43 protein-coding genes and 2 pseudogenes (2 of these 45 cut by a window edge) are annotated in these 57,671 nt (G+C 39.3%); 21 read left to right on the top strand and 24 right to left on the bottom strand.

What is annotated here, in order from left to right:
- Both NG743_RS05895 and NG743_RS05890 read left to right on the top strand, forming a co-directional pair.
- Positions 1-3,226 carry the end of a S8 family serine peptidase gene (locus tag NG743_RS05895; RefSeq protein WP_257121683.1) on the top strand. The gene continues 8,642 nt to the left of window position 1, outside the view, so 3,226 of the gene's 11,868 nt are visible here — the last part of the coding sequence; the start codon falls outside the window, past its left edge; it ends in the stop codon at positions 3,224-3,226.
- Positions 3,227-3,931: 705 nt separating this feature from the next.
- Entirely contained in the window at positions 3,932-5,323 is a 1,392-nt protein-coding gene (locus NG743_RS05890; RefSeq protein ID WP_257121682.1) for an amidase, read from the top strand.
- A 170-nt stretch (positions 5,324-5,493) separates the two neighbouring features.
- Here the strand turns inward: NG743_RS05890 and NG743_RS05885 are convergent, their stop codons facing one another.
- From NG743_RS05885 to NG743_RS05870, 4 genes are all read right to left on the bottom strand, one after another.
- Positions 5,494-5,979 (bottom strand): hypothetical protein, encoded by a 486-nt coding sequence (locus NG743_RS05885; RefSeq protein ID WP_027404455.1) that lies wholly within the window; start codon positions 5,977-5,979, stop codon positions 5,494-5,496.
- Positions 5,980-6,123: 144 nt separating this feature from the next.
- Positions 6,124-6,417, bottom strand: coding sequence for a P-II family nitrogen regulator (locus NG743_RS05880; protein WP_027404456.1), 294 nt, complete (start codon positions 6,415-6,417; stop codon positions 6,124-6,126).
- A 4-nt stretch (positions 6,418-6,421) separates the two neighbouring features.
- Positions 6,422-7,411, bottom strand: coding sequence for a sodium-dependent bicarbonate transport family permease (locus tag NG743_RS05875; protein ID WP_027404457.1), 990 nt, complete (start codon positions 7,409-7,411; stop codon positions 6,422-6,424).
- Between the two features lie 768 nt (positions 7,412-8,179).
- The gene (locus NG743_RS05870) at positions 8,180-8,752 is read right to left on the bottom strand and encodes a pyridoxamine 5'-phosphate oxidase family protein (RefSeq protein WP_257121681.1); all 573 of its coding nucleotides are present in this window, start codon (positions 8,750-8,752) and stop codon (positions 8,180-8,182) included.
- Between the two features lie 68 nt (positions 8,753-8,820).
- Between NG743_RS05870 and NG743_RS05865 the strand changes: the two genes are divergently transcribed.
- The gene (locus NG743_RS05865) at positions 8,821-9,744 is read left to right on the top strand and encodes a 1-aminocyclopropane-1-carboxylate deaminase/D-cysteine desulfhydrase (RefSeq protein WP_257121680.1); all 924 of its coding nucleotides are present in this window, start codon (positions 8,821-8,823) and stop codon (positions 9,742-9,744) included.
- Here the strand turns inward: NG743_RS05865 and NG743_RS05860 are convergent.
- Together NG743_RS05860 and NG743_RS05855 are read right to left on the bottom strand one after the other, a co-directional pair.
- Positions 9,733-9,993 carry a hypothetical protein gene (locus NG743_RS05860; protein WP_027404460.1) on the bottom strand — a complete coding sequence of 87 codons (261 nt, stop codon included), beginning with the start codon at positions 9,991-9,993 and terminating at the stop codon, positions 9,733-9,735. The two genes, NG743_RS05865 and NG743_RS05860, sit on opposite strands and share 12 nt — an antisense overlap.
- A 70-nt stretch (positions 9,994-10,063) precedes the next feature.
- Positions 10,064-10,648, bottom strand: coding sequence for a Uma2 family endonuclease (locus NG743_RS05855; protein WP_257121679.1), 585 nt, complete (start codon positions 10,646-10,648; stop codon positions 10,064-10,066).
- A gap of 785 nt (positions 10,649-11,433) precedes the next feature.
- Here NG743_RS05855 and NG743_RS05845 point away from each other — a divergent pair.
- Entirely contained in the window at positions 11,434-11,640 is a 207-nt protein-coding gene (locus tag NG743_RS05845; RefSeq protein WP_257121678.1) for a type II toxin-antitoxin system Phd/YefM family antitoxin, read from the top strand.
- Positions 11,641-11,861: 221 nt separating this feature from the next.
- Here the strand turns inward: NG743_RS05845 and NG743_RS05840 are convergent, their stop codons facing one another.
- Complete coding sequence (locus NG743_RS05840; protein WP_257121677.1) at positions 11,862-20,612, bottom strand: choice-of-anchor I family protein; 8,751 nt, start codon at positions 20,610-20,612, stop codon at positions 11,862-11,864.
- Between the two features lie 717 nt (positions 20,613-21,329).
- Between NG743_RS05840 and NG743_RS05835 the strand changes: the two genes are divergently transcribed.
- Positions 21,330-22,265, top strand: a complete 936-nt coding sequence (locus NG743_RS05835; protein WP_257121676.1) for a DUF4351 domain-containing protein — start codon at positions 21,330-21,332, stop codon at positions 22,263-22,265.
- A 2-nt stretch (positions 22,266-22,267) separates the two neighbouring features.
- Here the strand turns inward: NG743_RS05835 and NG743_RS05830 are convergent, their stop codons facing one another.
- From NG743_RS05830 to tnpA, 4 genes are all read right to left on the bottom strand, one after another.
- Positions 22,268-22,411 carry a hypothetical protein gene (locus NG743_RS05830; RefSeq protein WP_157749990.1) on the bottom strand — a complete coding sequence of 48 codons (144 nt, stop codon included), beginning with the start codon at positions 22,409-22,411 and terminating at the stop codon, positions 22,268-22,270.
- Entirely contained in the window at positions 22,408-22,641 is a 234-nt protein-coding gene (locus tag NG743_RS05825) for a type II toxin-antitoxin system HicB family antitoxin (protein WP_257121675.1), read from the bottom strand. Before NG743_RS05825 ends, NG743_RS05830 begins: the two co-directional genes overlap by 4 nt.
- Complete coding sequence (locus tag NG743_RS05820) at positions 22,641-22,877, bottom strand: type II toxin-antitoxin system HicA family toxin (RefSeq protein ID WP_027404464.1); 237 nt, start codon at positions 22,875-22,877, stop codon at positions 22,641-22,643. Before NG743_RS05820 ends, NG743_RS05825 begins: the two co-directional genes overlap by 1 nt.
- A 149-nt stretch (positions 22,878-23,026) precedes the next feature.
- A complete protein-coding gene (gene tnpA / locus NG743_RS05815; RefSeq protein WP_039204965.1) occupies positions 23,027-23,431 on the bottom strand; it encodes an IS200/IS605 family transposase in 405 nt (134 codons plus the stop codon).
- 135 nt (positions 23,432-23,566) lie between these two features.
- Between tnpA and NG743_RS05810 the strand changes: the two genes are divergently transcribed.
- Positions 23,567-24,832, top strand: coding sequence for an RNA-guided endonuclease InsQ/TnpB family protein (locus NG743_RS05810; RefSeq protein WP_257121674.1), 1,266 nt, complete (start codon positions 23,567-23,569; stop codon positions 24,830-24,832).
- Between the two features lie 533 nt (positions 24,833-25,365).
- Here the strand turns inward: NG743_RS05810 and NG743_RS05805 are convergent.
- The 7 genes from NG743_RS05805 to NG743_RS05775 all read right to left on the bottom strand — a co-directional run bounded on the left by NG743_RS05805 (position 25,366) and on the right by NG743_RS05775 (position 40,629).
- Complete coding sequence (locus tag NG743_RS05805; protein WP_257121673.1) at positions 25,366-34,620, bottom strand: phytase; 9,255 nt, start codon at positions 34,618-34,620, stop codon at positions 25,366-25,368.
- Between the two features lie 918 nt (positions 34,621-35,538).
- Complete coding sequence (locus NG743_RS05800) at positions 35,539-36,033, bottom strand: AAA family ATPase (RefSeq protein ID WP_257121672.1); 495 nt, start codon at positions 36,031-36,033, stop codon at positions 35,539-35,541.
- 27 nt (positions 36,034-36,060) lie between these two features.
- Positions 36,061-36,660: an AAA family ATPase gene (locus NG743_RS05795; protein ID WP_257121671.1), complete on the bottom strand. Its 600-nt coding sequence runs from the start codon at positions 36,658-36,660 to the stop codon at positions 36,061-36,063.
- Positions 36,661-36,662: 2 nt separating this feature from the next.
- Positions 36,663-37,778: a DUF262 domain-containing protein gene (locus NG743_RS05790; RefSeq protein WP_257121670.1), complete on the bottom strand. Its 1,116-nt coding sequence runs from the start codon at positions 37,776-37,778 to the stop codon at positions 36,663-36,665.
- 114 nt (positions 37,779-37,892) lie between these two features.
- Complete coding sequence (locus NG743_RS05785) at positions 37,893-38,639, bottom strand: creatininase family protein (RefSeq protein ID WP_257121669.1); 747 nt, start codon at positions 38,637-38,639, stop codon at positions 37,893-37,895.
- Between the two features lie 165 nt (positions 38,640-38,804).
- On the bottom strand, positions 38,805-39,023 hold the full coding sequence (locus NG743_RS05780) for a DUF2839 domain-containing protein (protein WP_027404469.1): 219 nt from the start codon (positions 39,021-39,023) through the stop codon (positions 38,805-38,807).
- Positions 39,024-39,090: 67 nt separating this feature from the next.
- Complete coding sequence (locus NG743_RS05775; protein WP_027404470.1) at positions 39,091-40,629, bottom strand: helicase C-terminal domain-containing protein; 1,539 nt, start codon at positions 40,627-40,629, stop codon at positions 39,091-39,093.
- Between the two features lie 100 nt (positions 40,630-40,729).
- Between NG743_RS05775 and NG743_RS05770 the strand changes: the two genes are divergently transcribed.
- Positions 40,730-41,689: a M48 family metallopeptidase gene (locus NG743_RS05770; RefSeq protein WP_027404471.1), complete on the top strand. Its 960-nt coding sequence runs from the start codon at positions 40,730-40,732 to the stop codon at positions 41,687-41,689.
- Positions 41,690-41,793: 104 nt separating this feature from the next.
- Here NG743_RS05770 and NG743_RS05765 read toward each other — a convergent pair whose 3' ends face one another.
- The gene (locus NG743_RS05765; RefSeq protein WP_193964280.1) at positions 41,794-42,825 is read right to left on the bottom strand and encodes a VOC family protein; all 1,032 of its coding nucleotides are present in this window, start codon (positions 42,823-42,825) and stop codon (positions 41,794-41,796) included.
- 27 nt (positions 42,826-42,852) lie between these two features.
- On the opposite strand from NG743_RS05765, the gene xseB reads away from it, so the two are divergent.
- Complete coding sequence (gene xseB / locus NG743_RS05760) at positions 42,853-43,092, top strand: exodeoxyribonuclease VII small subunit (RefSeq protein WP_027404473.1); 240 nt, start codon at positions 42,853-42,855, stop codon at positions 43,090-43,092.
- A gap of 655 nt (positions 43,093-43,747) precedes the next feature.
- On the opposite strand, the gene NG743_RS05755 is transcribed toward xseB, so the two are convergent.
- Positions 43,748-44,653, bottom strand: a complete 906-nt coding sequence (locus tag NG743_RS05755; RefSeq protein WP_503366674.1) for an amino acid ABC transporter substrate-binding protein — start codon at positions 44,651-44,653, stop codon at positions 43,748-43,750.
- A gap of 86 nt (positions 44,654-44,739) precedes the next feature.
- Here NG743_RS05755 and NG743_RS05750 point away from each other — a divergent pair, with 86 nt between their 5' ends.
- From NG743_RS05750 to NG743_RS05735, 4 genes and pseudogenes are all read left to right on the top strand, one after another.
- Positions 44,740-44,913 (top strand): hypothetical protein, encoded by a 174-nt coding sequence (locus tag NG743_RS05750; RefSeq protein WP_160170656.1) that lies wholly within the window; start codon positions 44,740-44,742, stop codon positions 44,911-44,913.
- A complete protein-coding gene (locus NG743_RS05745) occupies positions 44,903-45,121 on the top strand; it encodes a hypothetical protein (RefSeq protein WP_152540511.1) in 219 nt (72 codons plus the stop codon). Before NG743_RS05750 ends, NG743_RS05745 begins: the two co-directional genes overlap by 11 nt.
- Before the next feature lie 250 nt (positions 45,122-45,371).
- Positions 45,372-45,953, top strand: a complete 582-nt coding sequence (locus NG743_RS05740) for a Uma2 family endonuclease (protein WP_027404475.1) — start codon at positions 45,372-45,374, stop codon at positions 45,951-45,953.
- A gap of 64 nt (positions 45,954-46,017) precedes the next feature.
- A pseudogene (locus NG743_RS05735) lies at positions 46,018-46,244 on the top strand (DUF4351 domain-containing protein); the annotation flags it as partial.
- Positions 46,245-46,418: 174 nt separating this feature from the next.
- On the opposite strand, the gene NG743_RS05730 reads toward NG743_RS05735, so the two are convergent.
- Positions 46,419-47,342, bottom strand: coding sequence for an RpnC/YadD family protein (locus NG743_RS05730; protein WP_257122124.1), 924 nt, complete (start codon positions 47,340-47,342; stop codon positions 46,419-46,421).
- A gap of 222 nt (positions 47,343-47,564) precedes the next feature.
- Between NG743_RS05730 and NG743_RS05725 the strand changes: the two genes are divergently transcribed.
- The 4 genes from NG743_RS05725 to NG743_RS05710 are packed head-to-tail and all read left to right on the top strand — an operon-like array spanning position 47,565 to position 51,114.
- Entirely contained in the window at positions 47,565-48,311 is a 747-nt protein-coding gene (locus NG743_RS05725) for a sucrose-phosphate phosphatase (RefSeq protein ID WP_193963558.1), read from the top strand.
- The gene (gene ruvA, locus NG743_RS05720; protein ID WP_193963557.1) at positions 48,308-48,949 is read left to right on the top strand and encodes a Holliday junction branch migration protein RuvA; all 642 of its coding nucleotides are present in this window, start codon (positions 48,308-48,310) and stop codon (positions 48,947-48,949) included. The genes NG743_RS05725 and ruvA overlap by 4 nt, the downstream gene beginning before the upstream one ends.
- A gap of 6 nt (positions 48,950-48,955) precedes the next feature.
- On the top strand, positions 48,956-50,122 hold the full coding sequence (gene bioF / locus NG743_RS05715; RefSeq protein WP_257121668.1) for an 8-amino-7-oxononanoate synthase: 1,167 nt from the start codon (positions 48,956-48,958) through the stop codon (positions 50,120-50,122).
- On the top strand, positions 50,119-51,114 hold the full coding sequence (locus tag NG743_RS05710; protein ID WP_257121667.1) for a DUF4158 domain-containing protein: 996 nt from the start codon (positions 50,119-50,121) through the stop codon (positions 51,112-51,114). Before bioF ends, NG743_RS05710 begins: the two co-directional genes overlap by 4 nt.
- A 214-nt stretch (positions 51,115-51,328) precedes the next feature.
- Here NG743_RS05710 and NG743_RS05705 read toward each other — a convergent pair.
- A pseudogene (locus NG743_RS05705) lies at positions 51,329-52,042 on the bottom strand (formylglycine-generating enzyme family protein); the annotation flags it as partial.
- Positions 52,043-52,413: 371 nt separating this feature from the next.
- Here NG743_RS05705 and NG743_RS05700 point away from each other — a divergent pair.
- Positions 52,414-53,634, top strand: a complete 1,221-nt coding sequence (locus NG743_RS05700; protein WP_027400610.1) for an ISL3 family transposase — start codon at positions 52,414-52,416, stop codon at positions 53,632-53,634.
- On the opposite strand, the gene NG743_RS05695 is transcribed toward NG743_RS05700, so the two are convergent.
- Positions 53,602-54,450: a serine/threonine-protein kinase gene (locus NG743_RS05695; protein ID WP_257121666.1), complete on the bottom strand. Its 849-nt coding sequence runs from the start codon at positions 54,448-54,450 to the stop codon at positions 53,602-53,604. The two genes, NG743_RS05700 and NG743_RS05695, sit on opposite strands and share 33 nt — an antisense overlap.
- Positions 54,451-54,526: 76 nt before the next feature.
- Here NG743_RS05695 and NG743_RS26820 point away from each other — a divergent pair, with 76 nt between their 5' ends.
- Positions 54,527-54,766, top strand: coding sequence for a DUF6972 family protein (locus tag NG743_RS26820; RefSeq protein WP_371316529.1), 240 nt, complete (start codon positions 54,527-54,529; stop codon positions 54,764-54,766).
- The gene (locus NG743_RS05690; RefSeq protein WP_027404483.1) at positions 54,729-55,022 is read left to right on the top strand and encodes a hypothetical protein; all 294 of its coding nucleotides are present in this window, start codon (positions 54,729-54,731) and stop codon (positions 55,020-55,022) included. Before NG743_RS26820 ends, NG743_RS05690 begins: the two co-directional genes overlap by 38 nt.
- Positions 55,023-55,097: 75 nt before the next feature.
- Here the strand turns inward: NG743_RS05690 and NG743_RS05685 are convergent, their stop codons facing one another.
- Entirely contained in the window at positions 55,098-56,015 is a 918-nt protein-coding gene (locus NG743_RS05685; protein ID WP_027404484.1) for an RpnC/YadD family protein, read from the bottom strand.
- 432 nt (positions 56,016-56,447) lie between these two features.
- Between NG743_RS05685 and NG743_RS05680 the strand changes: the two genes are divergently transcribed.
- Positions 56,448-56,684: a hypothetical protein gene (locus tag NG743_RS05680; RefSeq protein ID WP_027404485.1), complete on the top strand. Its 237-nt coding sequence runs from the start codon at positions 56,448-56,450 to the stop codon at positions 56,682-56,684.
- Positions 56,685-56,764: 80 nt separating this feature from the next.
- A protein-coding gene (gene xseA / locus NG743_RS05675) for an exodeoxyribonuclease VII large subunit (RefSeq protein WP_257121665.1) crosses the window boundary here: on the top strand, positions 56,765-57,671 show its 5' portion. Its footprint extends 314 nt past the window's final position; only the first 907 of its 1,221 coding nucleotides appear in the window; its start codon is at positions 56,765-56,767; its stop codon lies off the right edge, out of view.

Here is a 57,671-nt window from a genome sequence, read left to right as displayed (position 1 = left end):
AACATCCGCAATTCACAGTAATGGTAACGCAGGTAATAACGTCATCATAGGTAACAGCGCTAATAACACCCTTGACGGTGGTGCGGGTAATGACACCCTTGATGGTGGTGCGGGTACTGATACCCTAATTGGTGGCACAGGAGATGATATCTACATTGTAGATAGCACCACTGACACCATTACCGAAAATGCCAGCGCAGGTACAGATACCATTCAATCTAGTGTTACTTACACTATTGCGTCCCTTGCTAACGTTGAAAACCTAACTCTCACAGGAACAACAGCAATTAACGGGACTGGTAACGCAGGTAATAACGTCATCACAGGTAACAGTGCTAATAACACCCTTGACGGTGGTGCAGGTAATGACACCCTTGATGGTGGTGCGGGTATTGATACCTTAATCGGTGGCACAGGAGATGATATCTACATTGTAGATAGCACCACTGACACCATTACCGAAAATGCCAGCGCAGGTACAGATACCATTCAATCTAGTGTTACTTACACTATTGCGTCCCTTGCTAACGTTGAAAACCTAACTCTCACAGGAACAACAGCAATTAACGGGACTGGTAACGCAGGTAATAACGTCATCACAGGTAACAGTGCTAATAACACCCTTGACGGTGGTGCAGGTAATGACACCCTTAATGGTGGTGCGGGTACTGATACCCTAATTGGTGGCACAGGAGATGATATCTACATTGTAGATAGCACCACTGACACCATTACCGAAAATGCCAGCGCAGGTACAGATACCATTCAATCTAGTGTTACTTACACTATTGCGTCCCTTGCTAACATCGAAAACCTAACTCTCACAGGAACAACAGCAATTAACGGGACTGGTAACGCAGGTAGTAACGTCATCACAGGTAACAGTGCTAATAACACCCTTGACGGTGGTGCAGGTAATGACACCCTTGATGGTGGTGCGGGTATTGATACCTTAATCGGTGGCACAGGAGATGATATCTACATTGTAGATAGCACCACTGACACCATTACCGAAAATGCCAGCGCAGGTACAGATACCATTCAATCTAGTGTTACTTACACTATTGCGTCCCTTGCTAACATCGAAAACCTAACTCTCACAGGAACAACAGCAATTAACGGGACTGGTAACGCAGGTAGTAACGTCATCACAGGTAACAGTGCTAATAACACCCTTGACGGTGGTGCAGGTAATGACACCCTTGATGGTGGTGCGGGTATTGATACCTTAATCGGTGGCACAGGAGATGATATCTACATTGTAGATAGCACCACTGACACCATTACCGAAAATGCCAGCGCAGGTACAGATACCATTCAATCTAGTGTTACTTACACTATTGCGTCCCTTGCTAACATCGAAAACCTAACTCTCACAGGAACAACAGCAATTAACGGGACTGGTAACGCAGGTAGTAACGTCATCACAGGTAACAGTGCTAATAACACCCTTGACGGTGGTGCAGGTAATGACACCCTTGATGGTGGTGCGGGTATTGATACCTTAATCGGTGGCACAGGAGATGATATCTACATTGTAGATAGCACCACTGACACCATTACCGAAAATGCCAGCGCAGGTACAGATACCATTCAATCTAGTGTTACTTACACTATTGCGTCCCTTGCTAACGTTGAAAACCTAACTCTCACAGGAACAACAGCAATTAACGGGACTGGTAACGCAGGTAATAACGTCATCACAGGTAACAGTGCTAATAACACCCTTGACGGTGGTGCAGGTAATGACACCCTTGATGGTGGTGCGGGTATTGATACCTTAATCGGTGGCACAGGAGATGATATCTACATTGTAGATAGCACCACTGACACCATTACCGAAAATGCCAGCGCAGGTACAGATACCATTCAATCTAGTGTTACTTACACTATTGCGTCCCTTGCTAACGTTGAAAACCTAACTCTCACAGGAACAACAGCAATTAACGGGACTGGTAACGCAGGTAATAACGTCATCACAGGTAACAGTGCTAATAACACCCTTGACGGTGGTGCAGGTAATGACACCCTTGATGGTGGTGCGGGTATTGATACCTTAATCGGTGGCACAGGAGATGATATCTACATTGTAGATAGCACCACTGACACCATTACCGAAAATGCCAGCGCAGGTACAGATACCATTCAATCTAGTGTTACTTACACTATTGCGTCCCTTGCTAACGTTGAAAACCTAACTCTCACAGGAACAACAGCAATTAACGGGACTGGTAACGCAGGTAATAACGTCATCACAGGTAACAGTGCTAATAACACCCTTGACGGTGGTGCAGGTAATGACACCCTTGATGGTGGTGCGGGTATTGATACCTTAATCGGTGGCACAGGAGATGATATCTACATTGTAGATAGCACCACTGACACCATTACCGAAAATGCCAGCGCAGGTACAGATACCATTCAATCTAGTGTTACTTACACTATTGCGTCCCTTGCTAACGTTGAAAACCTAACTCTCACAGGAACAACAGCAATTAACGGGACTGGTAACGCAGGTAATAACGTCATCACAGGTAACAGTGCTAATAACACCCTTGACGGTGGTGCAGGTAATGATACCCTAATTGGTGGCACAGGAGATGATATCTACATTGTAGATAGCACCACTGACACCATTACCGAAAATGCCGGCGCAGGTACAGATACCATTCAATCTAGTGTTACTTACACTATTGCGTCCCTTGCTAACGTTGAAAACCTAACTCTCACAGGAACAACAGCAATTAACGGGACTGGTAACGCAGGTAATAACGTCATCACAGGTAACAGTGCTAATAACACCCTTGACGGTGGTGCGGGTAATGACATCCTAACAGGGGGAACCGGAAAAGATACTCTAACTGGAGGGCTGGGAGCAGACCGTTTTGACTACCGCATCTTAGCAGATTCTGTCTTCAATACCTTTGATGTGATTACCGGCTTCAATGCTAATGCTGGAAATGATTTATTCCTTGTTTCCACTGCCCGCAGCGCATTTTCTAATGCAGGACTTGTGGCAACACTTGATACAGCCGGAATTGCAGCTAAGTTAACTACAACTAGTTTTACAGTTAATGCTGCTGCTCAATTCTCCTTTGGTAGCCGCAGCTTTGTAGCTATTAATGATGCTACCGCAGGATTTAGTGCAACTACTGATGCCATCATTGAGGTGACAGGATTAACAGGTACTTTAGGACTCAATAACTTTACAACTACTTTAGTGTAGCTTCTGGTATCACGTAGACAACCACATTGTAGAGACGTTTCATGAAACGTCTCTACATCATCCTGTCTTCACAGACAACTTATTCAGCAAACCCTACCTAACTGTCATTAAAGGAGGAGCAAAACAAGATTTAAAACATATTATTCTTTGGGAAACAGACCAGCCAGAAAGTATTACTTGGAATTTTCGCCGATTAGAAATTTTATGAGAGAGTAAAATGTGGTAAAGGAGATGAATTAGGCTTATTTAATATTACTGTTTATCAATACCTCTAAGATACAAGGTTGGGTTGTTCGCGTGAGCGTTGCGGAGCAATAGCATGAAACCCAACAAATGCGTTGGGTTGCGCTGTCGCTTAACCCAACAAAGCAGGAAATAGACAAGGTATTGTTTATACTACGCTAGGATTTACGCATTGACAAGATTCCCCAAATATGTGAAGTAAATTTCATCCCTTGTAGGGTGCGTCAGACACGATATTTTGACAAAAAAACAGATTCCCTCTATCTGACGCACCCTACTCAATAAGTTATTCCCAAAGCCGAAAACGACGCAATTTCGTTCATTCATATCATGGTAAATTTGTACAGTGCGTAAGTCCTATACGCATATTTTAAAAGCATCTTTTTTTTGACTGAAGCTCTAAACTGGTGAAAATGAGTGTTTATTACCCATTACCTGTTCCCTTTTTTGCAACAAGTTAAAATGAATAACAATGATTTAGCTTTTACTCCGGCTTTAGAGTTAGCACAATTAATCCGTCTACGGGAGGTGTCGCCGCTGGAGTTGGTGGAAGTATATTTGGAAAGAATTGAACGCTTGAATCCCCAATTGGGGAGTTATTTTACAGTTACGGCAGATTTAGCGATCGCTGATGCTAAACATAAAACGGAATTACTAACTACAACTTCAGAATTACCGCCGTTTTTTGGTGTGCCAATTTCTATTAAAGATTTAAGTGCAGTGGCAGGTGTTACTTGTACTTATGGAAATCCAGCACTGTTAAATAATATTGCCAATCATGATGATGGCGTGGTGACGAAAATTAAACAAGGGGGATTTATTATTCTGGGTAAAACCGCAACTTCTGAATTAGGTTCTTATCCTTACAGTGAACCTACGGGATTTCCCCCAGCCAGAAACCCTTGGAATTTGGCATATACTCCAGGTGGTTCTAGTGGTGGTGCAGCGGCATCGGTAGCAGCAGGATTAAGTGCGATCGCTCAAGGTTCAGATGGTGGTGGTTCGGTGCGTGGTCCGGCGGCTTGTTGTGGTGTTGTGGGCATCAAACCAGCCAGGGGAAGAGTTTCTAAAGCCCCTGTAGGCGATCGCTTGGGGGGCATCGCTGTTGATGGTCCCCTTGCCCGCACGGTGGCGGATGCAGCCGCTATGTTAGATGTAATCTCTGGCTATGTCACTGGTGATCCTTATTGGCTACCAGATCCCCAACCATCATTTCTGTCTGCAACTCAAGTTAAATTAGATCCTTTAAAAATTGCTTTTAGTACCAATATTCTCCCCTTTGGAGAAGCTGACGCTAACTGTCAACAAGGAGTATTTAAAACCGTCGAGTTATTAGCACAATTTGGACATCAAGTTGAGGAAAAATACCCAGATTTTAGCAATTTAATCGAACCATTTAAAGTAGTTTGGCAAGCGGGAATCGCAGCAGCGGGAATCCCGTCACAAGCTTTGCAACCTTTGAACCAATGGTTATTCGCCAAAACCGGTTCTGTGGCTGAATATCTGCAAGCACTTTCCCAAATGCAAATTGTCTCTCGGCAAATTATCACCTTTTTTGATACTGTAGATGTATTGGTATTACCAGTTTATTTACATTCCCCCATTCGCGTCGGTGAATGGGCAGATTTGAGTCCAGAAGAGACATTCGCCAAAATTGTCCACTGGGTCGCGCCTTGCCCTGTCGCAAATGCTACCGGATTACCTGCGATCGCCCTTCCCGTCGGTTTTGATAGCAATGGTTTACCCCTGAGTGTGCAGTTAATTGGTAAACCTGCGGCTGAGTCTACCCTCATTAGTCTAGCAGCCCAATTAGAAGCCGCTAACCCTTGGATTCAACACCAGCCATCACTTTAGGAGGTAGGGGCGCAGGGCCTGCGCCCAAAATATCTCCATATTCAATCCTGTTAATCCTTCAATCCTGAGCATCCTGATTCAGACAATAATCTAGAAAACAGAAAGTTGGCAAATATCGCCATATTCAATCCTGTTAATCCCTCAATCCTGAGTATCCTGATTCAGACATTTTAACTAGCCAGTTTTGCCTGTTCACGAGCATCAACAACCAAAACTAAACAAAGTGCTGCCACTGCTTTTTCCCATTCTTCACGCACTTTTACATCTTCCACACCATCAAACAAACCCACCAACCGGGGAACAGCTTGTTCTAAAGCTGCGTGGGGAACGGGACGGTGTAATTCAACCAAATGATTGATACTTTCCTGATTATTAAGAAAACCAACTACCCATTTTGTTGTATGGTCTGGACTATCAGGAACATTCTGAACACCTAATTCATTTTTTAGCCAATCATAAAAAAGTGGTAAATGTTCAGATAAAACTGCACCGGCTGTAGGTAAGGTTTTTTTGAGTAAGCTAACATCTAAACTGTCTAATTCTTGTTTTAAAGCCGGTGAATTCAGCACCTCATTTAAGGGTGTGGAAAGTATTGTTTCTATTTCCGATTCCGAAAAATCTAAATTTTGAGTGAAAGTTGCAATTAAAGATTTCATTTTGTAATGTACAATGATTATAGTAATGTAGAATTATAACCTATTACCGGGTAATCCTGCATCTATTTCTTTTGTACCGGAGCATTCGCCAAAATTCATCGGAAAATTAGATTTTATTTGCTGATTGTTATTTACAAAAGTTAATTAATCTACGATTGATTTAACATCAGCAGCAATACATACACCACCATATTTTTTGATAATTGGTCGAACAGCTTCAGCTATTTGCCGTTCTTGTTCTTCATTGCAAATAGTCATGACATAACCATTGGTAAGTGCATGACCTTCTAAATCGTCAATAACTCGACCTCTGTATCCCTTACCTGTGACATCCTCAATAATTGTATATCCAGAAACACCTATATAATCTAGAATTTTTAACACCTTTTGTAGTTCTAAAGAATTGATAATTATTTCGACTTTTTTGAAAACTTGCACCTGATTATACTCCTATTGTCTTAATAATGTTGAAATACAAAGGTATACCAACAATAATATTAAACGGAAAAGTGATAGCTAAAGCCATAGATACATATAAACTGGGGTTAGCTTCAGGAACAGTCATTCGCATGGCTGCGGGTACGGCGATATAAGAAGCACTAGCACAAAGTACGGCAAACAAAAGAGCATTTCCTTCAGACATCCCAATTAATTTACTAATAAAGATACCAATCATGGCATTAAATACAGGCATAAAAATGCCAAAAGCAATTAAGAAAATACCTGTATTTCTCAAGTCTTTGATTCTTCTAGCAGCTACCATACCCATATCTAGTAAAAAGAATGATAGCACTCCATAGAATATATCTTGGGTAAATGGATGTAATTTTTCCCAACCCTTTTCTCCTGTGAGAATTCCCACTATTACACTACCAATGAGGAGAAATACAGAACCATTTAAAAAGGCTTCTCTTAATACTTCACCCCAAGAAAACTTTTCTGCTTCTCCTTCTCCTGCTTCTAACTGACTTTTAGCAAAGAATCTCACCAAGACAATTCCCACAATAATTGCTGGAGATTCCATGAGTGCTAAAGCAGCTACCATGTGTCCACTAGAATCAATATTGAGAATTTTGAGAAAAGATTGAGCCGTAATAAAAGTAACGGCACTAATAGAACCATAAGTTGCAGCAATAGCGGCTGCATTATAAGTATCTAGTTTCAGTTTTAAAATGAAAAATGAGTAAATAGGAACAACAGAAGCCATGAATATAGCCGCTAAAAGAGTGAGGACAATTTCTGGATTAATGGCACTTTTTTCAATTTCATATCCACCCTTAAAACCAATTGCGAGTAGCAGGTAAAGAGAAAATAATTTGGGTAATGGTTGGGGAATTTCCAAATCAGATTGCAGAAAAATCGCCAGCATTCCTAAAAAGAAGAATAACACTGGCGGGTTTAAAATGTTGGACAATAGGGGGCTAGAATTCATTTTTTATTAATTTGATTCTGAGTTCGTAATTTTATATTTCAGGCTTAACTCTCCAATATACCTGCTGATATAGTATTTTGCAAATGGGGAGCATAATTATTAATAATTTTAACTGCGTGAACTTCATCTGCGTCTTAGTGCTTACAAAGCGTACTAAGGACATATTGATATTCGCAAAAAACTTTTCCAGGGTCTTCTAAGACTTATTGAAGGAAGCAGGAATAAGTATATAAGTAATTGGACAAAAATATTTACAGTCATTGTGAGGGAGGGGAAGCAATCACAACCCTTGGAATTGCTTCATTTTACTTCGTTTCATATAGCTAACGCCACGCAACGCTTGCACAATAACATTGTGTAATTAAGTAGGTGAACACAATAAAACCAAACTGTGTAAAGAAACGTAAAATCCCCCAAACCCTCTTCACTCTTCACTCTTGCCTCTTGCCTCTTGCCTCTTGCCTTGCCGTAACGACAATTTTCAACGCCAACCTACTTAATTATGTCTCAATACTTATAACTCTGAATCAAAAATAGGCAGGGGAAACGCATCCAGAGTCATCCTTTACTGATATAATTAAAATCCATGTACAGTCATGGTTTTGGATTAAGCTGTTGTGCATTTAGTTTGTATAATTCTAGCGGGCAAGATGCCCGCACCACAAAGTTCAAGTAAATTATGGTTATCAAATTTAGCTGCGTAACAGCTTAACAAAAAGGATATTTGATCACAATAAAAGCGATAAAACCAACTAATCTCATCTATTCCTATCCGCAATCATCCACACTCTGGGATTTACTCAAAGGGGTTGATAATCCATCAATACTCATAAGATTCTTCTTTTGTTGATATTCCTTAACTCCTTCTTCCCCTTTCCTACTAGCCCAATTAACTAAAGTATCTCTTTGTCCTTGATATTCATACAGCGGGACACCAAAACCACAAGAAGTTTGCACTCGTTCAATATCTGCAATAATAATTTGTCGAGTTCCCGCAAGCGGAGGAAATAAAGGATAAAGAGAATCCCATTCAGGCGAACCCGGTAAAATAGTTTGTCCCTGACCATAAAGACGGAGAATACAAGCAGGTTCTTGAAAAGCGCAAAACATCAAGGTTATTCGTCCATTTTCCTGCAAGTGAGCAGATGTTTCATTACCACTACCTGTTACGTCTAAATAACCAACTCGGTGAGGGGAGAGAATCCGAAAACTTTCCAACCCCTTGGGAGAAAGGTTAATATGACCTACCGAACTTAGCGGCGCTGTCCCCACAAAAAATATTTTTTGATTAATAATAAACTTTTGCAGTTCTTCCGTAATTAAATCAAAAAGTTTAGCCATAATCAGTAGATGTTTTTTATAACCTTAGTATTTTATACTATTTGGATAAAGCTTAACTTTTATTGGAAATGTCATCAATTTTTTTTCCGCCACTTATTCAACAAATTTATAGTGAAACCTGTGCTATTGCAGATACTAGATTATATGTTTTACGACTGGATATAATGCACCCTCATGTTAACGGTAATAAATGGTTTAAGCTAAAATATAACTTAGTGGAAGCTAAAGAGAAAAATTTCTCAACAATTCTTACTTTTGGTGGTGCTTATTCTAATCATATTTATGCTACCGCAGCCGCAGGAAATCTGTTTGGTTTTCGGACTATTGGCTTAATTCGTGGAGAAGAAAATATCCCTCTCAATCCTACTTTACAATTTGCAGTAGCACAGGGAATGGAATTAGTATATATTGATCGTCAAACATATAAAAAACGTCATACAGAAGAATTACAAAATCAGTTAAAACAGCGATTTGGAGAAGTATTTATTATTCCTGAAGGAGGTGGTAACTTAAATGGTCTGCGCGGTTGTATAGAGATATTACAAACGGTTAGAAAATTTAATACTATCTGTTTGGCTTGCGGGACAGGAACTACATTAGCAGGAATGACACTATCATTAAGTCAAGAACAAAGAGTAATTGGTTTTCCTGTTTTGAAAGATGGTGATTTTCTCAACGAAGATATCAATAACTTATTAACAAATTATCTAGCTTCTGGCTTACCAACACTTGTTAATACTCCTGCACCTTGGCAACTTATATCTGATTATCATTTTGGTGGTTACGCTAAAGTGACTAATAAATTAAAGCTATTTTGTCAAGATTTCCAACAACAACATGATATACCTTTAGATTATATATACACGGGAAAAATGTTTTATGGAGTGATGGATTTAATTGCAAAAGGCTTTTTTAAATCGGAATCTTTGCTATTAATCCATACGGGAGGTTTACAGGGTAATCAAGATGCAATATCTAAATTAAGCGTGTAAATTAGCCTGTTCTTGCAACCAAGGATCTACGGGTTGTCCGTCTTTGCGTTTAAGTTCTATTTCTATGACCATGACTTCCTTAGAACCGGGAGGTGCAGGTTTTTTATGAAAGAGAATTTCGTAATCTAAGGGGTTTTGATTATGTTCTTTTAACCAATCTTGAACTTTTGTTAAGGCAAAAAATGATTGTCCTTGAGCAAACATTTGGGTAATTTGCATTTGTAAGGTATAAGGATTAATGCGACTCATTTTTATTGACTCCTTTGGTATTTAGAATTATTATCTCACGCAGAGGCGCAAAGAGGAAGATGGAGTTTTTTTATTCTTCGGTATTGAAATCTACTTTATCATAAATATCTGCTAACAAGATTTGGCAAGGAATAGAAGATAGGTTTAAGCTACTATCTCCGTCTGTAAATTCAGAAAATATCCATTTATTATTATCGGTTTTAAAATATTGTTCAATGTGCATTGTGTATTGATCAATTAAAATATATTCTTGTAAGCTGGGAATTGTCCGATAAGCTGCAAATTTTTCATCTCTATCATAGCTTTTGGTAGATTTTGATAATACTTCTGCAATCATCACAGGATTTACTAAAGTGTCTTTTCTTCCTTCTTCATATTCTAAGGGATTTTTCACAACCATAATATCAGGGTAGGTATGAATTTTTCTGGTGGCAATCCAAAGACGTTGATCTGTTACAAAGACTTGATAAGGTTGACGTTTAAGAAGATAATTGGGTGTACCACTGAAATTAAGTGCAAGTTGGTTGTGATTGGGTGTTCCGCCTGTCATGGGTATAATTAATCCGTTGATATATTCGTGACGTATTTCTGAGTTTACCTCTAATTCTAGGTATTCTTCAGGTGAATAGTAGCGTGTTTCTTGTGCGAGAGTCATAATTTTAATTTATAGGTTTTATGGGTTGGCGATCGCTTCTACAAGTTTCTCGACTAAGTTATAATTATAACTTTTGTAGCGACTGTCTTGATTGTCAAGCGATAGCTTTGTATCCAGAAATGTTGAATAGCGTAATAAAACTTTACATATTGAAATAAACTTAGTCTATAAGTGCTATTTTTCATCTTATCCAAATAAGTTTCCTAAACCAATGAACATAACTTATTTCCTGACACATATAGGACTGAAGATAACGGAGTTTATCTAATAAAGTTTTGCCAAATTCTTGCGGTATTTCTATTAGTTGCAATATCAAATAAGCGATTAAACAGCACATTATCTTTAGTTCAAATCCTTCAGCAATCTCTCTCGTTTTTCCATCTGCATAATCCAAATCTGGACGATCCTCAACTAAATAGGCTCGCTATTGTGGGGATGTGGGGGTGCGATAGCGAAGCGCTCCGTAGGAAGCGCTGCTGCAAGCAGTTCGCTGTTTTAGGGTAGGGGATGTGGGAGGTGCGATCGCCGCAGGCATCGCACAAATATACTCAAAACGGCTAGAAGCTGGACTTTTTTATCATACAAAGAACAAGGTTCAAAGCCTCTCCAGTATTAAATATTATTCCTTTTCCCTCTCCTCTTAGGAGAGGGTTAGGGAGAGGTGCAAAGGAGAGGTTTACCAGAGGGGTTTCATATTTGGTTAAACTATGAACCGTTTGCAGTATAGCTCATAAAAACTTTTGCGGTTATAATTATTAGTAATCTGGTAAGTTATATTAGCTACTATGACTAACACATTACAATACATCTGTGATTCAGAAGGTCAAACAATTTCTGTAGTTGTTCCCATTGCCATGTGGCAAGAAATAATGGCTGAGAGAGAAACTGCTTATTTGTTGAGCAGTCCAGCCATGGAAGCGAGATTACTTACCGCTAGAAAACGTCAAGATGGAATTTCTTTGGAAGCAGCCTGTGAGAAACTTGGAATTTGATGCAGATGCTATCGCTTTTTGGGGATGTGGGAGAGCGATAGCGAAGCGCGACCTAGTAATTGCTGTTTGTCACTGTTGTGATTACGAAATAACCCAGATTCCTGAGATTGATTACACTTTTCACAGTGGTTTTCGATTAAAAAGATGCAAACCAAACCACAAAGATTTTGCCCAGTTAGGGTTTAACGCATTGCGCTAAACCCCTATGAGTGAATTAGATTCTAAGCAAAGACAAACTGTTTAGAATCTGTCAAATTCAAACTACTGGCTTGAATCCCAGTCAGAGTCGCTAAAGTTTGATTATTGAAGACAATCGCAGTATCTGCACCAACTTGATTTAACTGGAGTGTAGAGGTGGTAATACCTAAGCTAACAGCACCTTGAATACCGATAACATCCGTACCCAGTTGGAAGTCAAGCACGGTATTTGCAGCTTTGGGTAATTCAGCATTGACAATCCAGAATTGGTCAGCGCCGGCACCACCGGAAATTAAGTTACCACCACCAAGACTAAGTCTGAAGATATCTTTACCATCACCACCCAAAGCCCGGTCATTGCTACCCAAGTAGAAGGTATCATCACCGACACCACCGGATATGCGGTTGCCACCTTGACCATCTCTGGCATCAAAGGTGTCATTACCATCACTACCGAAAGCGCGATCGCCTTTATTCACAAAAATTGTATCTTCACCGCTACCCAAATCAACGATATTGTTACCTGAGTTGGGAAAAACAGATACAGTGGACAAGTCTACCTCATCTTTACCTGCACCTGTAAATACAATATTGTTTTGACCATCGAATTGACTACCAGGAGTGGCAATTAATTTATCATCTCCTGGAGTCCCTACAGTTGTAGATTGGTTGACTGCGAGAGTAAAGATATCATTGACAGTTGCCCCGGCTTTATCTGTCGCAATTACCTTGACACCCAGTGAACCTGTAACTCCTGTTGTGGGAGTACCGCTAAAGGTTCGAGTTGTGGAGTTAAAATTCAGCCAATCTGGTAACTTACTACCATCAGCTAAAGTAGCAGAATATTTAATTAAATCAGGAATTACACCATCATTGAGCAGTGTATTTTCAAATGTATCTGTTACTAACTGATGCAGTCTTGTTGTGGGATGAACATCGTCCCAGAAAGCATATTGATCAGGATTAACTGGATTAGTGGCTGTAATTAGAGGTTGGGTAATATTCGTGAATTTGTAATTAGCAGGATTAGTCTGAACTGCTGTACTCGAACCAAAGTTATCTATTAAAGATAAATTAACATTTAGAGCTGGTTCTAAGTTAGTTAAAGCTTGATTTAAAGCTGTATTAAAGCCAAGAGAAATTGCTCTGGCATTAGCTACATTATTACTAGCAATACTCGCAGGAGTAGCACCCAAATCGGCTAAATTGCCAACAACAATTTCTTTAGCACCTAATCCGGCTAAAATTGTAATTGCACTACTAATATTAGTAACTGCACTAGTCACAGCTTGAGTAGGATCTGTGGCAAGATTCAGAAAATCATTAGCACCAGCCCAAATTACATACAGTCCATCTTTACCGATGGAATTGGTATTTACAGTTTTAAATTGCTGAATTTGTGTGAGTAATCCAGGTACGGTTATTTGCCCAAAAGTATTACTTACTCCTGTATTTGCGCCCACAAAGGCGTAGTTTTGAATTGATTGGTCTGTAAATTGTAAATCATGTGCAAAGTAATCAACCCAAACTAAGCCATTAGAAAAACGACCTTGATAGTTGGGTGGTGCTGGAAAGGTGTTACCGGATGCTTTGTAGAAGTTACCTGTATCTGAGAGGCTATCACCAAAGATGACGAGGTTTTTATAGGGATTAACTGCGTCTGCATCGGAGAAGGTATCTTTGGGTAGTGTAAATGTAAAGGTAGAATTGACCTTAACTGTTTGATCTAAAAGTGGATTTTTGAGAACGGGTGCATCGTTGACATTTTCAACTGTAATTACAAAGATATCACTAACAGTTGCCCCGGCTTTATCTGTAGCGATCGCCTTAACATTTAAATTACCCACATTGTCATTGGTGGGAGTACCGCTAAAGGTGCGAGTTGTGGGATTAAAGGTTAACCAACTTGGTAAAGCATCACCATTTTCTAATGTTGCTGAATAGGTGAGAACATCACCAGCATCAATATCGCTGAAAGTGTTGGTGGGAATTTGGAAGTTAAAGAGGTTATCTTGTTTGGCGTTTTGATCTGCAATTGTATTTGCTAATGTCGGTGCATCGTTGACATTATCGGTAATACTGACTACAATGGGGTTAATGGTAATATTGTTATATTGAGCATCAGTGCTGGTGACACTATGGGTAATTTCACCACTATGAGAACCTTCCACAAGGACATCATCAAGCGCAGTCACTGTCACATTTTGCGCCACATTCCAATTAGCAGGCGTAAAGGTGAGTGTGACTGCGGAAGTCGTTAATTGACTGTTGGGATTAATGGCGATCGCTACATCCGCTGTTGGTTGACTGTTTAAAACGATTGTATAGCTATCCGTTGCCCCACCTTCTGTGACATTGGTTGTCCCACCAGTTTGAGTCAGAGTAATTCCACTGGTGGCAGGGGCGTTAATCCTGCCGGGAGAACCGATTTCCGGGTTGGAATTTACAGCTACGAACGCGCCGTTGACTCCAGCCGCGCTCAGTGTGGAGATCGTGGCGTTGTTTAATAAGGCGGCATTGTCGAAGGTGGCAAAGGTGACTGTTGGTGATGTGCCAAAAACGACGTTAGCTTGGAGAACACCAGTAGCATTATAGATATTTACGGCATCACCACTTGTACTCAATCCCACGCCTGTACCAGTGTAGTTACCAATCTGCAAGTTAGCCGGGGGATTTGCACCGAACCAGTTGGGGAGGAAATTGGTGTTGATGGTAGCACCTTCGATGAAGATGACAGATTCACCTGCGCCGATGCTTGTAATACCGCTTAGGGCGGCAGCAGAGCCGAAACTGTTGGAGTTATCGTCGAATTTCCAGCCTGTGATATTTACGGCGCTTGTACCTTTGTTGGTTAGTTCAAACCAATCTGCGGCTACGGGTGAGTTACCACTGCTCCAAGGCGCTACTTCAGTGATCAAGATGCTGCTATTGGTGGGTGTCTCATTTACCACGTCAGTGACAGCTAAGGTAAATGCTGTGGTGGCATCTGGGGTGGTGCCAACGGTTGTGTCGTCTACATTGACGTTGATGCTATAGCTGGTCTTAGTTTCAAAATCTAGGGTAGTTCCAGTTTTGATAAATAAACCATTATTCGTAATCTCAAAGGAACTGGCATCTGTTCCAGTTAAACTGAGGGTATTTGTTCCCAATCCATCGTCGGTGATGGTGATGTCTGCAACTTTAATGGCGGGACTTGTGCTGGTGTTTTCCGCAATTGCACTGATTTTATTGTTCAATACCACAGCGGTGGGGGCTTGGTTGGTAGCTGTGGAGGGTGCATAGACCCAAAGCTGGGGATGATCAATGTCACCACCGCCATTTTCGCTGACGACATAGAGATAACCATCTTTGTCCATTGTCAGACCTTCATGTTGTTGGTCGGCAATGGATAAGGGATTTCCAGGGTCAGAGATGATGGTTAGTGAACTGGAGATATTGCCAGCGCGATCGCTCTTGACAATCTTGCCTGATTCTTGGCTTAATATCAGGATGTTGCTAGAATCGGCTTTCCCGTTCAAAGCTGACAGATTCGACAATGCGAAAACATCGGCAAAGTCGGCAATACCAGCTTTTGCTGGGTCGAAAAGGTCAGTTGAGTTAACTGTGGTAGGCGAACCATTACTGGCAGTCCCCGCCGCAAAATCAATGGTTGTTTGAAAAATACCTTCTGGTGTAATCTCCTTAACCGCAATGAATCCGTTAGTTTGCGAGTCCCAAGAAATGCCTTCAATCCCAATATTGCCGACTGTTGTCCCCAGCTTGACAGTTTTTACATTGCTTTTGGTTAGCGTTGTCCCTGCTGTATATGTGAATAAGCTTGCCTGTCTGTCTCGTTCTTCGATTAAAACGAACTGACCGCCGCCAACATAAGTGAGTCCTTCTGTATCATAAAAGTCTGTACCTTGGGGACTAGTACCAAGAGCTAAGGTCATTGAGTTGATCAATTGCCCGGTTTTTGATACTTGCACTATGGATGTGCTACCATCGCCAACAACGAACAATGTATCGGTATCCCAGTTGTAAGTTACTGCGGAAACTTCTTGTGCTAGTAAGCTGTTGGTAGGTGGTGTTGTCCGTTTAGGTTCGGGTAGGTCGTAACGTCCAACTCGGACATAGGTGGATAAATCAACATTTGGCAATTGAGCAGTGCTAGGAGCGATTTTCAAAGCAGCGAGGATGGGATCATGATCGCTGGCTCTTTGGGCATTATCTACAAACTCACTATTAACGTGAACAATATCTACCTGGGCGGAACTGCTCAAATTATTGCTCACCAAAATATGATCGAGGGATTGGGAATTACCATCGAAAATGTAGGTATAACGTTCGTTTTCTGGCAGAGTATTAGAAAGATTGGTGAGGTTGCTACCTGCAAGAATGTTCAAGGGAGAAATGAACTCAAATTCATTGAAATCCCCCACAACAACCACATTAGGATTGAGTTTTGTGGCAAAAACAGAATCCACAAAACCTTTCACCGCTTCAGCTTGGGCGCGACGCTGATCTAAAGAGCCGTTAATGGTGTTGTTTTCTTGTCCATTGCCACCAGATTCACCACCAACTGAAGGTTGATTAACTCCAAAAAGTGGTCTGCTACCGCCTTTAGAAGAGAAGTGATTATTGATCACTGTTACTTCTTCACCGTTGAAGGTAAAGTCGGCAATTAGGGGTAGTCGGCTGTCAGTGAAGGCTGTAAAGGAAGATGTCGGCACGGTTTTGACAGAGCCGGCTACTAAACTAACGCGGCTATCATTGTAGAGGTAGGCATTACGGATGTTTGCGCCCGGTTCTCCACCATTGGTGTTGTTGGTAATGAAAGTATTGTCAATGAATTTGTAAGTTGGGCCACCTGCGGTAACAATCGCATCTACAAGAGTTTGTAAGGTGACGCTGGCACTAACAATGCCATTATTAGTGCTACCGCTATTGTCTTGAATCTCCTGTAAACCGATGATATCAGGATTTTTGAGATTATTGAAAATTTGCCGAGCGATCGCTGTAAACTGACCATTGGCAATATCTGTATTACCATCAGCATCATTCGGATCAAGGTTGAGGATGTTATAAGTAGCAATCACCAAAGTATCACCACCCTGATTCAGAGTCGTAACTTCCGGTTGCAAGGTAGAAGGCTGAATATTGCTAACAAAAGCTTCAGTGGGAATGATTTCAAAGTTACCAAAGTTGTAACCCACTACCCCCGTCACATCCCCCAACTTAGCCCCAACATTGACATTAGGGAAGACAAAATCAAATACTCCATTGTCAGCATCAATTTGAATGCGTTCGGGGTTGAAGTCGTTGGGAGAAATATTGATTGTGCCACGCTGACTTAAACCTGTTGCTCCCACACCATTATCTACAACGGTGTAAATTTCCCCAAAACTATTGGTAGGACTAACTGCAACTAAGTTTTTGGCAGTGACGCGCATTCCTTCTAGAGATTCAAAGAAATCAATACCGTCTGTGGTAGGGTCAAAAGATGTCAGTCCGTCGTCATCAATGATTTGTGTAGGTGGAATCCGTCCCCCTGCACCGATAATCATGGGAGCAGGTAGAGGGTTATTACTGGAAAGGATGGTAATAGTAGGATTGCCACCTATTTGGGTAGTTGATAAATTCCCTGTGCTGACACCACCAGGGGTAAATTCGCTGACTGTACCTGTAACAGTAATGGAGTCGGCAACTTTAACCGTAGGTGCGCTACTGGTGAAGACAAAGATAGCTTCAGATGTAGCGATGTTGGTATCGGGGTTGGGATCTTGCAAATAAAACCCGTTGGTATCTACAGCGGTGACAATACCGGGAACTGCCGTCACTACTTGACCGACAAAAGGTGAAGTGTGACCTGTACCTTGAATGTCGCTAATGCGACTGGGTGCATTGACTTCAAAAATGGCAGTAGTTTTGCTAATTTCGTTAGCAACCACCAATAAAGGTTTACTGTTGGGGCTATCGTTGGCGGAAATAAAGGTTAATCCTTCCGGTCCAGAATCAGTTACACCGGAAGTAGGACTAAGGCTGAAATCGCGGGTATTGACATATTGGACAAATTCGGGGCTGTTGGGATTGGTGACTTCATAGACCATGACACCGCCGACACGCTCTAACCCAATGAAAGCATATACGCGATCTGAAATTGCTCCAATAACTACACCTTCTGGTTCTGGTCCTTTGTTATCACTGCGGTTGTCGAAGTTATTACTATCGTTGTTGGAATTGTAGTTTCCAGGTAAAGCCGCAGCCGTAATGCGCTCGAAATCTGCGCCGCTATCATAAACCCGTTTACCAGCACTATCCCAAATTGTGAAGGAACGAGCGCCGAAGGTATAGATTTGATCGTAGTCTCCATCGCCATCCGTATCGCCCAAGGTATTCGTAACTAGCAAACGACCCAAATTTTGAGGAAGTTTGAGGGTAGCCCCATCAGGGAAAGTTGTGGGGTCGAGATTGAGACTAGAAACGGTAACTTCTTCATTAAAACCAGTATAAGACCGAGTATCACCTTCATTAGCGGTAACGTAGTAGGTTTGACCATTAACTGTGTAAGAGGCGATCGCATCGGGTTGATATAAACCAAAAACTGGCCAGTTCTGAATATTGATTTTCCCACCACCAGCAGAAGTACCATTCACATCCCGATCGCTTGCATCCAAGACATTATGATTGGTGGTGTTGACGCTGTTGTTATAATCTTTGACACCTAACGGCAAAATTGACTCTACTGTGGCTGTGGCGATGTCTACAACAGCGATCGCATTGTTTTCTTGCAGCGTCACCCAAGCTTTTGTCCCATCGCCAGAAAAGGTAATATATTCTGGTTCAAAATCTTGGGCAACTGATGAACCAGGTCCAAAGATTCTCACTCCTGACGCTTTGAGGGCATCAATTTGGCTATTGAATGCAGTGAAGGATGCTTCTTGGACGGTAGGAGTCGCCACACCACCGGCTAGGTTAATGATGCTGACTGAACCGACAGGATCGGTAGTATAAGCATTGTTAGGTTGACCTTCATTAGCGGTTAAAACCTTTGTGCCATCGGGGGTAAAGGTGAGCATATCTGGCAAGAAGCCCACATTCACCTTACTAATAAAAGCACCTGTGGTCGCATTGAAAAACTGAACTTCCCCTGGATTGTCGTCAGCAGTAGTTTGATTGGTAATGGCGATCGCTACAGCCACAATTCCCGCACTTACAGTTCCTAATTTACCGACAGCCACACTATTGGGAATTAGTGTAAAACCACCCGCAGTTGTCCCATCAGGATCACCACTGGTATTAAATGCCAAATCACCGATTTTGCTGGGACTAGCTGGGTTAGAGAGATTGAGGATTTCGACGACAGAACCGGCAACTACAAACAGGCGATCGCTAATTGGATCAAAAGCCGTAATTTCACTACCATTGCTGCTAGTGAAACCACCAATTTTGGTTAAAAGACTAGAACCATTGTTGGTAATAGCGATATTTTGGGTTGTGGTTGTACCCAGGGCAATTCCTGAAGATGGTGTACTGAGGCTTAATGCAGCAGTTTCTGTCCCTTCTGCTATACCATCATCAGTGGCGACAAAGGTAGCTGTGGCAGTGGTTTGACCATTAGGAATGGTTAAAGTTCTGGTGCTGAGAGAGTAATCACTAGGAGTAATCCCAGTCCCCCCTGCATTTAAGGTAACGGTTTGATTCCCTGATACCGCCGCTGACAATGTTGCTGTGACGGTGATTTGATTACGGCTAGATTCCGCAGTTGTGTTACTACTGACTGCCAGATTGACTGTTGGTAATGCTGGAAAGTCATTATCGGTAATGCCCACTGCAATCTGGGCAATAGTAATATTGTTATATTGAGCATCTGTACTGGTGACACTATGGGTAATTGCACCATTGTGAGAACCTTCTACAATTGCATCATCAACCGCTGTCACTGTCACAGTTTGCGCCACATTCCAATTAGCAGGGGTGAAGGTGAGGGAATTGGTACTGGTTGTCACCTGTGTACCAGCGTTTAACGAGATCGCTACATCTGCGGTTGGTTGACTGTTTAAAACCAGTGTATAGCTATCCGTTGCCCCACCTTCGGTGACATTGGTTGTACCACCAGTTTGAGTTAGGGTAATACCAGCATTGGATACCGCACCTAATGTAAATGCTGTACTACTAAATGGCACATCTGGGGCTGTGGTATCAATACTCTGATCACCTGCACCATCTTGGGCAATCCAATTGGTAGGATTATTAATAATTGGCAAATATGCCGCGAAGTTAGTCTGTCCATTACGAAGTCCATTAAAAGCTGCTATATCTGCGTCATCATCTAGGGTAGATAAATCCAGCGCATTCTGTCCAGCAGTTAGGCCTGTATTGGTTAGTAATCCATTAGTAGCATTAAACCCACCACTAGCGATCGCTGTAATAAAGGTGGGTGAAGCTGCACTTCCCTGATAAGCATAGATTATTTCATCACCTGCACCAATCCCACGATTTGTCCCCCGTGATGGTGATAACACAGAAGCATCCACGACCGTTCCTGTGCTGGCTGAGATTGTTCCACTACCAATGTTGTCAGTGCGGACAATTGTTCCTGCGGTAACTAAAGATGTGGCTGTCCAACTGAAAGCACCTTCATTTGTATCAACCCAAGCCGTACCATTCCACTCGTTATCTTCAAAAATAATTACTTCGTTGGGATTAATGTCAACTAATGCTACAAAAGCAATGTTGTCATTACCATCTGCATTATATCCAACAAATGCGATATTTCCTGTTGTTAGTGCCATAATTTAGATTTTCCCTGTGATTTTAATAAATCACATAAAAACAATAGTTAGATTCTATCCAGGAGGATCAACTAAATAGGTTAAGACAGTGATAGTTAAACATTATCAAAACATTAAGTAGTTTGGCGTTGAAAATTGTCGTTATGGCAAGGCACTCATGCAAGAGGCAAGAGTGAAGAGGGTTTGGGCGATTTACTTTTCTTTACACAGTTTGGTTTTATTGTGTTCACCTACTTATTTACAGGATTATTTTTGGTAGGGGTTTAGCTCATGCTTGATCCCTACCCGTTTAAATCAAATAATTAAGCCGTGTTGGTTATATACAGCGGTTTATGTAGTTAGGAGGTACAAAATCTGTTTAAAACAATAATTTTCAAAGTTTTATCAGTTAAATTTTGCTGATGAATAAGATTTTAGGACTTACGCACTGTACAAAACTGCCATGATATGAATGAACGAAATTGTGTGGGGATGATGGGGAGCGATTCGCGTTCGCAAAGCGTCCCGGAGGGAACTAGCGCTGCTGCAAGCAGTTCGCTTTTTGGGGATGATGGAGGGCGATCGCTTGCTAAAATAGAAATAATTTGAAGTTACAGGAGAAATAAATGATCACATTAGAAATGGCGATAGCTTTGCTCGCCGCAGGCATCGCTCCAAAACACACAAAATTAACATACTATCCGTTACCTGTTCCCTTCTTTGTAATATAGAAATAAAATGAGTGAAGTAACAGCAAATTATGATCAATCATGGAAAGAAGCGTTAAATGAATATTTTGAAAGCTTCCTAGCATTTTTCTTTCCTGTAGCCCATCAAGCAATTGATTGGACAAAAACCCCTGAATCTTTAGATAAAGAACTGCAAGAAATTACAGCTTCAGGAGAAACCAAAAACCGAATTACCGATAAACTGTATAAAGTTTGGTTATTAGATCAAACTCAAGTATGGATTTTAATCCACATAGAAATTCAGAGTCAATATGATGTTAACTTTGAAGAACGGATGTACATTTATAATTACCGAGCCTTCGACCTTTATCACCAATTTGTAGTAAGTGTAGCAATTTTAGGTGATACAAGTCCTAGTTGGCGACCAAATAGTTATGATAGAGCTATGTTGGATTGTGAATTAAGTTTAAAATTCCCCATAGCTAAAATTCTAGACTATGAATCAAAATGGCATGAACTAGAAAAGAGTGATAATCCCTTTGCTACCATAGTGATGGCGCATTTAAAGACTAAAGCCACCACCAGTAATTTAACAGAAAGGGAGCAATGGAAATGGATATTAATTAGAGGACTTTATGACCGGGGCTTCACAAAAGAGAAGGTTATTAAGTTATTTAAAATCATCGACACAATGATGACTTTACCTAAACAATTACAAGCAGGATTGGTCACTAAAATTAAACATTTTGAGGAGGAAAGAAAAATGCCTTTAATTAGCCCAACAGAACAACTAGCTATGGAACGGGGAGAACAACAGCTAATTATACGACAACTAAATCGGCGAGTTGGTGAAATGGAATCATCATTAATTGACTCAATTCGTGCATTAACAATTGAGAAATTAGAATTATTGGGTGAGGCTCTGTTAGATTTTTCTTCTGTCACTGATTTAGAACAATGGTTACAAAATAACCCAGAGTCTTGAGATTAATCATATTTATTAAATAGGGCGATCGCTCCTGGGAAACCGTTTTGTGAATATGAGAGGGCGATCGCTTTGGGGATATGGGATGTACCATTTTTGGGGATATGGGAGTGCGATAGCGAAGCGCTCCGCAGGAATCGCTTCATGAAGAGTACAATTTTCTACCCACAGGAGCAAAGGGAATTTCTTTACCCTTTTGTTGATAATCTTCCTTCACTAACTCCCAGGCTAATTTTAGTTCTTGCAAAGCTTCTTCGGGAGTATCACCAAAAGCTGAAATGTTAGGTATTTCTTGTAAATGTGCTAACCAATCTCCTTGTTCATCAATATATAAATTAATTGTAAAGCCATTAAAATTATAATTATTTAAAGTCATTACTGATTTCCCTCTTGATATTCAAAAAACTGCTGAATTTGATAGAGTTTTGCTTTTCCATCTTTACGAGGTTGAATTGGTAAAGGTTGGCCACTCGGTGAATACCATAAACGATGACTTCCTTTTTGACGACTAAATTCCCACCCATTCTGAATGAGGAGAGTTTCAAATTCATCAAAAGTTAGATTTTCTGGACTATTTTTAGCTTTTTGCCATAGTTTTTCTTTTTTAGTCATCAACAAGGCTATTATTTAGGAGATTATCCCTTGATTTTATTATAAGGGAAATGCCGAAAACCCTTGAAGATGTAGCTGACTTAGGAAGCTACATCTGTGCTTTAGACAAGGGATGAAGGCTAGTTGCTTTCCTTTATCCTGCATTGACGTTAATCGCGTTGCTGTTCAATATATTTCTTAACCGTTTCTGTGCAGATATTCCCAGCGGTGCTAACAAAATAGCTTGGTGTCCACAGCGTAGGTATTTTTAAAAGTTCGGGAAATTCTTTTCTAAGATGATGAGACGCTCTCCCCTTGATTTTCCTCATGATGCTAGATGGATCATCGGTTGGCTTCACATTTAAAAACAGATGGACATGATCCGGCATAATCTCCATAGCAATAATTTTCCACCTATTCTCTATAACCAACTCGCAAATAATTTGCTGTAACCTCTCTGCAATAGCACCTACCAGAACTTTTTTCCGCCGCTTAGGAATGAAGACAAAGTGATAATTTAGCAGTGAAACTGCGTTGCTTTCGTGCCTGTACTCATCTGGAGAAAACTTAGCCATAACCTTAAAGTATTTACTTGCTATTTGTATATAGCTATTGTATAATCAAATAAAGGAAACAACAACGGGAGGGACTTATATTTGCTAACAAATTATGTATATAAGCTACGTCCTAATATTAGACAGTCCAATAAAATGGATAGTTGGCTAGATATGCTCCGGTCTACTTACAATTGGAGCTTGGCTGACAGAATAGCTCAATACAACCAGCAATTTATCCAAGGTGACTACTGCGACATTAGGACTAAAGCAGAAGCTTGTCCATTAACTTGTTTTGTCAGTAAAAATGGTGCAAGTGGGGAACCGTGGAAGGATGCTAAAACCGACAAGAATGGCAACCTCAAAAACCCTCGACGCAGTGCTGGTGATATTCAAATAACGGCATTACCATATCTAAAGAAAGCTAGACCTTGGTTTGCTGAAATTGATTCTACAGTTCTACAGCAAAACGTCAAACGCCTTGACACTGCCTACAAAAACTTTTTTGAAGGGAGAGGGTTTCCTAATTTTAAAAACCGTAGTAATTTTACCTCTTTTACTTACCAGATGGGCGTAAAAGTTCAAGGTAATAAAATCTATCTCCCCAAGTTGGGATGGATGCGGTTTTTCAATTCTCGCTTAATACCAACAGGTTTTACTATCAAAGCTGCTACATTAAGAAAGCGGCAAGATGGCTGGTATATCTCGATTAGGATTGAAGATAAAACCATACCAGACTATGTAAAAAAACCGCTAAACGAAGTTAATTCTATTCTTGGTTGTGACTTAGGAATAACTAAACTTGTCCATTTCTCCGACAGATATCAAATTGATAATCCTAAATTCTCAACCAATAAAAAAGCTAGACGCACTTTAAAAATTAGACAGCGACGGGTTAATCGTAAAGTCAAGGGTAGTAAGAATCGTAAAAAAGCAGCTAATAAAGTAGGACGGTTTCACAAAAAGATTACAGATAAACGGACTGCTTATCAATGGAGTGTTGCTAATATAATAGTTTCTAGAAAGGTTGATGCTATTGCCTTAGAAGATTTAAACATCTCCGGTATGTTGAGGCGTTGCAAAGTTAAAACCGATGAAAAAACAGGGAGATTTTTAAAGAATGGCCAGTCTAGAAAAAAAGGATTAAACCGTTCTATTTCTGATGCAAGTTGGAGTGATTTGATTTTAAAAATTGAGTATCTCGCTGTGAAGCAAGGAAAAGTTGTAATTAAAATTAATCCTAAATACTCCAGTCAAGAATGCAGAAATTGTGGGCATACTGATAAGTCAAACCGTGATGGTGAGAAATTCATTTGTACGGAATGCGGATATCACGAACACGCCGATATTGGTGCTGCAAAGACTATCAGAGATAGAGGTTTCAAAATAGTACGTGGGGACTCCGCGAAACTTGCTGTTTAACAGCTAAACGCCCAGAAGATGAGCCAGTGCGGTCTTGGGGTTTCCCCAAGTAGAGCAACTGGCGGTATCAGCACGCACTTTTGTGCAAACGTACTGAGTCTGGGAACTTGTGCAAACAAGATATTAAGATTGTGAAATCTTAAGAATCCCCGTGTCTTTAGACCGGGGAGTGTCAAAGTCTGACAGGAATTTAATTTGTGATCGCTTGTGGTTGTGGGGATGATGGGGTGCGATAGCGAAACGCTTCCTAGTAATCGCTTTTTTAGATGTAGGAAGGCGATCGCGATCGCGGAGCGTCCCGGAGGGAACTAGCGCTGCTGCAAGCAGTTCGCTTTTTGGGATGTGGGGATGATGGGATGGGATAGGGATGTGGGAAAATGAGATTTACGGCAATTCTCGCTCTCATCAAATATAATGAATGGAGGGCGCAGGCCCTGCGCCCCTACGGTTTTGGCGATGAAAAACTGTACCTCGTAACACTAAAAATTTGGCGTTTAAGGCATTGCGCTAAACCCCTACTGGCGAATTATATTCTAAGCAAAGACAAACTGTTTAGAATCTGTCAAACTCAAACTACTGGCTTGAATCCCAGTCAGAGTCGCTAAAGTTTGATTGTTGAAGACAATCGCGGTATCTGCACCAACTTGATTTAACTTGAGTGTAGACGTGGTAATACCTAAACTGACAGCACCTTGAATACCGATAACATCCGTACCAAGTTGGAAGTCAAGCACGGTATTAGCAGCTTTGGGTAGTTCAGCGTTGACAATCCAGAATTGGTCAGCGCCAGCACCACCGGAAATTAAGTTACTACCACCAAGACTAACTCTGAAGATATCTTTACCATCACCACCCAAAGCCCGGTCATTGCTACCCAAGTAGAAGGTATCATCACCCACACCACCAGATATGCGGTTGCCACCTTGACCATCTCTCGCATCAAAGGTGTCATTACCATCACTACCAAAAGTGCGATCGCCCTTATTCACAAAGATCGTATCATCACCGCTACCCAGATCAACGATATTGTTACCAGCAAAGGGAGAAATTGCCCCGAAGACAGTATCAACAGTGTCATTACCTGCGCCAGTGAAGATGGTGTCATTGATGCCATCAGTGCCACCACTGACAAACAAATCATCTTTCCCAGTTGTTCCGGCAACATATTGGGTAGCTTCTGCTATAGCCGCAGATAGACCTAAACGGGAATCAAGGGCAATAGGTTTGTCTAGTTCCAAGACCACCATCTCATTGTTGTCAATTCCTGGAGGACGACCAATGGAGAAGGGATAGTTGTTATCGTTGGCAACTAAAATGGTTTTGCTGTCAATCACTAAGACATCTTCAATGGTTTGGAAAGGCATATTGTAGGTGGTTTTACCATCACCATTGAGATCCTTGGGATCTTGGATATTAAGTAGGTCTGCTACTTCCTCCTTGGAGACAAAGCCGTTGGCATCAATTTTACTGAAGTCAACCTTGAATATCTTCTTGAAAAGGGCGGTACTACCTTGTCCGTTATCCCGTTCAATGACCAAGAACTCATTGTTATTGATGGGAGTGAAATCACCGATCGCATTGCTGGTACTTACTAATTGATAACGTCCTACTAATCCTTGGTAGCTTTCACTGGCTACATCGAATTTATAAATCCGTACAGAACCAGCAGGATCGCCGACAACAGTTCCTTCCAACATCGGATAAATGGTTTGACGGTCAGGGCTAAATGCCATGCCTTCAAAGCCTTGGGAGCGGTTCAAATTGGCTGTTACGAGGTCGCCGTAGTAGGGCTGATTGGGAGCAAAGTATTCCGGGGAATTATTGAAGTAAGGAGTATTTAAATTCCCGTTGGGATTGGCATAGCCTGTACCAGCTAGGTAATCATTAACTAGAACTTGTCGTCCTGTTTTGGGGAAGTCGGTAAAGAAACCATCTACACCCAAATCAATGAACTTACGGAACTCTGCACCGGGGTCGTTTTTGTAAGTATCGGGAAGAAAGAACTCGTCATTTCTTAAAGTGTAGAGGTGAACGATTAAACCAGCTTTGTGGGCATCTTGAATCAGGGTTGTGGGTGTGCCTAAAACGCGATCGCCATCACTAATTTGACCATCACCATTGAGATCATCAGCAGTACCATCCTTATTGGCATCTACCGTCAACTGAGGAATAATCCGCTGTTTATTCGGTCCAATTCCTTTGGCGTAGGTAGCAATTTCTGTTAAACCTGCTGGTGTAGAAATATCGGTATAGGTGCGGGTATCACCACTGACTACAAAATCATAGGGTTGACCTGAACCACCAAACAATTGCACCAGAGGAATATCAATCCCTGCGGTGGGCATGATGGTATTTTTCAGCACCTTGAGGTTGGCAACTTCAAAGGATTGAATGAAGATGCGAGATGGGTCGGTAAAGTTCTCAGCTTTGAGGGTGTCTGCTAAGATTTGGCTAGTATTGATGCCTTGCTGTTGAAAGAAAGTAGGATGTTTGGTTTCGGGATAGATACCGATTTTGCGACCTGTTTCTAGTTCGACTTGTTTCACCAAATCAATGACTTCTTTCAGGGTTGGTACTTTCAATCCATCTTGATCGAAAGTAGTACCACGCAAAGCAGGAATCCGTTCAATCGCATTTAGTTCCTTGACTTCTGCTAGGGTAAAGTCTTCAGCAAACCAACCGGCGACATTACGACCATCTAAATTTTTGATTTTCAGGCGATCGCTAAATTTATCACGTAAGTAAACATCCGTGCTTGTATCGGTACTATTGATAACTGGCTTACCATTGGTATCTCGTTGAATTGTGCCATCAGTATTGAGAACACCGACTGCTAACATGGGTTCGTGACGGGCAATTAAGACACCATCTTTTGTTACCACTAAATCGGGTTCAACGAAATCTGCACCTTGAGCGATCGCTAATTTGTAGGAAGCTAGGGTATGTTCTGGACGTTCACCACTTGCACCCCGGTGACCGATGACAATGGGGGCGTTGCCTGTGAGTGTATCAAATTTAGGAGTAGAAAGAACAGTGGGATTTTGGGGCGATCTGACTTGATTCGCCGTAATTTGATCGCGGACTAAATCACCTGTCCCTGGGAAATCAGTAAAGTAACCATCTACACCTAAATTAATGAATTGACGAAACTCTAATTCAGGATTGTTATTGTAATTTGATGCCAGAGAACGGCTTTCATTGCGGAAGGTGTAAGGATGGACAACCAAACCCTCTTTGTGGGCATCACTAACTAAGCTGGTGGGTGCTAGGGTAACTTTATCCGCATCGTTAATCACACCATCGTTATTGAGATCGTCAGGTTTACCATCATTGTTATTGTCTACAGTTTTCACCGAAATAATCTGCCGTTTCCAGGGTCCAATACCATCGGCATAGGCGGCAATTTCTTTCAAACCAGCAGGAGTTAATAAATCTCCATAGGTGCGGGTGTCACCTTTACCGACAAAATCATAAGGACGAGCGTTAACATCTTGATACAGCAGTGTGCCATCGTTGGCGACATCGTAGGCATCAAGCAATTGCACTAAGGGCAGATTCACACCAGCAGTCGGCATGATGGTATTGTTTAAATCCTTGAGATTGCTGACTTCAAAGGACTGAATAAAAATCCGTTTGGGATCAGTAAATCCTTTGACTTTGAGGGTGTCAATCAGTTTTTCTTCCAGAGACAAACCCAAGTTATCGTGATAGGTGGGGTGTTTAGTTTCAGGGTAAATACCGATTTTCTTACCAGTTTGTACCTCAACCTCTTTCACCAAATCAATAATTTCGCCCAGGGTAGGAACTTGGAGAAGACCGTTGTATACCTGATCTCGGAAACCTTGAGGCATTACAGCCCGCAGAGTTTTAATTTCTGCCAAGGTAAAGTCTGAAGCAAAGAAACCTTCTTCAGCCGCACCATCTACCAGTACCGTCTTTTTCCGACTAGCAAATTCAGCACGACTAGCTACATCGGTGGTATTGATGAGATTGGGTTCATGACGGGCAATTAAGACCCCATCCTTAGTAGATACCAAATCTGGTTCAATGAAGTCTGCACCGCGTAAAATCGCCAAGCGGTAGGCTTCTATGGTATGTTCTGGCAGTTCACCACTAGCGCCACGATGTCCGATCACAATTGGTGCTTGACCGTTGAGGGTATTTAGTTTAACGGGGTTAGGAGTAGGGAAGGGGGCATCTAGTAATACACCATTGCTATTGAAATGTAGTAGGTAAGTTCCAAATTCATCACCGACCCAAATATCGCCTTTAGCATCAATCACAAAGGACTCTACATCAAAGTCAGCCCCGGTCAGTTCCCGTTTGGCTGTGTTTTTATTGACAATATCAAAGGGGATTAATTTATTGGGGTCAGAGAGTTGAATGAAGTTTTGAACCGCTACAGAACCATTAGCGTTTTCTGTACCCGCAAAATTGGGGTCAACTTGGTAAAGTCGCAGGAGGAAATCAGCGCTGTTATTTTTTGCGCCAAAACCGTTATCTGCTAAGAACCAAAAGACAGAACCACCACTGTTGGGGGCAAACTGCACACCACTGAATCCTTGCACTGGTTGACCAGGGAAGGGGGTAGTGCGTCCATTGGTAGGATTAGTTACAGTCGCACCCGCAGCAGGACCTGCTGCGAAAGTATCGGCAGGTAAAGAAGCAAAACCTTTGATTGTCACCATATTAGGAGGAATATTTAGGGTAGTTGAACTTTGATCATCTTCTTGGGCGTTGTTATTACCAGCACCAGAATCAAAGTCAGGTTGATTTTGGGCGGTAATTTCTGCCTTGTTGGTTAATGCCCCACTTTGAGTCACTTTAGCCGTGAGTTTCAGGGTGCGGGTAACATTACCAGCAATTTCTCCCACATCCCACACACCAGTTTGATTGTTGTAAGTTCCCTGTTGTGGTGTTGCAGAGATGAAGGTAAATGGTTGTGGTAACAAATCTGTGACTTTAATGCCGTTAGCCACAAGTGGGCTGTGATTAAAAAGGGTCAAATTGAAGGTTACTTGTCCCCCTATGACTGGCTGAGTGGCATCAACAGTTTGACTTAATTCTAAATCAACACTAGCGATGTTATTTGGTAGTTCTAAAATTCCCAATTTCTCCAAAGGTGAATTACCAGTAACGTTGAAGTCGTTATCATTAATTAATGCTAGGGTGTTGGGTGAAACTAATGCTAAACCTTCTAATTTTTCCACACCTGTATAACCAAGTTGAGCAGCATTAACAATCAAACTTTTACTAACTGGGGTAATATTGGCGGTTGTTAATTCGGCTGGTGTGAGTTGTTCAATGGTTTTACCAGCAGGTAAGGTGAAATTAGCAGACTTATTGATATTAGTTGCCCCGGCTAAATTAATTTGATAAATCAATTTGTTGGAGGCATTTGTTCCTAAATCATCCCTTTCGACAACGGCAAATTTACCATTACCCAAGGAAACTGCATCACCTAATTTATCGGTTCTGGCGTTACCAGCAGCAGTGATATTATCCAGCAAATAGAGATATTCACCAGTAACTTGTTTGGAAATAATGTCAAATTCCAAAATTCTCAAATTACGGGAATTTCTGGATGTTGTATCACCAGCATTATCTGGGTTATCAATGGCACTTTGAATAAAGGCGTAAAGTTTACTACCCTCTAAAGCTACAGCTTCAAAACCGCGATTATTGCGACGTTGACCATAAACTGCTGGTAATATCTCTGTGCCAAAGGTTCCTGCGGCTGCGTCTGGTTCAGGTGCCGTGGCTGTTCCTTGGGGAATAAAACGGTTAAGTAGTTTACCATTCACATCGAAGTTATAAATTGCCGGACGGTATTCATCTACCAGCCAATAATCCCCATTTGGGGCAATAACTATCCCCTCTAAATCAGCCCCCAATGCCTTGTTAGCTATGACTTGACCATCCAAATTAACCGCAACTTCATCGGTGTAGGCTGTACCAAATGCCCCTGCTTGCAGGTTGGGAAGTCCGGTTAATGGGGTTGTGCCATCTTTCTCAAATAGTCCTGTTCTCTTGGTGATGCTAATTGCACCTGTTTGTTTGTTGAGTTCAAAACTGACTATTTCTGGTTGAAAATCGGGTAAATAGAAGGGACGATTAGCACCGGTGGGGTCGCCATTTGGTCCCCTGTCGGTGTGAGTGACAAATTGGAGATTACCATTTACCGCAATACCTTGGAAATACAACCCGGAAAAACCACCTAAGAAAATATCTTGACCTTTGGAAGTTGTTCCTAATTTGGGTAAGTTGGTAAATTCGTAATTAGTTAAGCGTGGTTGGGGGACGGGGTTACGAGGGTCGTAACTGGTGGTATCTATTTTCAGGACTTGAGGTAAGGTAGCAACAATATTTTCCCAAGGTACTAACTTAAAGTTGCTGCTGATATTCTCCCCACTAACAATGGTGGCGGGGTCATTTGCACCGTCTTGAGTGATAAATACACCATAAGGGAAATTGGGACCCAAGGGCAGATTAATAACATCTGCACCGTCGGATTCTTGAACGCTGTCAATTCCGCCATTGTTCCCAACTGCAAATCTGCCTAAAAAGTCGTTGTTGCCTTCACGGGTATATGTTGCAAAGGTGTTATCGCCTTGACTGGATGCTAACAGGTAGCCTGTGCCGTTTTTACCGTAATAAATGGTTAAGCCTTCAACATCATTGGTGAGGTTTTTGCCTCCCTCAGCTTTGACTTTCTCAATTAATTTACCTGTTGAACCACCATTGGGTTCAGCTTCAAATTTCCAAATCCCCACATCTTCTTGACCAATGTACAGAAATCCTGTTTCTTGGTCTGCTACCATGCCTTCTGTTTGGGCTGAAGCACCTGCTGTGGTTGGTGAGGGAATGGTGAAGCTACGAACTACCTCATAACCAATTTTACCGTTGCCTTTGTCTACTAATTTTAATTGAGCGACATCTCCAGTTTGACGACGGCTGGTAAAGACATAGTAATCGTTGGTGACGGGACTGCGATAGATTGCTAATCCATAAGCACTGCGAGTAGATGCAGAATAAGGGGCAGCGAAAGGTACATTTTGGAAGATTGTGGCAGCATTGCTATCGGTAATATTTTCTAAATAATTACCATCAGCACTGTTGGGGTTAATTTTGAATATTGCTAGTTTATCGTTATTGCGATCGCTCGCTACAGCAATATCAACTTTCTGACCACCCAAGGTAAATCCATATTGCAAGTCAATGTTGTTGTAGCGAATATCTGGATTACTAGGATTAATGGTCTGTAACAGATTTCCAGCTAAATCATAAATCCGCAAACCGCCATTTTTGACGCTGGTTAAGACTAGGCTTTTACTAGAATCTGTAGCGTTAACATAAATTGCCGGATCATCTGCATCGGCTCTTTGACTAAATGGTAAACTACCATCATCTAAAAGCGCGGGACGGGTTTCTACAATAGGGGTAGCAGTGGGAACTACATCTGCACTCAAGGTGAGGATTTGCGTAAATTGGGTAGAACCAAAGTTGTTATCACTCACCAAAATAATGGATTGTGTACCATCTGCCAATTTGGGACCAAATGCCAGACCTTCAATATTATCTGTACCTGTGGGATGATTGCCGTCACTATTAGGTAAACTCAAGGAATCCAGGTTTAATAACAACCGTTTTTGAGCAGGTTGGATAGCAGCTAATTGAGATGTAGTCAGGCTACTCAAGGAATCAACTGTATTAATGTCTGTTGCCCCTTGGAGGCTAATTTCATAGATTTTGATCGTGTTTCCTTGTCCAACAGCAAAGGAGCGTTCTAGAGCCAATAAAGTCCCACGATTATCAATTGCTAATAAATCTACCAAACCATTATCAGCCGCAGTTCCACCAATAGGTGCTTTGGCAATAGGATCGGTAATATACAGATATTCTTTCTCTGGTTGTCCTGTCACCAAATTGTATTGAATAATCCGAGAACGGCTGCTGGTGGTAGTTGTAGAAATTGCACCATCTTGAAAGAGGGCGCTTTCTGTAGCTGTGAATAGGGTTTTCTGGTCAGGAGTAATGGTTAAGCTTTCAAATGCTAAGTTATTACGCACCCCTGATGTTTGAGTATCACCTGTATCAACAACATTATTGTTGTTAGTATCTTGGACAACTGGTAGAAATTTCTTGGGTACTGCTAAAGAACGAATTTCCTGTCCTGTAGTCAGATTAAACTCTTTAATGAAGGGATTGGTGACGCGACTTGCACCTAAATCTGGTCTAACTTCTCCTTCTGAGGAGATTAAAACTGTCCCATTATTTGTTAAAGCAATACCTTCTGGATCTAAGCTATTAGCTGCAAAAGGATTACCATTAATATCCTTGAGTTGGACAACATTGGTAAAAGTTACCGTATTAGTAACAGGGTCAAGAGTGAAGGTATAAAAACGGGCATTTTGTGAGCGATCGTCAGAAATGGCATAATAGCGATTATTTACCGCATCGTAAGTTACACCGGACAATCCACCCAGCGCAACTTGTTGACCATTTACTGTTCCGGCTGCACCAGAGGGAATAAAGCCAGTATTGAAAATAGTTTGTCCCTTGAATCCAGCGCTAACAGCGGTTTTTCCAGGTTCTGTCTCACCAACTTGCACATCTGCATATATTAACCGATGGTCAGAACTAGGGAAACCACCAGGAAGACTAGGGTTAAAAGTTCCTACTAATGGGAAATTTGTATCAGTATTGCTAGGCCAGTACACTTCTGATTTACTAATTTGCAAGTCAGAGGAGGGAAGTACATAGTCTGTTCTCAGATTTCCCGGTGCAGTATCAGCAAAGTCTGCGGTGTCGAAAGCAGGATTACCCTTGTGATTGTTATTTGCCTGACCTTGTAAAGTTGCCTGTTGAGGAGCGCCTAAACTGGTGGGGATAACATTTGTATTGATACTGGGATTTAGTAACAGTTGGCGAATGGCATTGTTATAACTGTCACCCTCTAAGGGGTCAGCATTTTGATCACCCATGATGACAAAGCTTGAACCAGCGGCAAGATTACCTTTTTTACCCCCATCATCATAGATATAATCACCTTTGCCTGGGGTAATATAATCTGCCCAAAAACGAATTTCATCACTATTACGCTTACCGTTGCGGTCTTCAGTTCCGTCAAAGGTAGGTGGTGTGGGGTGACTCACAAGAACATGAACTGTTTCCCCATTTACTGTAATTGGTACATCCCAATGATTTTTAGAAGATAAGCGGAGAACGTTAATTTCTTCAGGTGAATAAAAACCGTTTAAGTTCTCATTTACTGAAGTTGCAGGATTATCTACAGTTGGGTCATTTGTTAATAAGTTTCCTGGCATATCCTTCCACAGGAAATTTTGGAAGGTGCGAATGTTGGCTGTATCAATAGGATATTTAGAAAGCAACAACATTCCATACTGACCAGGGAAGTTCCCAAAGCCAAAGGCATCATCACCGTATCCGCTTACGCTTGGAGTTGTAACTGTTGTAGCATTATTATTTAAGTCAAAACCGGAAGCAATCCCAGTATTAGAAGGAGCAATATAAGAGTAGGAATAGTTAACTGGTGTCGCCCCGTTTTGACTGATTTGCAGATAATTTTCTCTAAAAAGATTTACTGCTGCGGGGGAATAGTCAAATTCGTTAATTAGTAATACATCTGGGTTGTTGCGTTGAATAATTTCGGCAACTGTTTTTGCTTGAGCGTTGTTAGGGGTAGATAAATCAGTTACCAACTGACCATCAGTGTTGCGGTTTAGGGACGCATTAAACTGGGAAAAGCGGACTGTAATCAGTACCATATTTTTTGTGCAGATTTAGCTTAAACAAAGATAATCTGGTGACAGGAAATTGCAGATAATCGAACTCACAATATCAGTCGAAAGTTAAGATACTATTGTCTATAGTTCAGATTTATTTAAGTGCTGATTAAGCTTAGGAAATCATGAGGTAGGGGCGCAGGACCTGCGCCCAGTCAAGAGTCACCTAGCATCTCTAAGCATTTGCTGGGTTTCACTAAGTAGGTGAACACAATAAAACCAAACTGTGTAAAGAAACGTAAAATCGCCCAAACCCTCTTGCCCTGCTATAACGATAATTTTCAACGCCAACCTACTTATGTTCAACCCAACCTATATTTCCTGAACAGAACAGGATTGAGATATAAGTTATTTGTATGGGATGTTGGTAAAAAAGAACTTTCTCAATTACTAGGGGTCTATTCTCATTATTATTGAGAATTTTATCAATAATTAAACGAGTTTTGGTGATTTCAGCTAGGGGGCTTGACAGTGTTCCGAGTTTTGGGTATGCTAATGGTATAGGTGGGAAAGTGTGCGCCCATATATATAGGGTTTTTATTTATCAAGATTATAATTTCCAAATTAATTGTTTGAATCAGGATTTACACCGATTAAAGGATGTAGAGGATTTTGGTTTCTGTTTTCGCAACTGCTAAAATTCAAACATCTATAGTTTTATCTGAATCGCTTTTAGAATAATTAATATTTCCGTCTAAGTCTGCTTCTCCAAGATGATTTTTACCTGTTTTATCAAAAACTTCTAAATGAGCGGCTTTACCCTCATGAAAATTATCTACATACCAATAGCGTTCTGTATTTGATTCAAGGTAAATAACTCTTCCTTGACATTTATTGGCTGTTTTTTTAAATTTTGTGGTATCTCGTAAAATAGTTTGTTTATCTCTGGGAGGTTCTTTGTTATCTGAAGAATATTCTAATTGACTTAAATTTAGCTAGTCGTGATTGTGCTTTTGGATGTAAATGTGCTTCAGGATTTTCGACTATTAATATTTCTCCTTCTTTAGCAATCAAACCTGAAACAACAATTGGTAAAATGTAACTATATCCAAATCCCACATTAGCTGGTCTAAAACGGTCTTTTGATGTGCTAGTATTAAATAAAAGTTCGAGTATATTACTTTCAGAACTAGGAACTTCAACTTTTGCACCATTAAATATTTCGTTAAGCCATTCTTCGGTTTGGGTAGCTAGTGTTTTTGCATCTTCACCTAAACATAGTTTTTCATTAACTAAATCATCTCTTTTTTTATAGAGTAAGTTAACTGTAAATTCACCTTTTGCACCCACGTTAGGAAATTTGTTGATGGTAGATTTTAAATAATATTCTTGAGGTCCCAAACGGTCTGCGGAGATATAATGAATATGATTGAAGTTTAAAGATTGAGATAACAAAAATGATACTGATGTTTTAAATTGGTCCTAAATCGGAAAGTAACTGACAGGTATTAAGTTATTTATAGAACATTTATCTTGTATTTCTGTTTTATTTTTGTTATTATCTAAAACAGAAGTTATATAATCAAAATTTGATTTGTTTAAAGACGAAGAATCAAAATAATCATATTGATAAATTGCATCAATATCATAATATAAAATATTATCTGGATATTTATCAGATTTATTTAATTCTATTCTCCCAATAAAAAGAACTTCTACTATTTTAGCCACCATATCATCATCTAAATTTTCATTTAGACAGTATTCAATGTTTCCCTGTAATTTTAATTCAGGGTCATTAATATCACTATTAATATAATATTTGAATGTTGTACTTTGATAGCGCGAATTATTTGTATTTCTAACATCATTAAAACTATTTAAACTTACACAACTACCATTTAGCAAAATTTGATCAGTGTTTTCATTATGCTCAATAGATTGTCGCATTAATAGTAAAGACTGAAGCAGTGTTGATTTACCACAACCATTGATTCCTGTCAGCAGTGTTAATTGTCCTAATGGGAAAGAAGTTCTTTCTTTAAAGCATTTAAAATTTTCTAATTCAATTTTAGTTAGCATACCTATACATCCCCTAAAATTTCTTGTGCGAGATTAAATCTGATAATAACTTTCTTCTTGCTGTTTGTCGCATATTTTACTGCATCAATGTATTCTGGATTTTCTAGCAACTTGTCAAAATTATCTTGAATAGATTTTTTATTATCTTCCAAAAACTTATTGTTATTTCTAGAAAAGAAATAAGAAACAGACTCAAAAATAGCAATATTTATTCTTCCTCTACTTTTTCCTGCGGGTAAACGGAAATTTTTATTACCAAAAAACTCAAAAGTCAAATCCATAACTCTCTTGAAATCATTTTTTAAAGCATCTATTTCTTCATTTGGCATCAGATTAATCTTCTTCATAGCATTTTCAACAAAATCACTTAAATCATTCTGATATTCTTTTTCATAATCAAAAATTCTAAACGCTAAATAGCGCAAAATAACTTCTCTATCTTTCATTCTTGTAGCAGATATTCCATAATCAATAGCTTTTTTGAAATAGTCTGTTTCTGATAATTCTTTGAGAAGTTGAGTTGATTTTCCCGAAAATATACAATTTCTAACTTCTTGACGTTCAAGTTTTGTACCACCAGTATTGATTCTATTAAAAATATCATAAACAACCTTAGCTGGTACAGAAGGTCTGATCAAGTATATATTAAGTTTCTTATCTTCTATTCTAGTTTGATAGTCACTGGGGAGTTTTTTGAGTCCTGAAAAATTATATCCATTCAAATCAGTTAAAGCTTCTAAACCTTTTAATTTAAATTCATCATTAACAAACTCATGTAAAGTTGATGTTCGTTGTAAACCATCTACAATAATATATTTACCTTCTACTGTTTGATTAACATACCAAGGAGGTAAGGGAAAGTTAAGAATAACTGATTCAATAAATTTACTTTTTTGTTCTGGTTTCCAAACTAGATTACGTTGAAAATCAGGATCAATAATCAGTTTACCATTATCATATTTTCTCATTAACTCGAAAATTGTTTGTGGTTCTTCTCGAATGTCAATGTCTGCTGCATTTGGATGATAAGGATATAAACCTCCGTAATCATCTCTGTCTTCTTCAGCAGTATCTTCATCTTTCTCAATGACATCGCTATCTTGTAATTCTTCATCCATATCTTTTACTCCTTTTCTTGTCTAAAGTGTTTAACAGTTTAATTATGACATCTTCGAGAAGAATAGAATTGGTTATAGCTACTTTTGAGGAAGTTATTAGATAGCGACTTTCATTTATTCCCCCTTCACAAATTCCAAATATCCTTTACTCAGTTCTTCTACAGACAAATCATAAAATTGCTTACCGTGTTCTGGTGTTGCTAAATCTGGATTTGAACCCATACGACCATCTGGATAACGGGAACGAAAATCAACAGCACTATAAATTTTATGTCCACTAGCAACTTCTGGAGCAAGAAAAGCTTTTTTAATTGCTTCTGGATAAATATATTGGGTAACAGCTACTTCGCTAGGGGTAGCGTGAGAACCTTCTTGATTACCATATAGTTCTTTGGCAAGTTTGTACACAGAACCACCCATAAACCAATTACCAATTTGACATTGCACTTTTGCAGAATTGGGAATTTGTAAATCTTCTAAATGAGCGTAAGTTTCGGAAAAAGCAGCTTTGAGAGTGGCGATATTTCCCCCATGTCCATTAATAAAATAGAACTTGGTAAAACCAGCTTTTACTAAACAAGTCAAATAATCTTTTATTACTAAAATTAAAGTGCTAGGACGTAAACTAATTGTGCCAGGAAAGGCTGTATGATGTAATGCCATGCCTACATTAATTGTTGGTGCTACCATTGCTTCAGTTGCTTCACCAACACCTTTAGATATGGATTCTGCACAAATTGCATCAGTCCCAATTAATCCTGTTGGTCCATGTTGTTCTGTTGAACCAATGGGTAAAATAATTCCTTGAGATTGTTGTAGATAGGTTTCAACTTCCGGCCAAGTGCTTAAATGTAAGAGCATTTTTTTTAGAGGAGTCAGGAGTCAGGAGTCAGGAGTTCAGGAGGTAGAGAGGTAGGGGAGGTAGGGGAAGTAGGGGAAGTAGGGGGAGTAGGGGGAGTAGGGGAAGTAGGGGAAGTAGGGGGAATATTTCTTCCCAATGACAAATGACAACTGACAAAGGACAAATTACCCAACAATTTCCCACCAACCGAAAGCGGGACCGATAAAGCGGATGATTACCCAAGCAACAACCATAGATCCAATACCAATCCATGCACCACGAGTGGTGATAGCTACAAACTGTGATGCTTGGGTTTTTGTGATGGGAATCCAAGGTAATATTTTTGTAGTGTCTTGTCCGTAGTCTTCTGCGAGTGAGTTTTTACGGCGTTTTGCTTCACCCATAATTCAATAATTGAGTTTGTTTTTGAGTTTAATTTAAATTCTAATAGAAATTCGGCAGGGAAATTAATTAACCAGAATCATTATTAGCAGAAAACAGACTAGGATCGAGATAGTTCAAACGGGCTAGGGGACTAAGGGCAGAGAGGATTTGTACGCCGTAGCTGCGGTTAACGACACGACTATCGAGTAAAGCTACTATACCTTGATTTTCGCGGACGGGTGCGATCGCTCTTTGTAATTCATTCATGGCTGTGGGCAGTAAGTATAGCCGAAACCAGTCTTGGTGCGATCGCTTATAATGAGCTACTCTACCAGCTACCAAAGGATTTTCCAAGGATGGTAAAGGTAAAGTTGCAATAATTAACAATCTGGGTGATGGTAAAACACTTTGATTTTCCCGCCAAAATTCCCAACCAGTAATCAAAATCCCATTTTCATCCAAACAAGTTTTTTCCACCTGTACCCGTGAACCAAATTCCGAAGCCAAAATTGCTCCCACTCTGGCTTTTAGGGGTACATCTCCAATTAATATTACCGTCATTCCTGGTGCAGTTGCACTCAAACATACCAATGTGCGAACTTGATGAATTAAAGCTGGTTGAAATTCCGGTGTATTTGGTAAAGGTAACTTATAGGGAACATAAAGTTGAATTGCTTCCCCTTGACTATCGGCAGCAAATTTCAAGCAAGTAACATCTTCTAAACCCAAGCGTTGACGGAAAAGGGGTGCTTCCGTTTCTGGTTCTAAGGAACTACCAATTAATACTACAGGTTGACGTTGCCAAATTGGGGCGAGGATTTTACCCAATTCCAGGGGAGCATAATGTAAAGAAAATAATCCTTGACGACGGGAAATTGTCGCCCAAAATAAAGTAGGAGAAGAAGAATCTTCCAAATTGGGGAATTGTTGCCAAAATTTTCGCCAAGCATCGGGAAGATGATTTTTATCTAAAGCTAAATATAAATCTTGTAAAATATCAATTTCTGGCTGGGAAATCAGATAACAGTGATAGGGATTTTCGGGGTGCTGAAATAATTTATATGTTAGTTCCACCCTAACTTCCCGAATTAAATCCGCTTCATAAGGATAAGCCAGCATTAATTGATCCCAATCATGGGTTTCAATGCTTTGAGTCAGCCTAGAACGCACCCAATCTTCTAAATCGTCAACGCCATCAATAATTGTGGGAATATTCGCCGGAAATGGATTGTTATCAGCAAATTGTCCCTTCAACCAAGCTTCAGGAGAAGTCAACAGTAAACCCTGAAAATCAGGACTTGGCCAAAAGTCACCGGTTCTAATGGGTTTATTCGCTGGTAGCCACTGCTGGAGTCGGGGAATTTCTACCTTTAACAACCGTTGCTGGACAGTTTCCGAAGCGACAATAATTACAGAACCGTGCCACATTAAAGCAGAAGCGATAAAACTGGTGCGATATCGTCCTTGATGTCCACAAACTGCCCCTACCTGAATTAAAGCACTACGTCCTAATCGCAAAGCACGTGCTACCAACCTAGCCATTGTCAAATGATGATGCCAGGAAGGGAAACCTGCTTGCGATCGCAAGAAGTTATGTAATGATAAATGAACTTCAGCCTCAATCACGCGCTTTTAATTCCATAACAAGTTTTTTTCGTTGTCAGTTGTTCGTTATTTTATCTTTACCAATGACCAATGACCATTTATTTACCCATTCTCCTAAATTATGCCAACTTATCCAGGAATTTCCAGCGAAGCCTTCAGACATCCATTAGATAGTCAAGCAGAACAAGCTTTACGCAGTTTACCCGGCTTTGATTTAATCGCCCGTAAATTTGTAGAATTTGTTTATGAACGACCCCAACTTGTCTACTTAATGGGTAACTCCATTGAAGTCGGACCCCGCCAATATTCTACTATTTACCAGATATTCCGGGAATGTGTCCGAGATTTGGACATTAGCGGCGAACCAGGCTTGTTTATCGCTCAAAATGCCCAAGTTAATAGTTATGCTTTAGGACAAGAACACCCTTATATTGTCGTTAACACTGGGTTACTAGATTTACTTAATGAAGCCGAACTACGGACGGTCTTAGCTCATGAACTGGGACATATTAAATGTGGTCATACTATTTTAATTCAAATGGCGATGTGGGCGATGAATGCCGCTTCCGTCATTGGTGAATTAACCTTCGGTTTAGGTAATTTTGTCAGTCAAGCCTTGATTTATGCCTTTTTTGAGTGGCGACGCAAAGCTGAACTATCCGCAGATAGAGCGGCTTTATTAGTCATGGATGATTTAAACCCAGTCATGTCATCTATGATGAAACTCTCTGGAGGTAGTCATAAATATGCCCATGAATGTAGTTTACAAGAATTTATTCAGCAGTCAGAAAAATATCAAGCACTAGATGATGATGGGCTGAATCAAGTATATAAATTTCTGTTATACAATGGCGGACAAGGAATGATGCTGAGTCACCCTTTCCCAGTAGAGCGCTTGCACTATTTACGCAGTTGGGCAGTATCAGAAGAATATCAGCAAATCAAAAAAGGCAATTATCAACGTTCTGCTGACGGTTCAGTAGATGTTACACCAGAAACACCAGATCATGAAGCCGAAAAACTCAGAAAAGAAATTGAAAAATTACAAGCAGAAATTAACAAAATGAGAAAATCTGATTAGGTATTATAGGAATAATATTTGATTTCAAAAAGATTCGTATGGTGTGTTACTCTGTCGCCTAACGCACCATTATCTTAGAGTGGAAAATGCCCACAAAACATCATTTATTTACTCTCCACTATATTCCAAAAATAACCATCAGGAGCAACAAAAGAAAAACTCTTTTCTGCAAACTCATTAATAATAATTTCTGTAATTTGTTGGGCTGCACTTTCTCGGACTCTTTGCCAAAAAATCTCTATTCTCTGGACTTTGTAAGTATAAAGACACATTCCTAAACTTCCTGGTTGGGCATCTGTAAAACATGATGCCAACGTCATATTTTCTGGAAAGCGAATAATATAAAGTCTACCACTTCGCGCTGCCATAAAATCAGTTTGAGAAGAACAAGGATCATCAAAAGCCGTAACTATAAAATTTTCCCCTGGGTTCAGTGTAAAAAAATCTCTTCCTGCCAAAGATGATTCATAACTTGTTTCTACATCATCACGTACACGCAATAAACCTAAAACTTCTTCATAGAACTTGAGAATTTCCTTACTATCATCTTGGACAACTATACCTACATGAGTAAACTGACTAGTTTTTAAAGGTGCATGATCATTAATCTGTCCATAATTAGGAACATCATAACCAAAACGTTGAAATAAAACTTGCCGACTAAATGGTTGAAGTAATAGCATTTCGCGTACTCCCACCAACGGTTCTAAAAAAGGACGAATTTTTTGATCTTTGTTATAAATTACTTCCCAGTGAGTTTGAGTGTAAAGAATATTTTCACCAATTGATTTTGCTGCTTCCGCATGATTTAAAATGCCCAGTATATCAGTAGTTAAGGTAGTCCCCCAACGATTACCTTTTCTTTTCATAGAACTGATACCTAAACCCGCAGATGTAGGATTTTGCCAAATCATTAACCGAATTAATCCATGATCTGCATTTTGATGATAAAGTCGAATTGACTGTAAAAGTGAATTTACCCGATATAGTTGATAAGCTATAGTTGCGGTTAATTCTCCTATTTCTCCAATCCGATAACCAAATTGTTGCCAATATTGAATTGCGGAAATAGCATCTGGGACACCAATACAGACTTCATAGACACTGCTAATTGTTGTATTATTGGTTAAATTCATAATTTATTGAGGTAGGTAGAAAAATTTATGGTAAAGCGGAATAATTCGGTTAAATCCATATCTGCAAATGGAGGAAGTTATGAAGATAAGATAGCAGAAATTGAAACTATTATCACTCGCATTGAGGGAGGTGAATTAGAATTAGCCGATGTATTTACGGAATTTGCGACTGCGGTTGAGTATTTACAAGAATGTGATAGTTTTTTACAGCAGCGACAACAGCAAGTAAATTTGTTAATTGAAACTTTGCAAGATGATGACCAGTAAATAAACGGGAGACAACCGAAATATGCGAAAATAAGTAATTGGACAAAAATATTTACAGTCATTGCGAGCGAAGGGAAGCAATCACAACTCTTGGAATTGCTTCATTTCACTTCGTTCCATATGGCTAACGCCACGCAACGCTTACGCAATGACATTGTGTAATTAATTCTGTCTCACTACTTAAAATTATGGTGTATCTCTATTAATTACTGAATACACCTATGCAAAATTAAAAAATCCTAGTAATTATAACCTGAGAATTATTGATAAGTAATTACGTAAAACCTATATCCCGCAAGGAACTCAAGTTCCTTGCTAATAGCGAAAGTCATCTGAAGATGACTAAATACTTGGAAAATTTCTGAGTCCGTTTTAACGGACTTGAGCTATGAGACAGAGAATTTATTCTCTGGCGGGTGTAGAAACCAACAGATAAACCATTTTTAACTTAAGTTAACACCAATGAGCACTACTCAACCCTTACAAATCTATGTGTTTCGTAATCTTGTTAAGGTTCAAATCTTAGTCATCACGAATATGGCGGTTTTTAATTCAGTCAGGTACAAGAACCCCACCCCCAACCCCCTCCCCGCAAGCGAGGATGGGGCTATAATATACTCGATATGATGAGGAAATGCTAATTAATAACTAAATCCTACAAATCTTTCTGGGGAATTGGTTCATGAAACTCGATCATTAACTGCATGGTTTCTACAGCTAAATCACGTAAATCTCGATTGAGATATACAGCACCCTGAGAACCAAACCAACGGTCAAAAATTGCCACATATTTAGGGTTATCGTTGACAAATCCTTGCATAAATTTAACGAGGGAATAGTTCACTGAATTGAGGAATTTAGAGTTATTCTCAGGAACCATGCAAGCAATTCCTTCTCGTGAATAGGGACGAGGGGGTACTATCGCAAAACTATCTGGACTTTTTGCTGTTTGTAACCATCCTTCTAAAAGAATGCTATCGGATGCAAAAGCATCAATTTTACCCTGTTCCAAAGCCGCAAATCCTTCTGGTCTAGTCTTCAAATATACAATCTTGGATTGGGGTTGTATTTGCTTGATTGCTTGTTCATTAGTAGTTCCAGCTAACACACCCACACGCTTATTAATCAGGGATTCCGGTGAACCTAAATTAGTTTCCTTTTTAATTAAGATTTGAGTACCTGTGACACCATAACTAATTGAAAAATCAACTGTTTTATCTCGTTCCCAAGTAAAACTACTGGCATCACAGACAATATCAACTTGGCGGTTAATAATTTTGGGAATCCTTGCTGCTGGGGTAACTGCAACTAATTTAAGTGTAATTTTTTTGCCTAATTCTTTTTCTAATTGCTGTTGGATTAAAGTTAGCATATCCACAGAATAACCAGTCAATTTTCCTTGACTGTCGGAGTAGGCAAATGGTAAAGCGTCTTTGCTCGTACCAGCAGTTAATACTCCTGTCCGTGCTACCTTTTCCATTACTGTTTCTGCCTTAGCAATACCGGGCATTAATCCTGATAATATCAAACCAAATATCACAGGGGCAATATTTTTATATATCTTCGACACAGTGAAAGTAGGTAAATGGGAGAGATTTATTTTGGTACTTACAAACATATTAATCTTGGGGAATCCATAGAATCAAAATGAATAAATTATCTCTATCAATTACCAAGTCAGCAGTTATGGAAATGATTCTTCACATTAGACCCTGTACAGAATCATCAAATCAATTAATTTATCTGCGTTTATCTGCGTTTATCTGCGGTCAATTATTATTGTCAGGACTTTACAGCCACAGAGGAACTTTTGACAATTGAGGGTATAACTGGTAACTATACTGTAAATTCGGAAGACGTAAAAAAAGAGATATTGCAACTGCAAGAAAATATTTTCCAAATTTTTCACAAATATTGTCGCGTATCAAATCTGCCGATGGTGAGACTGTCAGAGAAATTATCAAATCTACGCCAATACGGTAAAAATAGAGGATGCGATCGCCCTTTTCCAGCAGTCTTTAGAAATTGAAGAAAGCATTGGGGATATCCAAACTAAAGCCATGACATTATCGTGGTTAGGGTATATTGGGTGCTACCCCTACATCTTATATTCTGATATTAGTCAAAGAAAAATCAGGAAAATTCTGTATTCATAACCTTGCACAAAACTATAAAGTTATCTTTGCCAGTGACAATTATGAATATGAGCGATTACCCTGATTTATCTAGGTTTTATAGGCAATTAGGATATTATAAAAATAGCGTAAAAGGTGAATCAGATGGTTGTCACAATTTCTCAAGCTGAAAAAAATCCAGTTGGAGCTTTGCTATCAAATCTAACATGGGAAACTCTGGAAAAATTAGATGGGGACTTGGCAGGAACTGGAGCGCAATTAACTTATTTAGATGGGTGTTTAGAAATTATGGCTCCTTTATCTGATGCTCATGAAGAACCTAAAAATACTTTAGGTCAACTTTTAGAGATTTATATGCGGGTGAAAAATATTCGTTTTTATGGACGTGGTAGTACGACAATCGGGACAAAAGAATTAGGCGCGCGCAAAGAACCAGATGAGTCTTATTGTTTGGGTATACGCAAACCAGTTCCAGACTTGGCAATTGAGGTAATAGTTACCAGTGGTGGAATTGATACCCTAGAAATTTATCGTCGAGTCGGAGTATCAGAGGTTTGGTTTTGGCAAGATGGTGTAATTTCGGTTTATTGTTTGCGTTCTACAGGATATGACTTAGTAACTAAGAGTGAATTATTACCAGAATTAGATTTGCGTTCACTAGAGTTTTATTCTCGAATGGCAGATCAATATGATGCAGTGAATGCTTTTATGCAATTGTTAATATAGAAAACTGGCTATAACAAAATATTAATCAATCCATGACCAAAAAAGTAGATATTGGTAGTAAACGCTGAATAAGTTGCGAGAAAATGAACAGTTAATGGATTTAGAACCATTATTATCATTTTTTGCATCCTTTGTCCTAGAAATACCAATACAATAGTTCAACAAATCATGAGGTGGGATATGACAGTATTAAGAGAATCACCCTGGTATAACGAAATCCTCAAACAAGGTTTACAACAAGGTGAAGCTAATTTAATTATTCGTCAATTATCAAAGCGGTTTGGTAATCTAGATCCAGCAATTGCATCACAAATTCGCCAGTTATAAATTTCACAATTAGAAACATGAGGAGAAAGTATTTTTGATTTTTCTGCTATGGCTGATTTACAAACCTGGTTACAACAAAATATTGATTAAGTCATTGAAAGAGACATTTTAGGAAATGTCTCCCTTTTTTGGAAATATCTAATCAACTTTAAACCTAGCTAATAATTCTTCACGGGAAAAATTAAGTAATAACTGAGTTCTTTCTGTGGGAGAAAGTTCCATTAACTGACTGATAATAGCAGATAACTCCTCATCTAAATTACCAAAACGCACCGCTAACAAACTCTCGACCATCAAACGTTGTCCGTCTTTTTGTCCTTCCTGTCTTCCTTCCTGTCTTCCTTCTTCAAGTCCCTCTTGTTTCCATTCTTCCCGTTGTTTTAGATATGCTGGTGATAAACTCATAATTAACTCCCTTACTTCTTCATCATTAACATCACTATTCAATTCTAGATTTTTCTGCCAAGATGCAAAAATTTCCATTAATCTATCCCATTTATCATTCTCTTTTGACAGTTCAACTACTTCGCTGATAGCTTCATTTTGAATTCTACCTTTTCCTAATACCCTTAACCATAGTGTATCCTCTGTCATGGGTAACTGGTTAATAGCCACAATAGCTGCTTTCTGGTATTTTGGCAGAAAATAAACTCCTTTTTCCCATTCCTCCTTTGCTTTTGCTCCAAACCCTTCCAGGATTCTTTCTGAACAGGTGGGTGTTAAAATCCATAGAAAGGGTAATTCTTCTTCAGAGATAGAACGTTTTTCTCTTTTTGCTTGTCTTAACAATTCACCCTGAACGCTATACAATTTTAACAAACAACTTCTAATTTCTACCTCGTTAGGTGCATTGCGGTAAGGTTCAAATAGACAACTTGTAACCGCCATTCTTCCTAATAATCCTACTTCTGAATTTTTAGGTAATGTTGTTGTTGGCTCAAAGGAAACATCTATTTCCTGAACTTCGCTTTTTACATCTTTGCTGATTGTGACATTACCTAAAGGTTTTAATAATTCTTCTAGGTATTCTTTAGCCAGTTGGTCGTGCAGTTGTCGTGTCATCATTCCCCGCTGGGTTGTCAGCTTGACTATTCTGGTATTTATTTTAAGATGGTTCTTCCTCGTCAAATCTATTGTAGCAAATTTCAAATCAATTGTCAAGCATCTAAATACTGTTTTGCGCGAAAAATCAAAGGTTAATTAACCACTAAATTCGTCAATTCTGCGCTAAGTGCCAAAACAGCATACACTTTTTGTGAATTAACCTTACAAAAGGAGTTGACTGTGACTAAGTTCTTATTCGTAACCGATTTAGATCATACCTTCGTAGGGGATGATCAGGCATTATTGCAGTTGAGCGATCGCTTGCAAAGTCATCGTCAACAACATGGGACAAAGATAGTCTACTCTACAGGGCGATCGCCTATTCTTTACCGCGAACTTCAACAGGAACAAAATCTCTTTTCCCCAGATGCCTTAGTTCTATCTGTGGGTACGGAAATCTATTTAGATGGTAGTAATAATTCCGACGCAGAATGGTCAAACATTCTTTCTCAAGGCTGGGATAGGCAAAAAATCCTATCTATTACCGAAGAATTCCTAGAATTAGAGCTACAACCAGATACGGAACAACGTCCTTTCAAGGTCAGTTTTTTCCTAAAAGCAGAATTGTCGGGAATCTTACCACAACTTGAAGCGGAGTTGCAAAAAACTCAACTAAATGTAAAGTTAATCTATAGTAGTGAAATTGACCTTGACATTTTACCCCATACCAGCGATAAAGGTCAAGCAATGCAGTTTTTACGACAGAAGTGGAAATTTGCAGCCGAGCAGACTGTTGTTTGTGGCGATTCGGGTAATGATATTGCTTTATTCGCTGTTGGTAGGGAACGGGGAATCATTGTCGGGAATGCTCGTCCAGAGTTACTCCAATGGTATCATCAGCATCCTGCGGACTACCGTTACCTCGCCCAAAACCGTTGTGCTGCTGGGATTATGGAAGGTTTAAAATATTTTGGTTTTCTAGAATGATTAGCTATCTTAAAGGTATTGTCGCCGGTGTCCAAGCCATTACTCCTAATCGCGTCATCTTGACCTTAGAAGTCAATGGCACAGGTTACGATTTACAAATTCCCCAACGTCTGGCTAACCAGTTAACCTCAACTGGGGATGTGATCCAAATCTTTACCCATTACCAGATTCGGGAAGAAGTACCCATGCTTTACGGTTTTTCTTCTCCTTCCGAACGGGATTTATTTCGCCATTTGCTCAGTGTTAGCGGTATTGGTGCAGCATTAGCGATCGCTCTCTTGGATACAATGGAATTACCAGAGTTAGTCCAAGCTATTATCGCTGCTAACGTCCAAATGCTAATTCAAGCCCCTGGAGTGGGCAAGAAAACCGCTGAACGCATCTGTTTAGAACTCAAGAGTAAACTAATCGAATGGCGCAAATCAGCGGGCTTCTTTGTGGCTACAGGCGGACCTGCACCAGGAATTTTAGAAGAAGTGCAAATGACTCTTTTCGCCTTGGGATATACTGCCCGTGAGGTTAGTAACGCCCTGCACGTAGTTAGCGAAGATATTGGTTTACCCAAAAATGCCTATGTGGAGGATTGGATTAGACAAGCGATCGCTTATCTTAGCAGTAGTGAAGTAGAGTGTTCATAATTCATCATGAATAATAATCCTTATGCTTGGATAAATGAATCTTTAGCCACTATTCATCGGGCTGACTGGTATCGTTCCGTGCAACCGATTCACAGCCAACCCGGTGCAACTGTGGTATTATCTGGGCAAGAGGTTATTAACTTTGCCAGTAATGATTACTTAGGACTAGCAGGAGATGAACGCTTAAAAATAGCTGCTATTACTGCTATTCAACAATTCGGCACTGGTAGTACAGGTTCTAGATTACTCAGTGGGCATCGAGAAATACATAGAGAATTAGAACAGGGAATAGCATTTACCAAACAAACCGAAGACGCATTAGTATTTAGTTCTGGTTATTTAGCAAATTTAGGGACAATTGCGGCCATAGTCGGCAAAAGAGACTTAATTTTCTCTGATCAATATAACCATTCTAGCTTAAAAAAGGGAGCGATTCTCAGCGGTGCAACTGTCATGGAATATCCGCACGGTGGTACTGCAGTACTGCAAGAAAAGTTATGGGAACACAGGAAAAATTTTCGCCGCTGTTTGATCATCACTGATAGCGTCTTTAGCATGGATGGTGATTTATGTCCATTACCCCAACTGCTAGATTTAGCCGAAGAATTTAGTAGTATGCTACTTCTCGATGAAGCTCATGCTACGGGAGTCATGGGAAAAACTGGGGCTGGATGTGTAGAACATTTTGGCTGTACAGGTAGAGAATTAATTCAAATTGGCACATTAAGTAAAGCCTTGGGGAGTTTGGGTGGATATGTCGCCGGAAGTGGCTCTCTAATTGACTTTTTACGCAATCGCGCCCCCAGTTGGATTTATACTACAGCCCTTTCTCCCGCAGATACAGCCGCCGCAATAGCCGCCATTAAAATTGTCCAAGAAGAACCGGAAAGGCGATCGCAACTTTGGCAAAATGTCAATTATTTAAAACAATTAATTGCAGAGAATTTACCTAATTTAAAGTTATTACCCACAGAATCGCCGATATTATGTTTTCAATTGCCTAGTGCAGCCGCCGCATTAACAGCCGGAAAGCATTTGCGAACATCGGGAATTTTTGCCCCGGCTATTCGTCCCCCCACTGTTAACACCAGTCGCATTAGAATATCTGTAATGGCTACCCATGAGTTAGGACATATTGAGAAATTGGTAGAAGTGATCAAAAGCATAGTATGAATTTACCTTTAGAAGTTATTTTGAGTTTAGTTCTAGAAATTTTGATAGGTTTATGGCTAATTTGGCAAGCTATAAAAATTAACTCTAATACTGACATATTTCAGATAGTAGTTAATTGGCTTAGGAATAGACCTATAATTTTACCTTCGTTAGTTTTTTTGATGTTTCCATTTTTAGCTCCTCATATTATTCAGGATTTATTGACAGTCACTAATGTAGTTATTAATAACTCAAGTGTTAATAATATGTACATTAGTGATAAAGTTCTTGAGAAAATATTATATATTTTAGCTACAGTTACAAGCTTTCTAATTGGAAATAGCCTTTTAGAAGGCTTTAAAAATAATCAAGGGAAAAGAAAGGTAGCAAAGATAATTATTGCAAGTATGGAAAGTCACTTAGATAATTTAGAAGAAATTCTGAAATATCTAAATGAGAAATTATCTGAATCACTCATGAACAGAATTAATAATAAAGTTAATCAAATAAGAAAAAATTATATATATGAATCTGCTCTTAAAGAAGTTGGGATTTTGACAAGCAAACATATAGATATAATTTCCAAATCTTCAATATCATTAAATTATATAATTGATGAAACTCCACGAGTATATGATCTTCAAAATAAAAGCGAAGATGCAAAATCTAAAAAATATGTAAGGATGGGTATTGAAGAAATATTTATAAACATCAAATTAGATATTATGGTTCTCAGTAGAGAAATACTTCAAGATAATGAAAAATTTAATACCTATAGGGAAAAAGTCAAAGATGTATATAGTCAAATGAAAATACACATTAATGAGTCTTGTGTTTTAGATGAGCATGAACAAAGAACCAGCAATATTCATTATTCATCCCAAAATATGGAAGGAATACTAGAAAGAATCGAAACATTATTTGATGGGTATAGCTTATTAACAGAGCTTAATGATTCTTATAATAAAAAGAAAATAGAATTTGAAAGGAAACGAAATATTGATTTCTTTTAGGTGATAAATGAAAGTTATTAAAATATTTACTTTTGTACAAGTGTTATATTTTACAGTCTAAAAGTCTTGATGCGAGAGAATAGATACTAACTCCACTATACCTCGCTAAATGCTCCTACCAAAATTCGCAACAATTCACACACATAATAAAAACAATCAACAGTAAGTGAGCTTCTGGTGCTGTTATATCAAAAGTAATATAGCCATTCTCCAGTTACGGAGCAGCACACACAACCCGAAAACCGTAGTCTTTGTGAATGTAGTCCGCATTGTCTAAGCTGCGAAAAGCAGAGCGGCAAATGTCAGAACTGTGAAACCAAGAACCACCGCGCATAATACGTAATTTACTGTCCTGTTCAATCCAAGCACTACCATTAATAGGCGCAGTTATATAATTTGAATGAAAACTATCTTCACACCACTCCCATACATTCCCGTGCATATCATATAAACCGAAAGTATTTGCGGGGAACTTTCCTACATCTGTGGTTTTTCTATACTTACTATTATTATAAGTATTTACTAAATCGGTGGTAATGGTATCACCGAAGTAATAGGGAGTTGTAGTTCCGGCTCTACAAGCATATTCCCATTCAGCTTCGCTGGGTAAGCGATATACTTTACCTGTAGTTTTACTTAGTCTAGAACAAAATTCCTGTGCGTCAAGCCATGAAACTTGTTCAACGGGAAGATTTGCACCTCTAAAGTATGAAGGTTTGGGGTTTAAATTAATCTTCACTTTTGGTAAAACTGCTACCCTTTCCCATTGTGCTTGAGTAACAGGGTATTTCCCCATGTAGAATGGTGGAACTGTAACTTGATGTTGGGGTTTTTCAAGATTGAGTTCTTCTCCTTGTGGTGAACCCATGAGGAATGTTCCCGCTGGTATTGCTATCATTTCCAAAACTACACCATTTCCTAGATTTTCGTTTAGCTTAGGAGAAATTGGTGGTTTTGATGGTGGAGAAATAATTTTTGGTGTAACTGTTTGTACAGGAATAGCAGAAACTGATAATTTTGATTGTGTTGGAAATTTCTGTGGTTGTAATGCTAACAAAACCTCATTTACAGACTGAAAACGATCAATTGGTAAATCTTGCAACATCTTATCTAAAACAAATTCGGCTCTTGCGTCACTTTTATGGTAAAAACTAAGATCACTAAAATTTAATGCTGATAAATTTAAATCATAAAAGCTGAAAACTCTATCTCTGTAAAGGTTTGCAAACTTTTAGATACAAGTGAATTAGCATAAGAGTATAATCATAATTATCAAATACAAAAGTTTTAGGGATAGTTATGAAATTTAGCGTAGATCAAATTCTCAATCTGCCAGAGATGAAAGTGTTAGATTTTCAAGAAATCGAAGGGGAAGAAATAATTATAACAATAGAGAAAGCTGTCAACTATTCTAATTGCCCGAACTGTGCAAAAACTACCTATAGTATACATCAAAATCATTGGCGGATGATTCATGATTTATTTTGGAGTGAAAAACCAGTATTGTTAAAAATAAATCGCCGTCAATTTAAATGTAAGAAGTGTAAAAAGGTCTTTAGTGAAAATCTAAATTTTGTAGATAAAAGTAAAGGATATACTAAAAGATTAGCCATAGATATAGTGAAACAAGTATTAGATAGTAATATTCATAGTGTTGCCAAAAGAAATGACTTGAGCGACGAAGAAGTTGAATCAATGTTAAAAGCACAAGCATCACAAATATTAAATATTAATTTAAGTGAGGTAAAAAGGTTAGGCATAGATGAAATTGCTTTAGTGAAAGGTCAAGGAAATTATTTAGCAGTATTAGTAGATTTAGATACTCGTAAACCAATTGAGTTAGTGAAGTCAAGAAGAATAGAAGAAATACGTGAAGTTATTGTGAAATGGGGATCTCAGGTACTGGAACAAATAGTTGAAGTGAGTATGGATCTGTGGTCTCCTTATAAAAGTTTAGTAGAAGAATTAATGCCAAATGCAAATATAACTGCTGATAGATTTCATGTAATGAAACAAGTAAATGATGAGTTAGATGCTATGCGTAAATCTGAAAAGAGAGCCGCTATGTCTTTAGATAATAAATCAGAGAAAGATCGAATATTAGCAGGATTAAATAAAAGCAAATATAGCTTAATAAAAAATGAAGATTCCTTGAATGAACAACAAAAAGAAAGATTAGATAATGTTCAAGAAGTTTCCCCTATTCTGGCAAAAATGCACGCCCTCAAAGAAGAGTTTCGAGACATATTTGAATCTACTAAGCCTTGGGGTGAAAACATAATAAATTTATTAGATTGGATGCATGATGGAATGAAGTATTTTCCCAAAAGTATAGGAACAATAATTAGATGGTTTGGTGAAGTCGTAGGTTATTTTGACGATAGAACTACCAGTGGTACTGTAGAAGGAATTAATAATAAACTCAAATTAATCAAAAGACTTGGATATGGATTTCGTAACTTTAGTAATTTTAGATTACGTAGTTTATTAAACTGGCACTTTAGTATTAATTCTCCATAAAAGTGACGCAAGAGCCACAAATTCTAACTCTTGACTCACATAAATCTTTTGTTTCCATATCCACTGCATTCTCATGGAATCAAAAAGTGCATCAGATCCATCATTGTTTTGTAAACATCCAGTTAATAAGCGAATGCAAGTAACAGCTAAACTATAAATATCGCTATTATGATAAACCATTCCACGCAATTGTTCTGGTGGTGCATATCCCTGCGTTCCTGTAATCGTCCCCACTCTAGTCAGAACACTTCCCCCAACTTCCTTAGAAACTCCAAAATCAATTAGGAATAAAGCACCAGTTTGAGAACTTCTAATAATATTTTCTGGTTTAATATCTCTATGAATAACTTTATTATCATGAACAAATTGTAAAATAGGTAATAATTCAATTAATATCTGTTTAACTTCTGATTCGCTGAATTTTCCTTTTTGTTGTAATTCATCTAACAGATTTTTACCTTCGATAAATTCCTGAACTAAATATAATCTTCCTTCTTGGGGAAAGAATGCGAGTAAATCTGGAATATGTGAATGTTTTCCTAAATCTCGCAGTCGAAAAGCTTCTTGTTTAAATAACTCCGTCGCTTTTTCTAAAGCCGCACTTCCCGACTGTTGGGGTAAAAATTGCTTAATCACACAGGGAGTATCTAATCTTTGTTCGTCCACTGCTAAAAAGGTTCTTCCAAAGCCACCTTCTCCAATAACCCGCACACCACGATACCGTTCTTGCAATACCAGTTTACTCCCACAACGTTGACAGAATATCGTCTTCGGTGGATTTTGCTGTAGACAGTCGGGGTTAAGACACTGACTCATAGATACAGGTGAGTAATTACATTGATAATTATAATCACATTTTGACTATCCTTATCCATCCGATTTTTGATGAGGGATACAGTTATTCGTAGGTTGGGTTGAGGTAACGAAACCCAACATTACCAATGATTTCGTTGGGTTTCGTTCCATAAAAGATAAATATGAGCGATATGGATTATATTTTGCTGAACCAATTGGTTATATACTAAAAGCAGATGATACTCGAATACCCCTGCATTACGGTGAAATAAAAATTAAAAAAACTACAGGCAAATATCATGTCATACATCGCACAAAACCCCGTACAAGCTACTAAAATCTCTCAAACATCAGAACAAGAAACTGAATGGGAGTTTGCAGAAATCTGGGTAGATACTTTGATATCTCCTCCTTATATTCTGATGTTAGTCAAAGAACAATCAGGAAAATTCTGTATCCATAACCCTGCACAAAACTATAAAATCATCTTTAGCAGTGATAATTATGAAGCCGCTAAAATGTGGCTACTAGAAGATGAATATGAGCGATTGAATAATCGTATTTTACAACAAGATGCTGATGATGAAGATTAAAAATATTATAGCCCCCTCCTCGCAAGCGAGGAGGGGGTTGGGGGTGGGGTTCTTACCTCCCTTTTTAGAAAATGTCTAATCAACCTTAAACCTAGTCAATAATTCCTCACGGGAAAGATTAGATAAATTAAGTAACAACTGCGTTCTTTCCGTTAAAGAAAGTTCCATCATCGGAATCACAATAGCAGATAACTCCTCATCTAAATTACCAAAACGCACCGCTAACAAACTCTCTACCATCAAACGTTGTCCGTCTTTTTGTCCTTCCTGTCTTCCTTCTTCTATTCCCTCTTGTTTCCATTCTTCACACTGTTTAAGATATGCCGGTGATAAACTCATAATTAACTCCCTTACCTCTTCATCATTAACATCACTATTCAATTCTAAATTTTTCCGCCAAGATGCAAATATTTCTACTAATTTATCCCATTTATCATTCTCTTTTGACAGTTCAACTACTTCGCTGATAGCTTGATTTTGAGTTCTACCTTTTCCTAATACTCTCAACCATAGTGTATCCTCTGTCATGGGTAACTGATTGATAGCCACAATAGCCGCTTTCTGGTATTTTGGCAGAAAATAAACTCCTTTTTCCCATCCCTCCTTTGCTTTCGCTCCAAACCCTTCCAGGATTTTTTCTGAACAAGTTGGTGTTAAAATCCATAGAAAGGGTAATTCTTCTTCAGAGATAGAACGTTTTTCTCTTTTTGCTTGTCGTAATAATTCACCGTGAACACTATACAATTTTAACAAACAACTCCTAATTTCGATCTCATTAGGTGCATTACGGTAAGGTTCAAAAAGACAGCTTGTAACCGCCATTTTTCCTAATAATCCTAATTCAGAATTTGCAGATGTTGTAGTCGGAACAAACCAAACATCTATTTCCTGAACTTCGCTTTTTACATCTTTACTGGTTTTGACCTCTCCTAAAGGTGCTAATAATTCTTCTAGATATTCTTTGGCTAGTTGGTCGTGGGGTTGTCTTGTCATAAATCAGTATTTTCTTATATTCAGTATATAAAGCTCTTTTTTTGGGTTGTGTTAGGCAACATCATAACTAAACGCATTTTTAAGGTCTTGTGCCTTAATTCAACCTATGTAATTTAATAACTTTGAGATTAACCGACAAGTATTACCAGCAGAACCGGAAAGGCGATCGCGAAGCACTCCGTAGGAATCGCAACTCTGCTAGAAGTAATCAAAAGTATGGAAGAATTAAAATAAGGAGTCAAGAAGTAGGGGCGCAGGGTCTGCGCCCTAATTTATATTGCATCAACAGTGATAACCGCTGTATACTAGATTCTTCCCAATTAGAATAATTTCTTGATAGCGATATGCACTTGAATGAGATACAAAATCTACAGTAAAAGTTATATGCTAAGAGACTTCTGACTCCTGATTCCTGACTCCTGGTATATCAATATGTTACCTCATATCCAAACCTTAATCTCATTAATCGAAACCTTACCCTTAAATATCCAAAAACAAGTAGTAGAACATCTACAAGAATATATTCAACAATTTACCAAAAATTTAGATCCTCAACAAAAAATCATCCCAACAGATGATTGTTCCTCACAACTTTCTCCAGAAGAATTGGAAATGTTGAATAATTGCACAGAAATTCCTGTCTGGTCTCCCTTTGATTCATCGCAGTGAATATAATTTCTGAATGCTAAAACCCAGAGAATTTATCAGTAGAATTAATCCAAAATCTAAAATCTAAAATCTAAAATCGGATGACCCTTGACTTTTCTAATACCGCCCTTTCCGTAACTGGATTAACCGACTACCTAAAATTACTCTTAGAACAAGATAAAATTCTCAGACAAGTATGGGTAACTGGGGAAGTTTCCAGCGCCAATCATCACCAAAGTGGGTTATTTTTTACACTAAAAGATACGGGTAGTACAGCCTCTATTAAGTGCGTATCTTGGAAAAGTCAAGTAGCAAAATTGGCACAAATGCCTGTGGCTGGCGAACAGTTAATTATTTTAGGCAGTATTCGCATTTATCCACAACGGGGAGAGTATCAATTAACAGTATGGCAAGCCTTACCCGCGGGTGTAGGTTTACAGGCGTTACGCTATCAACAACTAAAAAATCGCTTACAGGCTGAGGGACTATTTGATACAGAAAGAAAGAAATATATTCCCCCACATCCACAAATTATCGCCGTTATTACGTCCCCAACAGCAGCCGCTTGGGGTGATATTCAAAAAACCCTCAAACATAGATATCCCGGCTTACACATCTTATTTTCTCCCGCGACAGTGCAAGGGGAACAAGCACCAGCATCCATAGTTAAAGCCATTGAAAGAGTCAAAAAAGATGGTCGTGCAGAAGTATTAATTTTATCGAGAGGTGGTGGTGCTGTTGAAGAACTAGCTTGTTTTAATGATGAAAGAGTCGTTATGGCTGTTGCTAATTGTCCAATACCAGTAATGACAGGAATTGGACACCAAAGGGATGAATCCTTAACAGATTTAGTTGCTGATTCATGCGTACATACACCAACAGCCGCAGCGGAAACAGTTGTCCCGTCACTGTCTGATTTACAAATTCAACACCAACAGCGAATTATCGGCTTGTGTACAGCCGTCAATTCATCATTAGCAGCTAGGGAAAAGCAACTTCAAGGATTAA

Origin of the sequence: Dolichospermum heterosporum TAC447, from assembly GCF_024584745.1 — a bacterium.
Classification (GTDB): domain Bacteria; phylum Cyanobacteriota; class Cyanobacteriia; order Cyanobacteriales; family Nostocaceae; genus Dolichospermum; species Dolichospermum heterosporum.
This window is presented reverse-complemented; position numbering and strand designations above follow the sequence as displayed.

What these genes read in the sequence shown, in the direction of transcription:
- tnpA (WP_039204965.1), bottom strand. Translation starts at nt 23,431, where the DNA reads ATGGCTAAGTTTTCTCCAGATGAGTACAGGCACGAAAGCAACGCAGTT.
- NG743_RS05730 (WP_257122124.1), bottom strand. Translation starts at nt 47,342, where the DNA reads ATGACACGACAACTGCACGACCAACTGGCTAAAGAATACCTAGAAGAA.
- NG743_RS05865 (WP_257121680.1), top strand. Translation starts at nt 8,821, where the DNA reads ATGTCATCAATTTTTTTTCCGCCACTTATTCAACAAATTTATAGTGAA.
- NG743_RS05790 (WP_257121670.1), bottom strand. Translation starts at nt 37,778, where the DNA reads ATGGATGAAGAATTACAAGATAGCGATGTCATTGAGAAAGATGAAGAT.
- NG743_RS05685 (WP_027404484.1), bottom strand. Translation starts at nt 56,015, where the DNA reads ATGACAAGACAACCCCACGACCAACTAGCCAAAGAATATCTAGAAGAA.
- NG743_RS05680 (WP_027404485.1), top strand. Translation starts at nt 56,448, where the DNA reads ATGTTACCTCATATCCAAACCTTAATCTCATTAATCGAAACCTTACCC.
- NG743_RS05695 (WP_257121666.1), bottom strand. Translation starts at nt 54,450, where the DNA reads ATGAGTCAGTGTCTTAACCCCGACTGTCTACAGCAAAATCCACCGAAG.
- NG743_RS05885 (WP_027404455.1), bottom strand. Translation starts at nt 5,979, where the DNA reads ATGAAATCTTTAATTGCAACTTTCACTCAAAATTTAGATTTTTCGGAA.
- NG743_RS05890 (WP_257121682.1), top strand. Translation starts at nt 3,932, where the DNA reads ATGAATAACAATGATTTAGCTTTTACTCCGGCTTTAGAGTTAGCACAA.
- NG743_RS05700 (WP_027400610.1), top strand. Translation starts at nt 52,414, where the DNA reads ATGAAATTTAGCGTAGATCAAATTCTCAATCTGCCAGAGATGAAAGTG.
- NG743_RS05870 (WP_257121681.1), bottom strand. Translation starts at nt 8,752, where the DNA reads ATGGCTAAACTTTTTGATTTAATTACGGAAGAACTGCAAAAGTTTATT.
- NG743_RS05830 (WP_157749990.1), bottom strand. Translation starts at nt 22,411, where the DNA reads ATGAAGCGATTCCTGCGGAGCGCTTCGCTATCGCACTCCCATATCCCC.
- NG743_RS05740 (WP_027404475.1), top strand. Translation starts at nt 45,372, where the DNA reads ATGGTTGTCACAATTTCTCAAGCTGAAAAAAATCCAGTTGGAGCTTTG.
- NG743_RS05795 (WP_257121671.1), bottom strand. Translation starts at nt 36,660, where the DNA reads ATGCTAACTAAAATTGAATTAGAAAATTTTAAATGCTTTAAAGAAAGA.
- NG743_RS05820 (WP_027404464.1), bottom strand. Translation starts at nt 22,877, where the DNA reads ATGACTAAAAAAGAAAAACTATGGCAAAAAGCTAAAAATAGTCCAGAA.
- NG743_RS05840 (WP_257121677.1), bottom strand. Translation starts at nt 20,612, where the DNA reads ATGGCACTAACAACAGGAAATATCGCATTTGTTGGATATAATGCAGAT.
- NG743_RS05825 (WP_257121675.1), bottom strand. Translation starts at nt 22,641, where the DNA reads ATGACTTTAAATAATTATAATTTTAATGGCTTTACAATTAATTTATAT.
- NG743_RS05770 (WP_027404471.1), top strand. Translation starts at nt 40,730, where the DNA reads ATGCCAACTTATCCAGGAATTTCCAGCGAAGCCTTCAGACATCCATTA.
- NG743_RS05855 (WP_257121679.1), bottom strand. Translation starts at nt 10,648, where the DNA reads ATGACTCTCGCACAAGAAACACGCTACTATTCACCTGAAGAATACCTA.
- NG743_RS05785 (WP_257121669.1), bottom strand. Translation starts at nt 38,639, where the DNA reads ATGCTCTTACATTTAAGCACTTGGCCGGAAGTTGAAACCTATCTACAA.
- NG743_RS05780 (WP_027404469.1), bottom strand. Translation starts at nt 39,023, where the DNA reads ATGGGTGAAGCAAAACGCCGTAAAAACTCACTCGCAGAAGACTACGGA.
- NG743_RS05860 (WP_027404460.1), bottom strand. Translation starts at nt 9,993, where the DNA reads ATGAGTCGCATTAATCCTTATACCTTACAAATGCAAATTACCCAAATG.
- NG743_RS05810 (WP_257121674.1), top strand. Translation starts at nt 23,567, where the DNA reads ATGGATAGTTGGCTAGATATGCTCCGGTCTACTTACAATTGGAGCTTG.
- NG743_RS05875 (WP_027404457.1), bottom strand. Translation starts at nt 7,411, where the DNA reads ATGAATTCTAGCCCCCTATTGTCCAACATTTTAAACCCGCCAGTGTTA.
- NG743_RS05845 (WP_257121678.1), top strand. Translation starts at nt 11,434, where the DNA reads ATGACTAACACATTACAATACATCTGTGATTCAGAAGGTCAAACAATT.
- NG743_RS05690 (WP_027404483.1), top strand. Translation starts at nt 54,729, where the DNA reads ATGTCATACATCGCACAAAACCCCGTACAAGCTACTAAAATCTCTCAA.
- NG743_RS05805 (WP_257121673.1), bottom strand. Translation starts at nt 34,620, where the DNA reads ATGGTACTGATTACAGTCCGCTTTTCCCAGTTTAATGCGTCCCTAAAC.
- ruvA (WP_193963557.1), top strand. Translation starts at nt 48,308, where the DNA reads ATGATTAGCTATCTTAAAGGTATTGTCGCCGGTGTCCAAGCCATTACT.
- xseB (WP_027404473.1), top strand. Translation starts at nt 42,853, where the DNA reads ATGGTAAAGCGGAATAATTCGGTTAAATCCATATCTGCAAATGGAGGA.
- NG743_RS05710 (WP_257121667.1), top strand. Translation starts at nt 50,119, where the DNA reads ATGAATTTACCTTTAGAAGTTATTTTGAGTTTAGTTCTAGAAATTTTG.
- NG743_RS05750 (WP_160170656.1), top strand. Translation starts at nt 44,740, where the DNA reads ATGAATAAATTATCTCTATCAATTACCAAGTCAGCAGTTATGGAAATG.
- bioF (WP_257121668.1), top strand. Translation starts at nt 48,956, where the DNA reads ATGAATAATAATCCTTATGCTTGGATAAATGAATCTTTAGCCACTATT.
- NG743_RS05765 (WP_193964280.1), bottom strand. Translation starts at nt 42,825, where the DNA reads ATGAATTTAACCAATAATACAACAATTAGCAGTGTCTATGAAGTCTGT.
- NG743_RS05835 (WP_257121676.1), top strand. Translation starts at nt 21,330, where the DNA reads ATGAGTGAAGTAACAGCAAATTATGATCAATCATGGAAAGAAGCGTTA.